Source organism: Pseudomonas sp. 5Ae-yellow, from assembly GCF_014077575.1.
GTDB classification, from domain to species: Bacteria; Pseudomonadota; Gammaproteobacteria; order Pseudomonadales; family Pseudomonadaceae; genus Halopseudomonas; species Halopseudomonas neustonica.
Map to the genome: position 1 here is coordinate 57,672 of NZ_JACGWE010000010.1, position 57,671 is coordinate 115,342.

Annotated in this window: 50 protein-coding genes and 1 pseudogene (2 of these 51 cut by a window edge); 30 read left to right on the plus strand and 21 right to left on the minus strand. The window is 57.2% G+C overall.

The window, feature by feature from the left end; translation table 11 throughout:
- The 6 genes from aguA to H4J77_RS08605 form a co-directional block, all read right to left on the minus strand.
- Nucleotides 1-145 carry the 5' end (the start) of an agmatine deiminase gene (gene aguA, locus H4J77_RS08580; protein WP_182247881.1) on the minus strand. It extends 956 nt beyond the left edge of the window, so 145 of the gene's 1,101 nt are visible here — the first part of the coding sequence; it begins with the start codon at nucleotides 143-145; its stop codon lies beyond the left edge, outside the window.
- Between the two features lie 6 nt (nucleotides 146-151).
- Nucleotides 152-1,030, minus strand: a complete 879-nt coding sequence (gene aguB / locus H4J77_RS08585; RefSeq protein ID WP_123889378.1) for an N-carbamoylputrescine amidase — start codon at nucleotides 1,028-1,030, stop codon at nucleotides 152-154.
- A gap of 175 nt (nucleotides 1,031-1,205) precedes the next feature.
- Nucleotides 1,206-1,985, minus strand: coding sequence for a zinc-dependent peptidase (locus H4J77_RS08590; protein WP_123889379.1), 780 nt, complete (start codon nucleotides 1,983-1,985; stop codon nucleotides 1,206-1,208).
- Nucleotides 1,982-2,614, minus strand: coding sequence for a TetR/AcrR family transcriptional regulator (locus tag H4J77_RS08595; protein WP_123889380.1), 633 nt, complete (start codon nucleotides 2,612-2,614; stop codon nucleotides 1,982-1,984). The genes H4J77_RS08590 and H4J77_RS08595 overlap by 4 nt, the downstream gene beginning before the upstream one ends.
- A gap of 11 nt (nucleotides 2,615-2,625) precedes the next feature.
- Nucleotides 2,626-3,891: an FAD-binding oxidoreductase gene (locus H4J77_RS08600; protein ID WP_182247883.1), complete on the minus strand. Its 1,266-nt coding sequence runs from the start codon at nucleotides 3,889-3,891 to the stop codon at nucleotides 2,626-2,628.
- Nucleotides 3,892-3,969: 78 nt separating this feature from the next.
- Nucleotides 3,970-5,376, minus strand: coding sequence for a glutamine synthetase family protein (locus H4J77_RS08605; protein WP_123889382.1), 1,407 nt, complete (start codon nucleotides 5,374-5,376; stop codon nucleotides 3,970-3,972).
- 281 nt (nucleotides 5,377-5,657) lie between these two features.
- Here H4J77_RS08605 and H4J77_RS08610 point away from each other — a divergent pair, with 281 nt between their 5' ends.
- The 11 genes from H4J77_RS08610 to H4J77_RS08660 all read left to right on the plus strand — a co-directional run bounded on the left by H4J77_RS08610 (nucleotide 5,658) and on the right by H4J77_RS08660 (nucleotide 17,292).
- Nucleotides 5,658-6,419 (plus strand): gamma-glutamyl-gamma-aminobutyrate hydrolase family protein, encoded by a 762-nt coding sequence (locus H4J77_RS08610; RefSeq protein ID WP_123889383.1) that lies wholly within the window; start codon nucleotides 5,658-5,660, stop codon nucleotides 6,417-6,419.
- Between the two features lie 7 nt (nucleotides 6,420-6,426).
- On the plus strand, nucleotides 6,427-7,773 hold the full coding sequence (locus H4J77_RS08615; protein ID WP_123889384.1) for a glutamine synthetase family protein: 1,347 nt from the start codon (nucleotides 6,427-6,429) through the stop codon (nucleotides 7,771-7,773).
- A 65-nt stretch (nucleotides 7,774-7,838) separates the two neighbouring features.
- Nucleotides 7,839-9,212, plus strand: a complete 1,374-nt coding sequence (locus H4J77_RS08620; protein WP_123889385.1) for an aspartate aminotransferase family protein — start codon at nucleotides 7,839-7,841, stop codon at nucleotides 9,210-9,212.
- Nucleotides 9,213-9,320: 108 nt separating this feature from the next.
- Nucleotides 9,321-10,415, plus strand: coding sequence for an extracellular solute-binding protein (locus H4J77_RS08625; protein WP_372237882.1), 1,095 nt, complete (start codon nucleotides 9,321-9,323; stop codon nucleotides 10,413-10,415).
- Between the two features lie 110 nt (nucleotides 10,416-10,525).
- Nucleotides 10,526-11,617: a polyamine ABC transporter substrate-binding protein gene (locus tag H4J77_RS08630; protein WP_310734953.1), complete on the plus strand. Its 1,092-nt coding sequence runs from the start codon at nucleotides 10,526-10,528 to the stop codon at nucleotides 11,615-11,617.
- A 154-nt stretch (nucleotides 11,618-11,771) separates the two neighbouring features.
- Nucleotides 11,772-12,908, plus strand: a complete 1,137-nt coding sequence (potA, locus tag H4J77_RS08635; RefSeq protein WP_182247887.1) for a polyamine ABC transporter ATP-binding protein — start codon at nucleotides 11,772-11,774, stop codon at nucleotides 12,906-12,908.
- A gap of 23 nt (nucleotides 12,909-12,931) precedes the next feature.
- Nucleotides 12,932-13,813: an ABC transporter permease subunit gene (locus tag H4J77_RS08640; RefSeq protein WP_177412328.1), complete on the plus strand. Its 882-nt coding sequence runs from the start codon at nucleotides 12,932-12,934 to the stop codon at nucleotides 13,811-13,813.
- A complete protein-coding gene (locus tag H4J77_RS08645) occupies nucleotides 13,810-14,676 on the plus strand; it encodes an ABC transporter permease subunit (RefSeq protein WP_182247889.1) in 867 nt (288 codons plus the stop codon). The genes H4J77_RS08640 and H4J77_RS08645 overlap by 4 nt, the downstream gene beginning before the upstream one ends.
- 248 nt (nucleotides 14,677-14,924) lie before the next feature.
- Nucleotides 14,925-15,530, plus strand: a complete 606-nt coding sequence (locus H4J77_RS08650; protein WP_182247891.1) for a TetR/AcrR family transcriptional regulator — start codon at nucleotides 14,925-14,927, stop codon at nucleotides 15,528-15,530.
- A gap of 40 nt (nucleotides 15,531-15,570) precedes the next feature.
- Nucleotides 15,571-16,074, plus strand: a complete 504-nt coding sequence (locus H4J77_RS08655) for a DUF4334 domain-containing protein (RefSeq protein ID WP_218565751.1) — start codon at nucleotides 15,571-15,573, stop codon at nucleotides 16,072-16,074.
- A gap of 93 nt (nucleotides 16,075-16,167) precedes the next feature.
- A complete protein-coding gene (locus H4J77_RS08660) occupies nucleotides 16,168-17,292 on the plus strand; it encodes an aminotransferase class V-fold PLP-dependent enzyme (protein ID WP_123889392.1) in 1,125 nt (374 codons plus the stop codon).
- A 206-nt stretch (nucleotides 17,293-17,498) separates the two neighbouring features.
- On the opposite strand, the gene H4J77_RS08665 is transcribed toward H4J77_RS08660, so the two are convergent.
- Nucleotides 17,499-18,215, minus strand: a complete 717-nt coding sequence (locus tag H4J77_RS08665; RefSeq protein WP_220469300.1) for a VC0807 family protein — start codon at nucleotides 18,213-18,215, stop codon at nucleotides 17,499-17,501.
- 93 nt (nucleotides 18,216-18,308) lie between these two features.
- Nucleotides 18,309-19,280, minus strand: a complete 972-nt coding sequence (locus H4J77_RS08670) for a calcium/sodium antiporter (RefSeq protein ID WP_182247957.1) — start codon at nucleotides 19,278-19,280, stop codon at nucleotides 18,309-18,311.
- Between the two features lie 854 nt (nucleotides 19,281-20,134).
- Here H4J77_RS08670 and H4J77_RS20325 point away from each other — a divergent pair.
- Both H4J77_RS20325 and H4J77_RS20330 read left to right on the plus strand, forming a co-directional pair.
- A pseudogene (locus H4J77_RS20325) lies at nucleotides 20,135-20,263 on the plus strand (HAMP domain-containing protein); the annotation flags it as partial.
- A 162-nt stretch (nucleotides 20,264-20,425) separates the two neighbouring features.
- On the plus strand, nucleotides 20,426-21,139 hold the full coding sequence (locus H4J77_RS20330; protein WP_404940761.1) for a methyl-accepting chemotaxis protein: 714 nt from the start codon (nucleotides 20,426-20,428) through the stop codon (nucleotides 21,137-21,139).
- 51 nt (nucleotides 21,140-21,190) lie between these two features.
- Here H4J77_RS20330 and H4J77_RS08680 read toward each other — a convergent pair whose 3' ends face one another.
- Nucleotides 21,191-22,888, minus strand: coding sequence for an AMP-binding protein (locus H4J77_RS08680; protein WP_220469301.1), 1,698 nt, complete (start codon nucleotides 22,886-22,888; stop codon nucleotides 21,191-21,193).
- A 263-nt stretch (nucleotides 22,889-23,151) separates the two neighbouring features.
- Here H4J77_RS08680 and H4J77_RS08685 point away from each other — a divergent pair, with 263 nt between their 5' ends.
- Nucleotides 23,152-24,408, plus strand: coding sequence for an efflux RND transporter periplasmic adaptor subunit (locus tag H4J77_RS08685; protein WP_182247897.1), 1,257 nt, complete (start codon nucleotides 23,152-23,154; stop codon nucleotides 24,406-24,408).
- A complete protein-coding gene (locus H4J77_RS08690) occupies nucleotides 24,405-27,545 on the plus strand; it encodes an efflux RND transporter permease subunit (RefSeq protein ID WP_123889396.1) in 3,141 nt (1,046 codons plus the stop codon). Before H4J77_RS08685 ends, H4J77_RS08690 begins: the two co-directional genes overlap by 4 nt.
- A gap of 170 nt (nucleotides 27,546-27,715) precedes the next feature.
- Here H4J77_RS08690 and H4J77_RS08695 read toward each other — a convergent pair whose 3' ends face one another.
- Nucleotides 27,716-28,636 carry an SPFH domain-containing protein gene (locus tag H4J77_RS08695; protein WP_123889397.1) on the minus strand — a complete coding sequence of 307 codons (921 nt, stop codon included), beginning with the start codon at nucleotides 28,634-28,636 and terminating at the stop codon, nucleotides 27,716-27,718.
- Nucleotides 28,637-28,658: 22 nt separating this feature from the next.
- The gene (locus H4J77_RS08700) at nucleotides 28,659-29,126 is read right to left on the minus strand and encodes an NfeD family protein (RefSeq protein ID WP_123889398.1); all 468 of its coding nucleotides are present in this window, start codon (nucleotides 29,124-29,126) and stop codon (nucleotides 28,659-28,661) included.
- 156 nt (nucleotides 29,127-29,282) lie between these two features.
- Here H4J77_RS08700 and H4J77_RS08705 point away from each other — a divergent pair, with 156 nt between their 5' ends.
- The 5 genes from H4J77_RS08705 (at nucleotide 29,283) to H4J77_RS08725 (ending at nucleotide 33,561) form a co-directional block, all read left to right on the plus strand.
- On the plus strand, nucleotides 29,283-30,350 hold the full coding sequence (locus H4J77_RS08705; RefSeq protein WP_123889399.1) for a transporter substrate-binding domain-containing protein: 1,068 nt from the start codon (nucleotides 29,283-29,285) through the stop codon (nucleotides 30,348-30,350).
- A 278-nt stretch (nucleotides 30,351-30,628) separates the two neighbouring features.
- On the plus strand, nucleotides 30,629-31,576 hold the full coding sequence (locus tag H4J77_RS08710; protein WP_182247898.1) for a triacylglycerol lipase: 948 nt from the start codon (nucleotides 30,629-30,631) through the stop codon (nucleotides 31,574-31,576).
- Nucleotides 31,577-31,641: 65 nt separating this feature from the next.
- The gene (locus H4J77_RS08715; protein WP_182247899.1) at nucleotides 31,642-32,631 is read left to right on the plus strand and encodes a lipase secretion chaperone; all 990 of its coding nucleotides are present in this window, start codon (nucleotides 31,642-31,644) and stop codon (nucleotides 32,629-32,631) included.
- Nucleotides 32,632-32,690: 59 nt separating this feature from the next.
- A complete protein-coding gene (locus tag H4J77_RS08720) occupies nucleotides 32,691-32,906 on the plus strand; it encodes a hypothetical protein (RefSeq protein WP_182247900.1) in 216 nt (71 codons plus the stop codon).
- On the plus strand, nucleotides 32,899-33,561 hold the full coding sequence (locus H4J77_RS08725) for a DUF3047 domain-containing protein (protein WP_182247901.1): 663 nt from the start codon (nucleotides 32,899-32,901) through the stop codon (nucleotides 33,559-33,561). Before H4J77_RS08720 ends, H4J77_RS08725 begins: the two co-directional genes overlap by 8 nt.
- Here H4J77_RS08725 and H4J77_RS08730 read toward each other — a convergent pair.
- The 3 genes from H4J77_RS08730 to H4J77_RS08740 are packed head-to-tail and all read right to left on the minus strand — an operon-like array spanning nucleotide 33,536 to nucleotide 36,696.
- Nucleotides 33,536-33,850, minus strand: coding sequence for a YdbL family protein (locus tag H4J77_RS08730; RefSeq protein ID WP_235869692.1), 315 nt, complete (start codon nucleotides 33,848-33,850; stop codon nucleotides 33,536-33,538). The genes H4J77_RS08725 and H4J77_RS08730 overlap by 26 nt on opposite strands.
- Nucleotides 33,851-33,907: 57 nt before the next feature.
- Nucleotides 33,908-34,099 (minus strand): YnbE family lipoprotein, encoded by a 192-nt coding sequence (locus tag H4J77_RS08735; RefSeq protein ID WP_182247902.1) that lies wholly within the window; start codon nucleotides 34,097-34,099, stop codon nucleotides 33,908-33,910.
- 2 nt (nucleotides 34,100-34,101) lie between these two features.
- Nucleotides 34,102-36,696 carry a YdbH domain-containing protein gene (locus H4J77_RS08740; RefSeq protein ID WP_182247904.1) on the minus strand — a complete coding sequence of 865 codons (2,595 nt, stop codon included), beginning with the start codon at nucleotides 36,694-36,696 and terminating at the stop codon, nucleotides 34,102-34,104.
- 224 nt (nucleotides 36,697-36,920) lie between these two features.
- Between H4J77_RS08740 and H4J77_RS08745 the strand changes: the two genes are divergently transcribed.
- The gene (locus H4J77_RS08745; protein ID WP_235869691.1) at nucleotides 36,921-37,295 is read left to right on the plus strand and encodes a DUF805 domain-containing protein; all 375 of its coding nucleotides are present in this window, start codon (nucleotides 36,921-36,923) and stop codon (nucleotides 37,293-37,295) included.
- Nucleotides 37,296-37,401: 106 nt separating this feature from the next.
- Nucleotides 37,402-38,838 (plus strand): phospholipase D-like domain-containing protein, encoded by a 1,437-nt coding sequence (locus tag H4J77_RS08750; protein WP_182247906.1) that lies wholly within the window; start codon nucleotides 37,402-37,404, stop codon nucleotides 38,836-38,838.
- 22 nt (nucleotides 38,839-38,860) lie between these two features.
- Here the strand turns inward: H4J77_RS08750 and gabT are convergent, their stop codons facing one another.
- From gabT to H4J77_RS08765, 3 genes are all read right to left on the minus strand, one after another.
- Entirely contained in the window at nucleotides 38,861-40,135 is a 1,275-nt protein-coding gene (gene gabT / locus H4J77_RS08755; RefSeq protein WP_182247908.1) for a 4-aminobutyrate--2-oxoglutarate transaminase, read from the minus strand.
- Nucleotides 40,136-40,193: 58 nt separating this feature from the next.
- Nucleotides 40,194-41,654 (minus strand): NADP-dependent succinate-semialdehyde dehydrogenase, encoded by a 1,461-nt coding sequence (gabD, locus tag H4J77_RS08760; RefSeq protein ID WP_182247910.1) that lies wholly within the window; start codon nucleotides 41,652-41,654, stop codon nucleotides 40,194-40,196.
- Nucleotides 41,655-41,857: 203 nt separating this feature from the next.
- Nucleotides 41,858-42,325 carry a MarR family winged helix-turn-helix transcriptional regulator gene (locus tag H4J77_RS08765; RefSeq protein ID WP_218565749.1) on the minus strand — a complete coding sequence of 156 codons (468 nt, stop codon included), beginning with the start codon at nucleotides 42,323-42,325 and terminating at the stop codon, nucleotides 41,858-41,860.
- A gap of 350 nt (nucleotides 42,326-42,675) precedes the next feature.
- Between H4J77_RS08765 and H4J77_RS08770 the strand changes: the two genes are divergently transcribed.
- Entirely contained in the window at nucleotides 42,676-44,745 is a 2,070-nt protein-coding gene (locus H4J77_RS08770) for a TonB-dependent receptor (RefSeq protein WP_182247912.1), read from the plus strand.
- A 137-nt stretch (nucleotides 44,746-44,882) separates the two neighbouring features.
- On the opposite strand, the gene H4J77_RS08775 is transcribed toward H4J77_RS08770, so the two are convergent.
- A complete protein-coding gene (locus H4J77_RS08775) occupies nucleotides 44,883-46,067 on the minus strand; it encodes an MFS transporter (protein ID WP_182247914.1) in 1,185 nt (394 codons plus the stop codon).
- A gap of 140 nt (nucleotides 46,068-46,207) precedes the next feature.
- Entirely contained in the window at nucleotides 46,208-47,707 is a 1,500-nt protein-coding gene (locus H4J77_RS08780) for an aldehyde dehydrogenase (RefSeq protein WP_182247916.1), read from the minus strand.
- A gap of 263 nt (nucleotides 47,708-47,970) precedes the next feature.
- Between H4J77_RS08780 and H4J77_RS08785 the strand changes: the two genes are divergently transcribed.
- The 5 genes from H4J77_RS08785 (at nucleotide 47,971) to H4J77_RS08805 (ending at nucleotide 54,249) form a co-directional block, all read left to right on the plus strand.
- Nucleotides 47,971-49,302, plus strand: coding sequence for an aspartate aminotransferase family protein (locus H4J77_RS08785; protein ID WP_182247959.1), 1,332 nt, complete (start codon nucleotides 47,971-47,973; stop codon nucleotides 49,300-49,302).
- 70 nt (nucleotides 49,303-49,372) lie between these two features.
- Nucleotides 49,373-50,866: a CoA-acylating methylmalonate-semialdehyde dehydrogenase gene (locus tag H4J77_RS08790; RefSeq protein WP_123889414.1), complete on the plus strand. Its 1,494-nt coding sequence runs from the start codon at nucleotides 49,373-49,375 to the stop codon at nucleotides 50,864-50,866.
- A 57-nt stretch (nucleotides 50,867-50,923) separates the two neighbouring features.
- Nucleotides 50,924-51,298, plus strand: coding sequence for a cupin domain-containing protein (locus tag H4J77_RS08795; protein WP_182247918.1), 375 nt, complete (start codon nucleotides 50,924-50,926; stop codon nucleotides 51,296-51,298).
- Nucleotides 51,299-51,377: 79 nt separating this feature from the next.
- A complete protein-coding gene (locus tag H4J77_RS08800) occupies nucleotides 51,378-52,133 on the plus strand; it encodes an ABC transporter substrate-binding protein (RefSeq protein ID WP_182247920.1) in 756 nt (251 codons plus the stop codon).
- Between the two features lie 208 nt (nucleotides 52,134-52,341).
- Nucleotides 52,342-54,249 carry a beta-ketoacyl synthase gene (locus H4J77_RS08805; RefSeq protein WP_182247961.1) on the plus strand — a complete coding sequence of 636 codons (1,908 nt, stop codon included), beginning with the start codon at nucleotides 52,342-52,344 and terminating at the stop codon, nucleotides 54,247-54,249.
- Nucleotides 54,250-54,637: 388 nt separating this feature from the next.
- On the opposite strand, the gene H4J77_RS08810 is transcribed toward H4J77_RS08805, so the two are convergent.
- Both H4J77_RS08810 and H4J77_RS08815 read right to left on the minus strand, forming a co-directional pair.
- Entirely contained in the window at nucleotides 54,638-55,645 is a 1,008-nt protein-coding gene (locus tag H4J77_RS08810; protein ID WP_123889418.1) for an adenosine deaminase, read from the minus strand.
- A gap of 126 nt (nucleotides 55,646-55,771) precedes the next feature.
- The gene (locus H4J77_RS08815; protein ID WP_123889419.1) at nucleotides 55,772-56,431 is read right to left on the minus strand and encodes a glutathione S-transferase family protein; all 660 of its coding nucleotides are present in this window, start codon (nucleotides 56,429-56,431) and stop codon (nucleotides 55,772-55,774) included.
- Between the two features lie 178 nt (nucleotides 56,432-56,609).
- Here H4J77_RS08815 and H4J77_RS08820 point away from each other — a divergent pair, with 178 nt between their 5' ends.
- Nucleotides 56,610-56,852 carry a TIGR02647 family protein gene (locus H4J77_RS08820; protein WP_123889420.1) on the plus strand — a complete coding sequence of 81 codons (243 nt, stop codon included), beginning with the start codon at nucleotides 56,610-56,612 and terminating at the stop codon, nucleotides 56,850-56,852.
- Between the two features lie 12 nt (nucleotides 56,853-56,864).
- On the plus strand, nucleotides 56,865-57,671 hold the 5' end (the start) of the coding sequence (locus tag H4J77_RS08825; RefSeq protein ID WP_182247922.1) for a class I adenylate cyclase. The gene runs 2,034 nt beyond the window's last position; only the first 807 of its 2,841 coding nucleotides appear in the window; its start codon is at nucleotides 56,865-56,867; its stop codon lies beyond the right edge, outside the window.

Consider the following 57,671-nt stretch of genomic DNA (forward strand, 5'->3'; position numbering starts at 1 on the left):
CGGCAAAAGCCGTCTGCGCCGGCGCAGCCTGCTCACGCCAGTTATCCGGTCGCTCGGGCCAGATCATCCAGGTCTGGCTATGCGGTGCCCATTCAGCGGGCATGGAGTAACCATCCTGACGAGGTGTGCTATGCAGGGTATACATGGGCGTTCAGGACTCCAGTGAACCGTCTAACGTTTTAATCGGGCCATACAGGTTGGGCCGGCGATCACGGAATACGCCCCAAGCGCTGCGAATGTGTTCCAGTGCATCCAGATCGAACTCCTGCACCAGCACACCGGTGTCGGTTTCATTCAGTTCCTGCACCTTCTCACCAAATTGGTTAGCGATGAACGAGGAACCGTAGAAGGTGATGTCGTAGTCGCCCTGCACCTCCTTGCCAATGCGATTGCTGGCCACCAGCGGCATCAGGTTTGCGCCTGCATGCCCCTGTTGCACACGCTGCCAGTGATCACGCGAACTGATGCCGGGGTCGTGCGGCTCGCTGCCGATCGCGGTCGGATAGAACAGCACCTCAGCTCCCATCAGCGCCATGCTGCGGGCGCATTCCGGGAACCATTGATCCCAACAAATACCCACGCCAATTTTCGCGTAACGGGTCTGCCAGACCTTGAAGCCGGTGTCGCCAGGATTGAAATAGTACTTTTCATGGTAGCCCGGGCCATCCGGAATATGGCTCTTGCGGTAGACACCCAGGTTACTGCCGTCGGCATCAATAATGGCGATGCTGTTATAGCGCGCACGCCCCGCCAACTCAAAGAAGCTGATTGGTAACACCACGCTCAGTTCCTTCGCCAAGGCCTGGAAGTGAGCGATGGCGGGATTGTTGTCGACGGCTGTCGCCAGCTGTAAATAGTCCGCGTTGGGCTTTTGACAAAAATAGGGGGTTTCAAACAGCTCTTGAATCAGGATGATCTGCGCGCCTTGCGCAGCAGCATCACGCACCAGCTTTTCAGCTTGAGCAATATTGGCCTCACGATCCCAGGAACAGCTCATCTGGGTTGCAGCAACAGTGACGGTACGGGGCATGTCTCACTCCTGATTGAGTAAATAAATCTCACTCTTTATATTCGATAAATATCGGCAAATCAATCAACCAAAAAACAAATATGAATAAAACAACACTTATATATCGATTTTTATCTGCTACAACAGCTACATCAAGGCGAAACGAATAGCCCGACAGACGAATGCACAAGAACCATCAAGCTTGGCGGCCATTATCGAGCGGATCTTGTCGATAAAAATCGGCCAGATGCTGGTAAACCTCTGGCCAAGTATGGCGCAGCAGCGCCGGGCGCTCAAAAAAGGTCTCGGACAGTACCGCAAAAAACTCCGCAGGCGCCTCCAGCGCGTAGGCGTCGATCGGCAGTGGCTGACCAGCCGCAGCGCGGTGACCCAGATCATCCCAGGCGGCAGTCATATCGCGCTTCCAGGCCGCCGGACTCATGCCGTGGTGTAAAGGCGGAGCTCCATTGGCGCCGTCATGCCGCATGTCCAGAGTATGCGCCAGCTCATGAATAACCACGTTATAGCCATCACGCTGACCGGACAACTGAACATCAGCCAGCGACAGCACCACCGGGCCGCGCAGCCAGGCCTGACCGCTCAGCGCACGTTCGCCCTCATGCACCACGCCCGCTTCATCCCGCCAGCTGTGCTCGGCCCGAAAAGGGCCGTCATAGAGAATCAGCGTGTGCCAACGGTCATACCAGTCCAGCCCAAGCTCCAGTACCGGCACCACCGCCATACCGGCGATACGCAAACAGAGCTCATCACTGGCCTCGGCGTCCCCCGCCGCGTGCAGATCCTTGCGCAGTAGTAGCCGCAGAGCCAGATCTTGTAGCTTGGCACGCCGCGCGTCGCTTAGACCTTGATAAACTGCCCAGTCGCCCAAGGCCTGCTGCCACAACTCAGGGCTGATATTCATCTCCGCCAACTGGCGATCTTCACGCCATTCGGCAAAACGTTTGAACAAACTCATGACATCTCCTCGCTTGCTGGCGGCAACAGGGCTGGTAGGTACAGGCCCAGATAAGCCGTCATCATGCGCGTCGCTTCCTGACAAATCGCCGGTGTCAACTCGCCGTGCTGCTGGTAATCAACCGCCAGCAGCTTGTCTGCTGCCTGCATCGCCAAGGTGAATATATCAACCTCGGCAGGGAGCACCGGCAGCGAGAAGAACGCTTCAAGACAGTCCTGGAAGCGCCGACCCAACTGACGATCATGCAGCCGATCAGCCTGGCGCACGGCACTGAGTTCATGTGCCCCCAATAACAATTCGCGCGCCGCTGCGTTGCTTTGGTAGTAGCCCTGAAAACGCCGTTCCAACTCCGCGACCAAGACCATCCAGTTCGCGGGCGCAGGCGCTAGCGGCTGCAGCAGAAGCGCATCCAGCTCGACAAATACCTGCTGCGCCAGAGCGACGAGCACATCACCGGTTTGCGGAAAGAAGTGGTACACAGAGGAAGGCGGAATCTCGGCCTGCTCGGCAATAGCATAGATCGACAGGTCAGCAAGGCCCTGCCGATCAAGCAACTCCCGCGCGGCATGGAGTATTCGCTCAATACGCTCCTGACTACTGGCGCGGCGTTTGGGGACAGATCGGCTCATTAAAATCTCGTTCAGCGGCTATCCTGCAGACGATACCACAGCAGCGCCAAGGCTCTGATGGCAGTCTGTAACGGGGCACCCGGCGGCACCGGCCAATGCTTCGCACGCGCCATCAAATCAAAACCAGCAGCGTCGCCCTGCACCGTTTGCGCCATCAACTTTCCAGCCATCCCCGCCAGCGCCACGCCCTGCCCCGAGTACCCTTGCGCAAAAAGCGTACGCCGACCCAGACGACCAAAAACCGGTGCCTTGCTCATCGTCATCGCGACCTGACCACCCCACAGGTACTCAAAATCCTCTTCAGCCAGCGCCGGAAAAACCAGCGCCATGCGCTCACGCATGGTTGCGCGCAACGCGTTCGGCTGAGCATCACGCGCACTGGCGCGACCACCAAATAGCAGCCGGTTATCAGCACTAAGGCGGTAGTAATCAATCAGCGTATTCATATCGCAGACGGCAGCACGGGACGGTATCAACTGCGTGGCCAGCTCGCCCAGGGGCCTGGTTGCACCCACGTAACTACCAATCGGCATAAAGCCTTTGCGATACCAGGGCAGTAATTTGCCAAGATAGGCATTGCCAGCCAGAAGCAGATGCTGCGCATGCACCTGACCAGCAGCAGTGCGAATGGTTACAGTACGGCCATCTTCTTCGTAGCCGAGCACCGCCGAACGTTCGAGTATCTGTGCGCCGGCAGCCTCGGCGGCGCTTGCCAGCCCAAGAGCATATTTCAGCGGGTGCAAGTCACCACCACCCCAGTCCATTACACCGGCCTGATAATCTGCCTTGAGCAGAGACTGCAATGCATCGCGGTCATAAAACGCCAACTGGTCGTAACCTAAGGCTTCCAGTTCATGCTGCCAGCTCTGCAATTCGGGAACTTGCCTCGCCTTGTTTGCGACCAGCAAAATGCCGGCCTTGAGGTCGCAGTCGATATTGTGGCGTTTCACTCGACTACGCAGCAGTTCAACGCCGTCGAGGGTGAGCTGCCAGACTTTACGCGCATCGTCCGCGCCAAGCTCGGCGACGACACGGCCGTGATCACAGCCCAGCCCAGGGTTAATCTGCCCCCCATTACGGCCTGAACAACCCCAACCAACCTGTTCAGCCTCCAACACCGTGACCCGCACACCGGCTTCGGCCAACTCCAGTGCGGCAGAGAGCCCAGTAAACCCTGCGCCTACAATACAAACATCGGTAGTGATATCGCCCTGCAAGGCATCACGCTGCGTCACATCGCCAACACTGGCGCGATACCAGGAATCATTCATCGACATGCCATTCCCCAGCCCATAAGAAAATCCCGCCAAGCGGCGGGATTGTCTTTACTAATGTCACCCGCTTTAAGCGACTGCTTAAACCGTGTGCAGATACCACATGTATTCCAGATCGGAGATGGTCTTCTCGAACTCTTCCATCTCACTCTCTTTGCAGAGCACGAACACATCGAGGTATTCCTCACCGATGTACTCTTTCATCACTTCCGACGTTTCCAGCGCGCGCAAGGCATCGCGCAGGTTGGTCGGCAATGAGGCTTCATGCTGATCATAAGCATTACCCTCAGTCATTTCCGGCGGTTCAACCTTATTACTGATGCCGTAATGAATTGCCGAAAGCAATGCTGCCATCAGCAAGTAAGGGTTGGCGTCAGCCCCGGCCAGACGATGCTCGATGCGCATGGCCTCAGGCTCGCCACCCGGCACCCGAACAGCAACGGTGCGGTTATCGATACCCCAGGTCGGCGCGCATGGCACGAAGAAGCTCGGGCTAAAGCGACGGTAAGAGTTGACGTTGGGACAGAGGAAAGCCATGTACTCAGGCAAGGTCTGCAACAGGCCGCCTACTGCCCAGCGCAGGTTGTCGCTGAGCGTGCCATCGGGGTTAGGCGAAAAGATATTATGCCCCAACTCATCAAGCAGACTGATATGCACATGCATACCGTTACCGGCCTGATCGTAATAAGGCTTGGCCATGAAAGTCGTGTCCATTTCATGGTCGTAAGCTACGTTCTTGATAACCCGTTTAAGCAGCACGTTGTAATCGCACGCGATGACCGGATCATCCACGTGATGCAGATTCACCTCAAACTGCCCCGGTGCCGATTCGGCCACGATGGCGTCAGCGGGGATGCCCTGCTCGTGGGCAGCTTCGATGACGTCCTCAAGAAATTCTGCATACTCGTCAAGGTCATCCATCGAATAGACCTGAACCGAGTTGGGACGCTTGCCAGACATCGGTGAGCGCGGTGGCTGCGGCCGGCCGGTGAGGTTCTCCTGGTCAATCAGGTAGAACTCCAGCTCGAAGGCAGATACGGGGGTCAACTTGAGGTCTTTAAAGCGTTCGACGATGCGTTGCAATACATAGCGGGGATCAGCGAAGAAGGGAGTCTTGCGGTCAAACTCATACATGGTCATTAACAACTGACCCGTTGGCCGCTTCTGCCAGGGCTCTATATTAAGAGTACCCGGAATAGGCAAACAGATCCGGTCGGCGTCACCGATTTCCAGACCCAGTCCTGTTTCTTCTACTGTCGTGCCCTGAATATTCAAGGCAAAAACCGACGCTGGCAGAGCGATGCCTTTCTCAAAGGCCTTCAACAGCGCAGAGCGATCAATTCGCTTACCGCGCACAATGCCATTCATGTCTGCAATAAGCAGGTCTATAAAGTGTATTTCCGGATGCTCGGCTAAAAAGGCCTCAGCTTCCTGGATGCTGACGGGCTCGTTCGCTGTCACAGCATCCGCTCCGGCTTGGGGTTGCATGGGTTGTCACCTATATTTGTAAAATATATCAATCACGAAAGTCGCAAGGACAGAGTTAATCTGAAAGGCTGCATGGAGTCAATAGAGCAAAAGCTGCACATAATAGGTGCACACTGCACCAAATAAGGCCGCAAGAGCCATTTATGAGCTCCATCTCAGCGCGATTCGTTCTTCGATTTTGGCGTTTTGTGTTAAATATTTTTTATTGCTATTGTATGAAAAATCGAACAACAATGATTTCGCGTAAGTTATTCACCACAGACCTTGGACCCCTTCCAGCTATGTCCGTCGAACGCAAACCACTAATTGGCATTACCTGTTGCACCGAGCAAATCGGCCTGCATCCTTTTAACATTGTTGGTGAAAAATACATCCTCGGCGTCGTCGATGGCGCCAATGGCCTGCCGCTGCTGATTCCGGCTTTAGGGAGCGCCCTGGATACCGAGCAACTGCTGGAATTGCTCGATGGCATCATGTTCACCGGCTCGCCCTCCAACGTCGAGCCGCACCACTATAACGGCGCTGCCAGCGCAGAGGGCACCAAACACGACCCCAAGCGCGACGCGACCACACTGCCGTTGATCAAGGCGGCAATAGCACGCGGCGTACCGGTACTCGGGATTTGCCGCGGCTTTCAGGAAATGAACGTCGCCTTCGGTGGCAGCCTGCACCAACGGCTGCATGAGGTCGGTGGCTATATCGAACACCGCGAGCCCAAAGACCAGCCGGTCGACATTCAGTATGGCTTATCCCACGAGGTTCAGGTCGAACCGGGAGGATTGCTCTACGATATAGCAGGCTGTAGCTCAGCGCAGGTCAACTCTCTGCATACGCAGGGTGTAGACAAACTCGCGCCCGAGCTGCAGCCTGAAGCCAGAGCAAGCGATGGGCTGATCGAGGCATTCTCGGTCCGCCAGGCACCCAATTTCGCCCTCGGCGTACAGTGGCATCCCGAATGGCAGGTAAAGAACAACTCCTTTTACCTATCCATTTTCCAGGCGTTTGGTGACGCCTGCAGAGCCCGTGCGTCGCGGCACTCCTGAGGCAATTATGAACAAGATTGAAGCGTGGTTGAAAGAACACAAAATTACTGAAGTAGAGTGTATGGTCAGCGACCTGACCGGCATCGCCCGTGGGAAAATTGCCCCGACGATGAAGTTCATTTCGGAAAAAGGCATGCGCCTACCCGAAAGCATTCTGCTGCAATCAGTAACCGGTGATTACGTCGAAGACGACATCTATTACGACCTGCTGGATCCGGCCGACATCGACATAATCTGTAAGCCGGATGAAAACGCCATCTACCTGGTACCATGGGCGCTTGAGCCTACGGCACAGATCATTCACGAATGCTTCGACAAGATGGGCAACCCTATCGAGATGTCGCCACGCAACGTGCTCAAGACCGTACTCAAGTTATATGAAGAAAAGGGTTGGCAGCCAATAGTAGCGCCAGAGATGGAGTTCTATCTGACCAAGCGTAACGAAGATCCTGATTTGCCCTTGCAGGCACCGGTGGGTCGCTCTGGCCGTCAGGAGACCGGACGTCAGTCATTCTCCATTGATGCAGCCAACGAGTTCGATCCGCTGTTCGAGGATATGTATGACTGGTGCGAGGCCCAAGGCCTGGACCTGGATACGCTGATCCACGAGGAAGGCACCGCCCAGATGGAAATCAACTTCCGTCATGGTGACCCGCTGCATTTGGCCGACCAGGTACTGGTCTTCAAGCGCACCATGCGCGAAGCCGCACTCAAGCACGACATCACAGCCACCTTTATGGCCAAGCCCATTACCAATGAGCCCGGCAGTGCCATGCACTTGCACCAGAGCATCATTGACCGCAAGACCGGCAAGAATGTCTTCTCCAACGAAGACGGCAGCATGAGCGAGCTATTCCTGCATCATATCGGCGGCCTGCAGCGCTATATCCCCGAGATACTGCCGCTGTTCGCCCCCAACGTGAATTCGTTCCGTCGCTTCCTGCCCGATACCTCGGCGCCGGTTAACGTCGAATGGGGTGAAGAGAACCGTACCGCCGGGTTACGCGTGCCGGATTCCAACCCGCAAAACCGCCGTGTAGAGAACCGTCTACCCGGTGCGGACGCCAACCCCTATATCGCCATTGCCGCCAGCCTCTTGTGCGGCTACCTCGGCATGGTTGGCAAAATGTCGCCATCAGCCCCGGTTAAAGGCCGCGCCTATGAGCGCCGCAACCTGCGCCTGCCATTTACCCTCGAGGCAGCGCTGGAGCGGATGGAGCAATGCAAGGATGTGGAAGCCGTTCTGGGCAGCAAGTTCTGCCGCGGTTACGTCGCCGTCAAACGCGCCGAACACGAAAACTACAAACGGGTCATCAGCTCTTGGGAACGTGAGTTCCTGCTACTGAGCGTTTAACCCGCGTCATTACAGAGCCTGCCAAGCGCTAGCCCGCTTGGCAGCACGGAGATAAGGAGTACCGAATGAACAGTGAGCACAAACTAAGTACGGCCGAGCTACAGGCCATGGACACAGCGCATTACCTGCATCCCTTCACCGACCACAAGGAGCTTGGCGAGCGCGGCACGCGCATCATCGAGCGTGCCGAAGGGGTATACCTGTGGGATAGCGAGGGCAATAAGATACTCGACGGCATGGCTGGCCTGTGGTGCGTGAGCATCGGCTATGGCCGCAAAGAGCTAGCTGAAGCCGCCTACAAGCAGATGCTGCAGCTGCCCTACTACAATAGCTTCTTCCAGTGCGCCAATCCGCCTGCAGTCAAGCTGGCCAAGGCTATCGCCGACATCGCCCCAGAGCACATGAACCACGTATTTTTTACCGGTTCAGGCTCAGAATCCAACGATACCGTGCTGCGCATGGTGCGCCGTTATTGGGATCTGAAAGGTAAAAGCAGCAAGAAGACCATCATCAGCCGTATCAACGGCTACCACGGCTCGACAGTCGCCGGCGCCAGCCTGGGCGGCATGTCGGTCATGCATGAGCAGGGGGACCTGCCGATCCCGGGTATCGTGCATATCCCGCAGCCTTACTGGTACGGCGAAGGCGGCGACATGAGCCCCGACGAATTCGGTATCTGGGCGGCACAACAGCTGGAAGCCAAGATTCAGGAACTGGGTATCGACCAGGTCGGCGCCTTCATTGCAGAACCTATTCAGGGCGCTGGCGGCGTCATCATTCCACCAGACACCTACTGGCCAGAAATCAAACGCATCCTGGCCAAGTACGACATTCTGCTGATTGCTGACGAAGTTATCTGCGGCTTTGGTCGCACCGGCGAATGGTTCGGTAGCCAATACTATGATCTCAAGCCTGACTTTATGCCGATTGCCAAGGGTATGACATCTGGCTATCTGCCCATGGGCGGCGTGATCGTCAGTGACCGCGTAGCGGACACGATGATCGAGCACGGCGGCGAGTTCTTCCACGGCTATACCTACTCCGGACATCCGGTAGCGGCGGCAGTCGGCCTGGAAAATTTGCGGATCATGCACGATGAGAAGCTGATCGACTACGTCAAGCAAGAAGCGGCACCGTACTTGCAAGAAAAGATTGCCGAGCTGGCGGAGCACCGTCTGGTTGGCGAAGTACGCGGTGTTGGATTGCTCGGCGCAATCGAACTGGTAAAAGACAAGGCGACTCGGGAACGTTTCCCGGACAAGGGATCAACCGGATCTCTATGCCGCGATTTCTGTGTCAGTAACGGCCTGGTGATGCGTGCGGTTGGCGATACCATGATCATGTCGCCGCCACTGGTAATCAGCAAAGCCGAAATCGACGAGATGGTTGGCAAGATCTGGACTGTGCTGGACCAGACGGCGGAAAAGCTGGGCGTTTAAGCGCCCAGCCCTGCAACTGACTATGCTTGCCAAGGAACGTTTTACCCAAGGGGCGCCAAAGCATCCCGACACTGCATTTCCAAACAATGGATGGAGAGCTGAAAGATGATCAAGCATCTGGGCAAGACACTGCTCGCAACCGCTACCGCTGTATCCTTCAGCGTAGCGGCTCAGGCAGAAGGCGTGGTGAACGTATACAACTGGTCGGACTACATCGCGGAAGATACGCTGGCCAACTTCCAGGAGGAAACCGGGATCCGCGTTGTGTATGACGTATTCGACAGCAACGAAGTACTGGAAGCCAAGCTGCTGTCCGGTAGCTCGGGATTCGACATCGTCGTACCGTCCAACCAGTTCCTCGGCAAGCAAATCAAGGCGGGGGCCTTTATTCCGATGGATCGCAGCAGGCTGCCAAACTGGGAAAACCTGGATCCAACGCTTCTGCGGGCACTCCAGACCAACGACCCCGGCAACCAATACGCCTTTCCTTATCTATGGGGCACTACCGGCATTGGCTACAACGAAGCCAAGGTTAAGGAAGTGCTGGGCGAAGACGCGCCGATTAACTCCTGGGATCTGGTATTCAAACCAGAGAACATGGAGAAACTGGCGTCCTGTGGCGTAGCCTTCCTTGATGCCCCCGCGGAGGTCATCCCGTCTGCCCTGTTCTATCAAGGCCTGGATCCTAACAGCACCAATGCCGCGGACTATGAAAAGGCGCAGGAACTGATGATGTCGGTTCGTCCGTACATTACCTACTTCCACTCGTCCAAATTCATTACTGATCTGGCAAACGGCGATATCTGTGTCGCTGTAGGCTGGTCGGGCGACATTCTGCAGGCTGCCGCGCGGGCCGAGGAAGCCGGCAATGGCGAAGAGGTCAAGTACGTCATTCCGAAAGAAGGCGCCGCCATGTGGTTTGACATGATGGTCATGCCGCGCGACGCAAAAAATGTCGATAACGCTTACACCTTTTTGAATTATATTCTCCGCCCAGAGGTGATCGCTGAGATTTCCAACTATGTGGCTTATGCCAATGGCAACAAGGCATCCAAGCCCATGATAGATGACAGCGTACTGAACGATCCTGGCGTTTATCCTAGTGACGAGACGCTAGACAAACTGTTTACCTTGGCTGAGCTACCACCCAACATTGAACGTGTCCGCACTCGCGTCTGGACCCGTATCAAGTCAGGCCAGTAACTCACAAGACCCCATTAGCGATGGCCGGTGGCGTTCCGCCCCGGCCGAACCCAAGAAATCAGACCAGGTATAAAGCTGGAGTCTGAATAGGAGAGACCATGAAGCGTCCCATGCAGAAAACATTAATGGCCTTGACCACTGCCGCCCTCATAGGTGGCGTGGCGACGGCTCAGGCTGACGGCAAGCTGAATATTTACAACTGGTCGGACTATATCGCCGAAGACACCATTGCCAATTTCGAGAAAGAAACCGGCATTCAGGTGACCTACGATGTGTATGACTCCAATGACGTACTGGACGCTAAATTGCTGACCGGTCGCTCGGGTTTCGATATTGTCGTACCGTCCAACAATTATCTGACCAAGCAGATCGCCGCCGGCGTGTACATGGAGCTGGACCATAGCAAGTTGCCGAACATGAGCAACCTGAACCCCGAATTGATGGAGAAGATGGAAAGTATCGATCCGGGCAGCGCACACTCCATTCCCTATTTGTGGGGCACCAACGGTATTGGCTATAACGTCGAGAAAGTGAAAGCGGCACTCGGTGACGATGCACCACTGGACTCCTGGGCACTGATTTTCGACCCCCAATACACCAGCAAGCTGACCAGTTGCGGTATTGCCATGCTTGATTCGGCGGACGAGATGCTGCCAAACGCACTGGCTTACCTGGGCCTGGATCCGAATACCAATAACGCTGACGACATCAAAAAAGCGGAAGAGCTGCTACTCGGTGTGCGCAAAGACATCACCTACTTCCACTCTTCACGCTATATCTCTGACCTCGCCAACGGAGACATCTGTGTCGCTGCAGGATTCTCCGGCGATATCTTCCAGGCTGCTGCACGTGCCGAAGAGGCCGAGAATGGTATTGAGATCAACTACATAATCCCCAAGGAAGGCGCCACTTTGTGGTTTGACATGCTGGCAATTCCCAAGGATTCCTCAAACCCCGACTCAGCTCACGCTTTTATCAATTATGTGCTGCGTCCTGACGTGATCGCGCCGATCACCGACTATGTCGCTTACGCCAACCCCAACAAGGCATCGAGCGATCTGGTTGATCCGGAAATTCGCAACGATCCGGCCATCTATCCGTCTGACGAGATCATGAGCCGACTGTACGTCAACGTACCTCGTTCTATGGCTGGTCAGCGCTTGATGACTCGGGCCTGGAGCCGCATCAAGTCAGGCCGCTAACAGTAACCTGGATAAGGGCTGCCCATGGGCAGCCCTTATTGGATGTGCCACAGAATATAAGCTCGACGCGGCGCAAAGGCCGGGTCGGTAATAACAAGTGCATTCTGCCTTCCCGATAGCGCAGAAGCAGGTGGAAAGATACGCGGAGAAAATTATGGTTGGTGCAGCAGGGGCCATGAAACAGGCCATGGCCAAAGCCGAGCCCGATGAGTACGTTAAAATTGAGCGCATCAGTAAGCGTTTCGATGATTCGCTGGCAGTCGATGACGTCAGTCTCACCATCAATCGAGGCGAGATCTTCGCGCTTTTGGGTGGCTCTGGCTCAGGTAAATCTACCCTGCTACGCATTCTTGCTGGCTTTGAGCGGCCAACTGAAGGTCGGGTACTACTCGACGGCCAGGATATTACCGACCTACCGCCGTATGAACGCCCCATCAACATGATGTTCCAGTCCTATGCGCTCTTCCCGCATATGACCGTTGAGCAAAACATCGCCTTTGGTCTCAAGCAGGACAAGATGAGCCGCACCGAGACCAACGATCGTGTGCAGGAGATGCTCAAACTGGTGCACATGACCGAGTATGCCCGGCGCAAGCCTGATCAACTGTCTGGCGGGCAGCGTCAGCGCGTTGCGCTGGCACGCTCACTGGCCAAACGCCCAAAAGTTCTGCTACTGGACGAGCCAATGGGCGCACTGGACAAGAAGCTGCGTTCACAAATGCAGCTCGAGCTGGTGGAAATCATCGAGCGTGTCGGCGTGACGTGCATCATGGTGACCCACGACCAGGAAGAAGCCATGACCATGGCCCAGCGCATTGCGATCATGCACCAAGGCTGGATCGCACAGGTCGGCACGCCAATGGACATTTACGAGAGCCCACTAAGCCGTCATGTCGCCGAGTTCATCGGCAGCGTGAATATCTTTGAAGGTGAAATCAGTGTCGACGTGGAGGATCACGCGATCATCCAGTGTCCGGTGCTCGACCACCCGATCTATGTTGGACACGGTATCTCTACCCGTGCCCAAGATAAAAATATCATCTACGCGCTGCGGCCGGAAAAAGTCTGGGTTTCCACCGAAAGGCCAGACACCGAGTACAACTGGTCACACGGTGAAGTACACGATATCGCCTATCTTGGCGGCCACTCGGTGTATTACATCAAGCTCGATAGTGGCTTGATTGTGCAGGCCTTCATGGCTAACTCCGAGCGCCGTTTGCCGCGGCCGACCTGGGAAGACGAGGTTTACATCAGCTGGGAAGACGACAGCGGGGTTATTTTGCACTCATGAAAACGCCATCGCTCTCACGACTATTGCCGAGCGGGCGCCTGTGGGTCATCAGCGTGCCCTATCTATGGTTGCTGCTGTTCTTCCTGCTGCCGTTCGCCATCGTACTGAAGATCAGCTTCTCGCAGGCGGCCATTGCTATCCCGCCCTACGATCCGATTTTTCAGTACATAGAGCAAACGCTCAACGTAGTGCTCAATTTCGGCAACTATATTTTCCTCTCGCAGGACGGCCTCTATCTGGCAGCCTATCTGGGCTCGCTGCAGATTGCCTTCTTCTCGACCGTCATTTGCCTGCTACTCGGCTACCCGATGGCCTATGCCATCGCTCGGGCACCGAAAGAAAAGCAGCTGGTGTACCTGTTATTGGTGATGATGCCAACCTGGACCGCCATCCTGATCCGCGTATACGCCTGGATGGGCATTCTCAGTAACAACGGCCTGCTGAATACCGCGCTGATGTACATAGGCGTGATCAATGAGCCACTGCAAATTCTAAACACCAATATCGCCGTCTATATCGGCGTGGTCTATGCCTACCTACCCTTCATGGTATTGCCGCTGTATGCCAACCTGGTCAAACACGACAACACTCTGCTGGAAGCCGCAATGGACTTGGGGGCAGGCAAGATCAAGGCGTTCTGGACCATCACCATTCCGCTGTCCAAAAGCGGCATCATCGCCGGCTCGATGCTGGTCTTCATTCCGGTGGTCGGTGAGTTCGTCATTCCCGAGCTGCTGGGCGGCCCGGAAACCTTGATGATCGGCAAGGTGCTGTGGCAGGAGTTCTTCAACAACCGTGACTGGCCGGTGGCATCCGCGTTGGCGATAGTGATGCTGTTGATCCTGATCGTTCCCCTGATCCTGTTCCACTATAACCAAGCCAAGGAAATGGAGAAGAAATCATGAGCAAGCGTCCCGGTTTCTCCACCGTCATGCTTTGGCTGGGGCTGGCATTTATCTACATCCCCATGGTTATCCTGGTGATCTACTCCTTCAACGCCTCACGTCTGGTTACCGTGTGGGGCGGCTGGTCGGTGCACTGGTATGTCGGCCTGCTGGACAACACCCAGCTAATGAACGCGGTTAAGCGCAGCCTGGAAATCGCCTTCTTCACCGCCTGCGCAGCTGTCTGCCTGGGAACCCTGGCAGCATTTGTCATGACCCGGATCAAGCGCTTCCGCGGCCGTACCATGTTTTCCGGTCTGGTCACCGCGCCGCTGGTTATGCCAGAGGTGATCACAGGTCTGTCGTTGCTACTGCTGTTCGTGGCTATGGCGCAGATGGTCGGCTGGCCTGCAGAACGTGGCATGGTGACCATCTGGATCGCCCACGTCACCTTCTGCACGTCCTATGTAGCGGTAGTGGTCAGCGGCCGCCTGAGCGAACTGGATCAGTCTATCGAAGAAGCCGCCATGGACCTTGGCGCACGCCCCTGGAAGACCTTCCTGCTGATCACGGTACCGATGATCGCGCCGTCGATCGCTGCAGGCTGGCTACTGTCCTTCACCCTGTCGCTGGATGACCTGGTATTGGCCAGCTTCGTGTCGGGCCCCGGCTCGACAACCCTGCCGATGGAAGTTTTCTCGTCCGTGCGCTTGGGTGTCAAACCCGAGATCAACGCCATTGCCAGCGTGATTCTCCTGGCGGTGTCGATCTTCACACTGATCGCCTGGCTGATTGCCCGCGGCGCCGACAAACGCCGTGGCAAGCCACCAGAAGACGACGAAGCGGTCAGTTGGCAGGCGGTGATAGAAAGCCGTCGCAACTAACCCGTTCTGATAGCAAGACCAAGACCTTCGGCCAGGCATATTGCCCTGCCGAAGGTCTGTCCTTCCGACCTGGCTCACGTGCGCAATCAAACCCACTCCGGTTACCAGCCCCTCCTTAGCCACAGAAAACGGTTGGCATTTACGCAAAAGAGATCTAATCTAACCGTATTGAATGAACATTCATTCAATACGGTTGCAGTGCCCGGTAACGCACTGTACAAACCAGCGATAGTGGTTAGAATGCGTAAATGAACACTCATTCAACCCCCGAAAAAAAACCTCGCCCACGGATCAAGGATAAGCGTCAGGCCATCCTGGACGCAGCTTTGAAAGTCTTTGCCGCAGGCGGAGTTAACGGCGTTCCCATGCCAGCCCTAGCTGAACAGGCGCAGGTCGGCACCGGTACTATCTATCGCTATTTCAGCAGCAAGGAAGCCCTGGTCAACGAGCTATTTCGCGAGCAGAAACGGGCAAACAGCATAAGGCTTTACGGCGGATTGGATCTGACGCTGCCGGCAAAACAGCTGTTTGCAGCGGTCTGGCAACGCATGGCGGATTTCAGTCGCAGCGACCCTGACGCTTACATGTTTATGGAACTGCAGGATCACCGGCCCTATCTCGATGAGGAGAGCCGTGCGCTTGAGAAAAAAATTCTCCGGCCAATCGTTACCCAATACCGGCAGTTGCAGCAACAGGGACAATTTCGTAGCGACGTACGGCCGGAAGTGCTGATGAGCCTGGTATGGGGCGCCTTTGTGAACCTGATCAGGGCTGAGCGCGACGGTCACCTGATACTGCAACAAAGCGACATAGATGCCGCTTTTGCAGCGTGCTGGACGATGTGTACGGGCTGATCCATACCTTGCTGCCTGGCAAACAATATAGGCAGACACAATGAACAAGGTTGCAAAATCCATCAGCACGCTGGGCTTGGCTGCAGCACTTAGCGGAGGTGTTATGGCTGGCGAAGTAGAAGACAAATTCATGCAAATGATTGAAAGTGGCGATGCCTATTCAGCCGAGACATTAATGCCATTGTTCGAGCAACTGGAACCAGTCAACCTGGATTTCATGCTCGGCACCTGGCATGGCGGCAAGTTCGACGGCGGCGTCGAACCCGACCCTTTGAACTGGTACGGCAAGCGCTTCAACAGCATTAACGATGTGGAGCCCATTCTCTATCCAGGGCCGGACGGTGAGCTGCAAAATTACGAAAAACTGGGCCGAGCACAAATCCGCGAGATGGTATTTGCCGGCCAGGTTTCCGCGGCGCTGATCTATGATCAACAACCCATCATCGACTACTTCCGCAAGGTGAACGACAACGTTGTGATCGGCCTGGGCGATATAAAGGGCAAACCCTTGGATTTCTTCTTCCACCTGACCCGCGACAAATAGCCAACGCTGCGCCAAGGCGCAAATAGGGTTAGGATATGGCATCGCCAACGTCGGTTCACACCGGCGTTTTTTTGCCCCTGACTGGAGAGCCCCGTGTCCAAACTGGTCCCCGCCATCGACCCCGACGGCCTGCTTGAATATTCTGTGGTCTTTACCGATCGCTCACTAAACCACATGTCTCAGACCTTCCAGCAGGTCATGCGCGACATTTCCAGCACCCTGAAGAACGTCTACAACGCACAAGGCGTGGCCGTGGTTCCCGGTGGCGGCACCTATGGTATGGAAGCCGTTGCGCGCCAGTTCGCTCACGACAAGAAATGTCTGGTACTGCGCAATGGCTGGTTCAGCTATCGCTGGAGCCAAATTTTTGAGATGGGCCGCATCCCGGCCAGCGAAACTGTACTCAAAGCCAGCAAGTCGGACGCCAGTACTCAGCCGGAATTTGCCCCGGCAGCAATTGAAGATGTGGTCGCAGAGATTCGCAGCAACAAACCCGACGTCGTCTTCGCACCGCACGTTGAAACCTCTGCCGGCATTATTCTGCCTGACGGTTACCTGCGTGCAGTAGCTGATGCAGTGCACGAAGTTGGCGGCCTGTTCGTACTCGACTGCATCGCCTCTGGCACCGTCTGGGTTGATATGCAGGCCTGCGGTATTGACGTACTGATCAGCGCACCGCAGAAAGGCTGGAGCGCGTCACCTTGTAGCGCGCTGGTCATGCTCAGCGCACACGCCGAAGCCGCACTGGAAACCACCACCAGCAGCAGCTTTGCTGCCGACCTGAAAAAATGGCGGCAGATCATGCAGGCATACGAGAACGGCGGTCACGCCTACCACGCAACCATGCCGACCGACGCCCTGCTGGCCTTCCGTGACACCATGCTGGAAACCCGTGACTACGGTTTTGACAAGGTCAAACAGGAACAGCTGGAGCTAGGCCGTGCGGTGCGCGAGCTGATGCATGACAAAGGTTTCAAGAGCGTTGCCGCTGAAGGGTTCGGCGCACCCGGTGTGGTCGTCAGCTACACCACCGACGATGGCCTGCAAAGCGGCAAGGCTTTCGGCCAACTCGGTCTGCAGACCGCCGCTGGCGTCCCTTTGATGTGCGACGAACCAGAGGGCTTCAAAACGTTCCGCATCGGCCTGTTCGGCCTGGACAAACTGCACAACATTGACCGTACCGTACTAACCCTGCGCAAGGCATTGGACGAGCTCTGAGCTAGCTCAGCGGCAAGCGAACCCGGCCTTATACCGGGTTTGCTTTTTGTGCTGGAAGCTGGAAGCTGGAAGCTGGAAGCTGGAAGCTGGAAGTGATCAGGGTGGCGACTACGTTCAATCGTTCAAGCTCCACGTCGCAGAACAACCCAAAAACCGTACTCGCTGCGGACTACTTCAAGCTTTCAGCTTCAAGCGTACAGCTGCGCTCACCCCTTGGGCTGCGCCGCCATAATCTCTTCCATCTTCAGCCCCGTAAGACCATGAATAGTGCGCCAAAGATAGAACAGGATTGCCATCATCATGATCATGGACGGGATGGCGATCATCGGGTAGCTGACCAGCGTCATCTGCCCCAACTCTTCATTGAAGGCTTCAGTGCCGGCCGGGCTGATAACGATCCATTTGGCAACGATGTAGTTCATCACCGAAGAGAAGAAGAACGTACCCGCCAGGAAGTAGGTCGCACGCAGCAGACGCTGGTTGAATATCTCGACCTGTCCACGCGCCTGAAGTCTTTCTTGCACCCGCGCCACGTTGATTACTTTCTCGTTGTACAACAGGGTACGAATCAAGGGGTAACGCGTGCGGGTAGACACCAGCACGGCAATGCCAATCACTCCGGGCACAGCAGCCTCTTTCACCGCCAACCACTGCGGATCCAGCTTGAGCAAGCCAATGCCACCGGTCAGCAAGACACTGACGACCCCGAGCAAGGCGATAAAGTTAAATTTCCGGTACTGGATAAGCTCAAAAAGCCCCCAGCACAGGGGGAGTGCCAGCGCCAGAATCAGCGCCTTGCTGGCACCCAGATCAGCTTCACCACTGAATTTCATCAGGATGATTGATGGCAGCAGGATACTAACCAACAGATCAACCATCGGGCGGGATTTGTGTTGCGGCGTTGCAGATTTTGCGTCAGTCATGGCGGGGATTGAAGCCTCTACCGGAAGGAATGCAGGGATCATACACCGGCCGGCGCAGCGCTCCCAGCGCCGACCGACCAGTTGTTTGGAGTGTCAGGTGAGTATGGTGGAGACCAGATAGCCGGTGTAGCCTATGTAGGCCAGCAATAACAACACACCGTTGACTCGTGTGACCTCACCGCCCTTGCCACGGCTACCAAAGCCCATAATCAGCAACAACAGAGTCAAGGCAAACATCACCACCCAATCACGCTGCAGCACGAGCGGGTCAACCGCGAGTGGAGAAATACCGGCCGCAATACCCACTACCGCCAGGGTGTTGAACAGGCCTGAGCCGATCACATTACCCAGTGCCAAGTCATGCTCATTACGGCGAATGGCAGCCAGGGACGACGCCAGCTCCGGCAGTGAAGTACCGATAGCAACAACGGTCAAACCGATGATCAGATCACTAACGCCCATGCTTTCTGCGATATACACAGCGCCCCAGACCAGGATGCGCGAACTAACAATCAGCAGCACCAGACCCAGCAAAAGCCAGAAGATCGCCTTGCCCAAGGGCATAGCATGAGTGGCAATCTCCTCTTCAAAATCTTGTGACAAGCTGTCACCACGCCCCCGCAGTCCCTGAAAAATAGACCACCCCATGATCAGGAAAAACGCGCCGAGTAGTATCCAGGCGTCCGTGCGGGACAAGAAACCGTCAATAAGCTGATAGCCCACCAGCAGCGTAATGCCCAGCAGGATAGGCAGTTCCTTACGCACCACTTGAGAGTGCACCTTGATAGGACTGATGACTGCAACCAGACCGATAATCAAGGCGATATTGGTAATATTGGAGCCAAAGGCGTTGCCCAGCGCCAAGCCCGGATTACCCTGTCCCGCGGCCAGCGCCGAGACCACCATCTCCGGTGCCGAGGTACCAAAACCGATGATCAGCATACCAATCAGCAAGGGTGGCATACCGGCATGATTCGCCGTTGCCGAAGCACCATCCACAAAGCGATCCGCGCTCCATACCAATAGAGCAAGACCCGCCACTACCGCCGCCAGAGCCAACCACATCATCGCATACCTGTATCGTGTTAAAGGCGCCATTATCAGTGAAAGGTCGCCCAGGTAACAGGGGCGAGAGGCTGCAGATTTTACAAAAGAATTCAGCTATCTTGCGTGGCGGCCGATAACAGAGTGTCGAAGCCAACCATCGCGACAAAAAACTGCGCACGCGAGCTCTTTGACTAAACTGTGAAACAGGACACTTAATCAGGCCCAGGAACGGCCGAAAAGCTAAAGGTAAGACAATGTCGCTAAACCGTTCCTTACGCCAACAAACCCTCCTGCTCATGGGCGGAAGTCTGTTGCTAATGTTGCTGGTCGCGCTGATCACTGTCAGCTCACTCGCCGGTGATGTTCGCTCCTATCGCAGCCTACTGGAGAATCCGGTGACTGCCGCCAATCTGATCAATCGCGCCAATCTGGAATTTAAGAACCAGGTTCAGGAGTGGAAAAACGTTCTCCTGCGCGGCGGCGATCCGGACGACCAACAAAAGTACTGGAAACAGTTTGAAGCGGCAGAGCAGTCAGTTGAAGCGACCTTGCAAGAGATCAAACAGCTCGACGTCAGTGCCGCTACGCTGACAGAGATAGACAAACTCAGCAGCGCACACCAACTTCTGGCGACCAAGTATCGCACCAGTCTGGATGCCTATATTGCAGCGGGAATGGACCCGACCGCCGGCGACCAAAGCGCGCGCGGTATCGACCGTGACGTCAGCGAGCAAATGCAGGCACTGTCTGACAGCATCAATAGCGGCGCACTGAGTAGCAGCAGCGCTATCAACCAGACCGCCACACGCACACTATGGTACGGCCTGATTGGGCTCTGTATTGCGGCGTTGATCATTGGCGCCGCCAGTATGATGCTGGTTAACCGACGCTTGGTTAGCCCCATCACCCGTCTGATCAATCAAATTGACCAGCTTAGTCAAGGCCGTATGGGCGACCCCATTACCACCGATCGGCAGGACGAACTGGGTACTCTGGCGCGCGCCGCCAATCAGCTACGCAGCTTCTTGAGCGATACCTTTGCTCAACTGCAGCGCAGTACCGGCGAGCTGGACCGGGCCAGTGGCGAGCTGAATACCATCGCAACACGCATGGCCCAGGGTAGCCGAGACCAGTTCTCTCGCACCGACCAGGTCGCTACCGCCATGCAGGAAATGTCAGCCTCCGCCGCCGAAGTTGCGCAGCATGCCGACGAGGCTGCCCGTGCTGCAGACGAAGCAGATACCAATGCCCAGCACGGTGGCCAAGTCATGCAGCAGACTATTCAGGCGATGCAGGAGATGCTGCAGCAGATTACCCATACCACCGATGTGATCCGCAGGCTGGAAGGCGACAGCAATCGTATCGGCAAGGTACTGGAAGTGATTCAGGGGATTGCCGAGCAGACCAACCTGCTAGCGCTGAACGCCGCCATCGAGGCTGCTCGTGCTGGCGAGGCCGGACGCGGTTTCGCGGTAGTTGCCGATGAGGTACGAACTCTCGCCCAGCGCACGGCAGCGTCCACCGCGGAAATCCAGCAAATCATTAACAATGTGCAGACCGGCGCACTGGAGGCGGTACAAGCCATTGAAAACGGGCAATCACGCAGCGAAGCCAGCATGGAGCATGTGACGCTGGCGGGTGACCGCCTGGGGCAAATCACCCAGGCCATCGAATCGATCCGTGATATGAACCGCCAGATATCGACTGCGGCGGATGAACAAACCAGCGTGGCGGAGGATATTTCACGAAACATTACCGAAATCACCGACATAGCCAGCGCTAACCAGGCCGAAGTCGATAACACTGCCCGCGCGAGCCAAACCTTGCACGGACTGTCCAGCGAGCTCAGCACACTTACCCAGCGACTCTCGGCGTAAAAGTGTGTTAACCAAAATAAAGCGGGTGGCTTAGGCCACCCACTTTACGCTTCAGGCGCTGGCCGCAGCGGCCTGCTTCTGGCGCTCTTCCTCATAGAGTTCTTTCTTCGATAGCTTGCCAACCGGGGTCTTCGGCAACTCAGGTCGAATTTCCATGCTCTGCAAGCGCTCATGCTTACCCAGGCGGCTGGCAAGAAAGTCCTGCAAGGTCTCAAAACTGAATGCTTCAGCGCCGGTTTTGAGCTTAATGAATGCTTTGGGCGCCTGCCCGCGATACGCATCTGTTACACCGATCACCGACACTTCCTCTACGCCGGGGAACTCGTAGATAGCCTCTTCAATGGTACGGGGGTATACGTTATAGCCGCTGCACAGAATCATGTCTTTGGTGCGATCGACGATATACACAAAGCCATCAGCGTCCATGTAGCCAATGTCACCAGTACGCAGGAAACCTTCGCTGGTCATAGCTTCAGCCGTGGCGTCCGGCCGGCGCCAGTAACCAGCAGTAATATTCGGCCCCTTGATGCAGACCTCTCCCTTTTCACCCACCGGCATCTCAGCTTCGCCGCCATCGAGCGGCAGAATACGGATATGTGAGCCTGGCACCGGGATACCGCAGGAGCCCGGTCTTGGCGTGGCATCTTTCGGCGTAAAGGTGCCGGTTGTGGTGGTTTCAGTCATCCCCCAGCCTTCGCGCAAGGTGCAACCGGAACGATTGAAGTACTGCTGTTGCACTTCGACCGGCAAGGGCGCACCACCGGAGTTGGACATTTTTAGCGAGGACAGATCATAGTTGGCCGTCAGCGGGTGACTCAGCAGACCAATAAACATAGTCGGCACGCCCGGAAAGGTAGTGATTCGACTTTCACTGATTTCCTTGAGTACCGTGGGCACGTCAAAGCGCGGGTGCAGATAAAGTTCGGCCGCAGCGCGCAGACCGAAAATCATGTTCACCATCAGCGCGTAAATATGGAATGGCGGCAACACCGCCAGCACACGCTCCTGGCCCGGCTCTACTGCCGCACTCAGCACCTCCCGCAGTTGGGCGCAAGAAGCCGTAACATTGCCGTGGGTCAGCATAGCGCCCTTGGGTACGCCCGTGGTACCGCCGGTATATTGCAGGACCGCCAAACAGTTATCGGGATCGTCAATAGCGTGCTGCTGATAGTCGCCCTGGTTATCCAACAGCTGCGCAAAACTGCTGCAGTCATCGCCTAGAACCGGCGCCGCTTGTGGCCCCAGGAGGTTGCGCTGCTCATCGCTGGCCTGTGTGCAGAACTCAGTCAACTCGCCCACCACCAGATGGCGCAGGCGAGTCGTCTGCATCAACGTCGCCATGCGCGGATAGAAGGCCTGCAGCCCCAGGGTGACCATGATATCGGTCTCGCTATCCTCTATCTTGTGCGCCAGCGTGCGCTCGGCATCCAGCGGGGAATAATTGACGACAGTGCCGCCAGCACGCAGAACGCCAAGGAAACTGATGAAGTAATGCGGGCAGTTGGGCAGGTAAAGGCCTACATGCACCCCAGGCTTGACACCCAAGCGCTGAAACCCACGAGCTGCTTGCGCCACCTTGTGGCTCAACTCACGGTAATTCATCTTGCTGCCGAAAAAGTCGATCGCCGAATTTTCCGGGAATTCGGCAACTGCTGCATCGAGCAACGCAGGAATCGGTTGCGCCTCAAACGGCAGGTCCCAACGAACATTTTCAGGGTAAGACGGTATCCAGCGCGGTGCGGTAGCCACAGACGTTGCCTCCAACAAAGTAGGTGATTCAGCCCTATCACCGGCGCGCGGCGTGGGTCGTTTTATTTTGTCTCACGTTAGACCCACAAGCGGCTTTGGAGAACTCATATCCATAGCAGATATGTCGACTCATAGGCAGCACATCTGCCTGTCGCCGGGACGACAATGAAAAACGCACTGATAACGGCACGCAGGGCTATTGCCCGATGCACTGGCAACAGGCTATACAGGGCTATAAAAAAATTCTGCCATTCGGAACCTCCATGCGTAAACGCCTTGTACCGATCCTGATAGTAGCCACGGGGATCGCCATCTTTATTCTGCTGCGCCTCACCGGCGACGATCCAGCCCCCGTCAACTCACAGGAGCGCAGCTGGCGCGTTGCGACAGAAGTTATTCAGCCTGATGCCTTCGCACCTCGCTTGACACTTTATGGCCAGCTGGAATCGCCCTTGCTGTTTACTGTGGTTGCACCTATGGCCGGCCGCATCGCCTCGTTACCGGCAAAGGATGGCGAACAGATAAAGCAGGGGGAGCTGCTTATGGCGCTGGATGAAGCAGACATCCAACCTCGGGTCGAGCAGGCCAAGGCCGATCTGGAAGATGCCAAAGCACAGTTGCAGAGCGAAAAAATAGCGCATCAGAACGATCTGCAGGCGCTGCGTCTGGAACAACGCATTCAGGCTAACGCGCAAAAGAATCTGGAGCGCACCGAGCAACTGATAGAGCGCGGTGTACTGCCAACGGCCGAGCTTGAAAACAGCAAGGACGCGCTTGACCGCTCCGCCCTGACTGTCGCCATTCGTCAACGCAGCATCAACAGTTTTGCATCACGGTTGCAGGCCCTTGAAGCACGTGTTGCGCGTGCCCAGGCAACCTTTGACAGTACACTGCGTGACGCTGAGCGTAGCCGTTTCCTGGCCCCCTTTGACGGTGTCGTGGGCAACGTACAGGCCGCCGTTGGCGATCAGGTCAACGTCAATGCCGCGCTACTCGACTTCTACCCTTTGCAAGGTATGGAGTTACGCGCCGTGGTACCGCAGGTTCATAGTCAGAGCTTTAGCCAGGCACTACAGAATGGTCAGGAGCTGAAAGCACGAAGCCTGGATGTTGAGCCACCAATCCACCTAACCCTTAAGCGTATCGCCGGCCAGGCCGACGCGCGCGGCGTGGAAGCGCTGTTCAGCGTTGACCAACCGCAGCCGGGGCTACGGCTGGGCAACCTGCTGGCGATTAGCGTCGCGCGGCCGGTGCGCAACGACAGCGTTGCGCTACCCTACAGTGCGCTTTACGGCAACGACACTTTGTATCAGGTGCTCGATGGACGGCTACAACGTATCCAGGTACAGCGCGTCGGTGAGACCATGAATGAACAGGGCGAGCGCCGGGTACTGGTGCGCTCGACCGAGCTTAAGGCGGGTATGGAAGTGGTGACGACTCACCTGCCCAATGCAGTCCAGGGTTTGAAAGTTGAGGCCTCGGCGCCAGCCACGAAAGATGCCACGGGGCAACAGCCATGAGTGGCAGCAGCCCGCTGGCGTTTTTTGTTCGTCACAAGGTCGCCGCAAACCTGTTGATGCTGGTTATGCTCGCCGGCGGCCTGCTCGGCTTGAGTCGCATGAACATCCAGTTCTTCCCGACCTTCGCGCTCGACTTTGTCACCGTGCGCGTGATCTGGAACGGCGCCGCTGCGGAAGACATCGAACAGGCCATCACCATCCCGCTGGAGCAGCGCCTGCGCAGCATCCAGAACCTCAAGAACATGACGTCCACCTCTGCGCAGGGCGTGTCGAGTATTACCCTGGAGTTTCGAGAGGGTACCGATCCGGTTATCGCTCTGGATGACGCAAGACAGCAGGTCGACGAATTCCGCAACCTGCCTGCAGACGCAGAAAAACCCGAGGTGGTGCGGGTCGCGCGCTATGACCCTATCGCCAAATTGCTGTTGTACGGCCCCTATACGCCGCACGAGTTGCGCACCATCGCCAACCGGCTGGAAGACGACCTGCTGACCAGCGGCATCGATCGTATTGAAAAAGCCGGCTTGCCCGAGCAACAAATCAGTATCGAGATCCCCAACACCACCTTGCAGCAACTTGGCCTGTCACTGGATCAAGTGGCCGACCGGGTCAATGCCGAGTCCCGCGACTTGCCCGCCGGGCAGGCGGGCGAGCAGGACTCGGCTCGAGAACTGCGTGCCATTGAACAACGACGCGACGCCGAGCAGTTCGCCAATATCCCGCTACAGCCGAACGGCACCAGTCACTTGCGTCTCGGTGACATTGCCGAGATTCGCCAGGAGCCCAGACGCAATCAGGTCCTGCTGCGCTACGCCGGCCAGCCTGCCGTGGAGCTGTCATTGCAGCGCGCTGAGGACGGCGACTCACTCGAGGCCGCGCAAGCACTCAATACTTGGTTGGAGCGGGTAAAACCTACCCTGCCACCCGAACTGAACATGCATGTCTACGATCAGTCCTGGCAATTGATCAACGACCGTATCAGCTTATTGGTGAACAATGGCTTAAGCGGCCTGGTACTGGTCATGGTGCTGTTGTACCTGTTTCTACCGGCCCGGGTTGCACTCTGGGTAGCGGTGGGCATCCCAACCGCGTTCCTTGCCGCTATGGCGGTGTTCTGGCTGATCGGTGGATCAATCAACATGATCTCACTGTTCGCCCTGATCATGGCACTCGGGGTTATTGTTGATGATGCTATCGTCGTAGGCGAGGATGCCGACGCGCACTTTCGTGCTGGCGAGCAGTCACAACGGGCCTCGGAAGGCGCGGCCAAGCGGATGTTCTGGCCCGTAGTGGCCTCATCATTAACGACTATCGCCGCTTTTATGCCATTGCTGATGGTCGGCGGGATTTTTGGCAACATCCTTGGCGACATTCCCATCGTCATGATCTGCGTACTTATCGCCTCTCTGCTGGAATGCTTTGTGGTGCTGCCACACCACCTGCGTTCCGCTTTCAAGCCCGCCACCAAGAAAAACACGGGGACGTCGCGAACCGCGCTTTTGATGGGCAAGGTCGACGCGGTGCGTGGCCGCTTCGACAAGGGCTTCAACGACTTTCGTGACGGCCGGTTTCGCCGATTTTCCGCCATGGCGTTGCGTTATCGTGGTGCCACCCTGGCTTGCGCTCTGGTGACCGTCATCATCACTATCGGCTTGATGAGCAGTGGTCGCATCGGCTTCAGCTTCTTCCCTACGCCCGAGCCACAGATGCTCCAGGCCAACGTCAGCTTCGTCGCCGGCACTCCGCGGGACACCATGATCCGCTTTATGCGGCATCTAGAGCAGACGCTGGCTGAAACCGAGACCGATATGGGTGGTGACCTGATACTGACTGCGGTCACCCGAGAGGGCCAGGTCATCAGCCAAAATGCCGGTTCCCGTCAGGGTGACAACCTGGGTGCCATGCTGATTGAAATGGTATCACCGGATCACCGTGATGTGCGCAACAAGGCCTTTATTCGCGCCTGGCGCGAGCGTATCAGGCTGGTGCCGGGCATAGATCAATTGAATATTACCGAGCAGGTAGGGGGCCCTCCCGGCAAGGATGTGGACGTACGCCTGACCGGCAGCAACCCGGAACAGCTGAAAACCGCCGCCGAGGCGCTCTCAGTCATGATTGCCTCAATCGAAGGCGTGCTCAGCACTGAAGACGACATGGCCTGGGGCCGTGAGCAACTGGTTTACAGTCTGACACCGTACGGCCAGTCACTGGGCTTGAGTATCCAGAGCGTGGGCCGCCAGCTGCGCGCCGCCTACGATGGCCGCCTGGCGCAAATTTATCAGGAGGATCAGGACGAGATCGAAGTTCGAGTGCAACTGCCACGTAGCGAGCGCGAGAGTCTGGCCAGTCTGAGCGAGCTGAGCATTCGTCTCGACGACGGGCGCTTCGTGCCACTGGGCCAAGTGGTCGAGTTTGGCAACAACCAGGGGTTCGAGTCGCTACGCCATGCCGACGGCATGCTCGCGACCGACGTAACCGCCGATATTGATGCCAGCCAGACCACCGCAGGCCAGGTGCTGAAAAGTATCGCACTCGAATTGCCCGAGCTGGCCAACCAATACAACGTGCGTTACAGCTTTGAGGGCCGCTCAGTCGACCAACAGGAAACGCTGGCCGATATGCGCACCGGGCTGATTATCGGCCTGCTGCTGATGTACACGGTTCTAGTTTGGGTATTTTCTTCCTGGAGCACCCCGCTGATCGTCATGTCCGTTATTCCGCTCGCGCTGGTAGGTGCCGTGTTGGGCCACTGGGTGATGGGGCTGAATCTGACCATACTGTCGCTATTCGGGCTGTTCGGGTTATCCGGCATCGTGGTGAATAACTCGATTATCCTGGTCAGTTTCTATCAGGATCAACGCCGCCTTGGGCTGGCGGTGAACGAGGCCCTGAACGAAGCCGTAGTCCAACGCTTGCGCGCCGTCCTGCTAACCTCGCTGACCACCATTGGCGGCCTGTTACCCCTGTTGTTCGAGACGTCCTTGCAGGCGCAATTCCTCATCCCGATGGCGACCTCCATTGCCTTCGGCCTGGGGTTCTCTACCCTGCTGGTGCTGATAGTGGTGCCAGCCTTGTTGTCATTGTTGGAGGGCTGGAAGGAAAGACGCAACGAACGCCGCGCAGAAGCGCCAGGCTGATGCGCTAAAAAGAAAGCGGCTATCAAGCAGTGGCGTCGAACGTGTCAATTGCAGATGCCGCGATTTGGTCAGACGACGAGATGGCCAGCTCGCTTACACAAGAACGGCTCCCGCAGGAGCCGTTCTTGTGTAGCTTGTAGCTTGTAGCTTGTAGCTTGTAGCCAGAAAGCTTACTTCTTGGCCACTTCCAGCGTCTTGGTGATCGCCGCTACCGCTGAACCAATATTGCTCAACTCTGCCGGCAGGATCATGGTGTTGTTGGTCTGAGCCAGCTTACCGAATTCCTTGACGTATTGTTCAGCCACGCGCAGCGATACGGCCTCCTGGCCGCCCTCAGTATTGATCGCTTCAGCAACGCGGCGCAGGCCCTCGGCGGTAGCCGTGGCGATCAGTTCGATCTCTCGGGCCTTACCTTCAGCTTCGTTAATCTGGCGCTGCTTGTCAGCTTCAGACAGGTTGATGGTTTCCTGCTTCTGACCTTCAGATACATTGATCTTGGCTTCGCGTTCACCTTCAGACTGAGCCACGACCGCGCGACGTTCACGCTCTGCACGCATCTGTTTTTCCAGCGCATCAAGGATGGTTGCTGGCAGTTCGATGTCTGCAATCTCGTAACGCAGAACTTTAACGCCCCACGGCTTGGCCGCTTCATCCAGCGCCTGAACTACCTGAACGTTGATGGTTTCGCGCTCTTCAAAGGTCTTGTCCAGATCGATCTTACCCACGACCGAACGCAGTGTGGTCTGCGCCAACTGCATGGAGGCGTAGCGGTAATCGTTGATACCGTAACTGGCCAGCTTGGGGTCAACTACCTGCAGATACAGTACGCCATCAACCACGACCTGAATATTGTCGCGGGTCACACAGGCCTGGCTAGGCACATCAATCGCTTCTTCTTTCAGCGTGTGCTTGTAGGAAACACGATCAACGAACGGAATCAGCAAGTGAAAGCCCGCTTCCAGCGTTTTTGCATACTTACCGAGTCGCTCAACGATAAACGCAGAACGTTGCGGTACGATACGCGCTGTCTTGGCCAGGGTAACAATGACCAGGACAAGAAACGCGAGTGAGAGAATAGTAGCCATTTCCATGTTTTAAAGCTCCGTGGGGTGATTAAGATTTTTCAGGTCGCTGAGCGCTGACCTGCAACACGATACCGCTATGGTTCAATACCCATGCCGTGTCTCCGGCCTTGAGTGACTCATTTGATTCTGCATCCCATTTGGCGCCGTTAAGCTGCACATGACCGATGCCATCAATAAAATCGGTCAGCACGGCAACACGCACGCCCAACAATCCAGCGTCATCCTGATCACGCGCAGCCAGATCAACCTCGCTACCACGCAACCAGCGGTTGAAATGCCGGCGCAGGTACCAAAGCGCGACAACGCTGATCAATGCAAAGAGCACTAACTGATAGGGCAGAGAATCAATCACGCCGAACAGCGTGAGTAGTCCGACTACCAGTGCGCCAATACCAAAGAACACCGCCACCATTGCGGGAATGAAAAATTCTGACAGCAACAGGGCCAGGCCCAGCAACAACCAGAACGCGTAACTCGTCAAATATACAGTCAACATTAGCCTTCCCTGTGTGCAGGGCCTCCTGTACTGCGGCCTGATGGAGAGTACCAGATTACCTTGGCAAATACCCTGCCAGCGTCACCACCGCAACAGACAGTCCTGCTACAGCGAATCAGCTTTGCTAAGCTGTTCACAAACTAAAGGGAGTTACTCATGCCTCAGTGCTTTATTCGGTTATTTCTTTTCGTCGTATTAGCGTTCAGCGCCAGCCTCACTTCAGCCAAAACACTGCAAGTGGGTATTACGGAAGTACCTCCCTTCGTGATGCAGACCGAACGCGGCGAGTGGGAAGGCATCAGTATTGACCTGTGGCGCGCCGTAGCACGAGAGCAGAACATTGAGTATGAGTGGGTTCCTTTATCGTTTTCCGAACTACTCAGCCAAGTAGAAAGCGGCAAAATAGATGTGGCGGTGGGTGCGCTAACCATGACCGCTGACCGCGAAGCGGCGTTTGACTTCAGCCATCCGTTCTACCAGACCGGGTTGGCCATTGGCGTACCGCGCACCCCAAAGCATGGCATTCTGCAAAGCCTCAAGGCACTCTTCAGCTGGGAGTTTCTCAGTGTCATAGTCGCGCTCGGCCTGCTGCTGTTTGCTGTGGGCATCATTCTCTGGGTCTGCGAGCGGCGAGCTAATCCTGAGCAGTTTGGCGGTAAGGCCAGCGAAGGTATCGGCGCCAGCTTCTGGTGGGCGGCAGTGACCATGACCACTGTCGGCTATGGCGACAAAGCGCCTGTCACTCTGGCGGGTAGGCTGGTGGCGCTGGTATGGATGTTCGCAGGACTGATCATGGTCGCCAGCTTTACCGCCGCGATCACAACCTCGCTGACGGTCAGCAACCTGCAGTATCAGATTGGCGGCCCGCAAGACCTGCCCGGCAGCACCGTAGCGACCATTCCCGATACTGCAAGTGCGCGCTACCTGGAAGACAATCGCGTGGTGCGGCGCGAGTACACCAACCTCACCGATGCCATGCAATCTGTCGTGGATGGCAATACCGACGCCGTCGTATATGACCGACCCCTGATGCAGTTTCGCAATCAACAACTGGGCGATCAGCGGCTGGATCTGGTACCCGGCGTTTTTGAGCAGCAACTCTATGCGCTTGCGCTGCCCTCAGGCAGCCCGTTGCGCGAGTCCGTTAGCGAAGAAATACTGCGTATAACCGAGTCGGACGAATGGCGCTCAATCCAGGCAAATTACCTTAGCGAAACCAATTAAAGAAAGAGATCACCGGAAAACCGGCTTTCCGGTGATCGGCTCACTGCAGCCACCAATTTCGACAAGAAGTGAACTGCAGTTCATCGGATTTCTCCGGTGAATGACAGCGGCGCAGAGCCAGTGACTGAACAGTCATAATCTGCCGACCATAGCGCCGCATAAATGCCCGCCCAAAAACCTTCATAAGCGTCTCAGCGCTGACTATTCTCAGAGACCTCAGGCAAAGATCTGAGTGTCTCAAGACGATACAAACAAAAACAAACACAAGGGATTTCGTCATGTCGAATAAAACCCGACTGAGTGTCGCCTGCGGCCTGATAGCCGCATTGGGTGTCAGCACCCAGGCTCAGGCTTTCTGGTTCAGCTCTTCGCAATACACCAAGACCAAGTACCCCATCGTATTGGCCCACGGCATGCTGGGCTTCGACAGCCTGCTGGGTGTCGATTACTGGTACGGTATTCCCGCCGCGCTGCGCAAGGATGGCGCCACTGTCTACACCACCGAGGTCAGCCAGCTCGACACCTCCGAAGCCCGGGGTGAGCAGCTGCTGGCGCAGGTTGAAGAGATTGTCGCCATCAGCGGCAAGCAGAAGGTCAACCTGGTCGGTCATAGCCACGGCGGCCCCACCGCGCGCTACGTCGCTGCAGTACGTCCTGACCTGGTCGCCTCGGTCACCAGCGTAGGTGCACCGCACAAAGGCTCTGCCACAGCTGACTTCCTGCGCCAGATTCCAGAGGGCTCTACCGGTGAGGCGATAGTGGCCGGGCTGACCAATGCCCTGGGTGGCTTTATCAACCTGCTTTCCGGCAGCAGCTCCATGACCCCGCAAAATGCGCTGGGCTCCCTGGAGTCACTCAACTCCGCAGGCGCCGCAAACTTCAACGCACGCTTCCCTGCTGGCATCCCCACCAGCGCCTGTGGTGAAGGCGCCTACAAGGTCAATGGCGTGCGCTACTACTCATGGGGAGGCACAAGCCCGCTGACCAATATGCTCGACGTCTCTGACCTGATCACTGGCGCAGCCTCGCTGACCTTCAATGGCGAAGCCAACGATGGCTTGGTCGGACGCTGCAGTTCGCACATGGGCATGGTTATCCGTGATAACTATCGAATGAACCATCTGGATGAGGTCAATCAGTTTCTGGGCCTCACCAGCCTGTTCGAGACCGACCCGGTCACCGTTTATCGACAACAGGCGAACCGGCTAAAAAACGCCGGCTTGTGAGACAGTCCGCGCGATCACTAAAGGTGTGATCGCGCGGCGACCAGACCAGGTAACAGAGTTAACCCATGAAATTGATCATTTATCTGCCACTACTGGCTGGCGCACTGCTGCTCGGTTGGCAGTTGCTGGCCGAAGATCCCCTTATTGCCAGCGACAAAACACTGACAACAGCGGCGTCCACAGCGACCACTGCGCCGCTGCCGCAAGGCTTGATAACAGAGTCCAACAAGAGCGCAGCCCAGCCAATGCCCAGCTCCCTGCGCGGCACCGAGGTTGACGGCCAATTACAGGTCGATGCACACGGCAACCTGGTCATCAGCGACCAGCTGCGCCATCTATTTGATTACTACTTAAGCGCCGCTGGCGAAGAACGACCCGAGCAGACAAAAGGGCGCGTGCGTCAGCAACTGACTCGGCAACTGGACGAGCCGGCACGCAGTCAGGCACTGGCCATCTTCCAGCAGTATCTGGACTATTTGCATGCGGTCGCAGTATTGGAGCAGGACTTCCCGGTACTTGATGACCTCAACGCACTTTGGGCCCGCGAAGAAGCCGTTCAGCGTCTGCGCGCCAGCCTGTTCAGCGCTGAAGTACATCGCGCTTTTTTTGCCAGTGAAGAGGTGTACAACCGCTTCACGCTTGAACGGCTGGCGATAAATCGCAACCCGGATCTCACCCCATCGCAACGCGCCGACGACATTGAGGCGCTGCGGGAAAACCTGCCGAGCGAGATGCAGCAACTCCTGGTGCCGCAACTGCACCAGGAATTACGTCGGCAAACCCAAGCACTGAACGCAGGCAATGCCGACCCGCAAGCGCTGCGCGAACTAAGGCTCAACCTGGTGGGCACCGAGGCTACCGCTCGGCTTGAGACCCTGGACCAGCAACGTGCCGACTGGCAGCAACGAGTCGAACGCTTCAACCGCGAGCGCACCAGTATCCTGCAGCAACCCGGCCTGGCAGAGCAGGACAAGCAAGCCGCTATCGAAGCACTGCTGCAGCAAGGCTTTGCGCCCAACGAGCGGCTACGCCTATCGGGCCAGGGTAAAGGTTAGAGTCTGCGCACGTTAGCTGCCATACTCGGAGCTCAATACGCCCGAACCAGGAGGCAGCCATGCGCGCCGACGAGTTTCTTAAAAAGCACGGTCTGGATCAGGAAGAAGACAAGGATATCAGTCTGCGAGGTCAAGCCCTCGAGCGAGCGCTACACCCCGGTCGCCCGCACGCCGGGACGCCCCACGACTGGGAGGACTGGGAACGCTATCAGGCCGAAGAAAAAGCTAAAGCCGCACAGAGCAAAGCAGAGCTCAACAAGAAAGCAGATGACTAACGCCGCCAGATACGGGCTGATGCTACTGGGCGTGCTACTGCCATTGAGCACTCAGGCCAAGCCCGCTTATGCGCCAGAGGATATACTCGGCTGGTCAGCCAAGACCTTTGCGAAACCAACGCACTATGCGCTGGACACCAGCGCTTCCCCGCTAAGGTTACAGGCCGATTGCCGCAACGGCGAAGCCAGCGCGCTGTTTATCGAGCACCCCGTAGACCTGCGTGAAACACCGATTCTTAGCTGGTCATGGGCGGTGAGCGGCGTGTATTCAGGCCTGGATGAAACCAGCAAAGCCGGGGACGACTACCCGGTTCGCGTGTACGTAGTTAAAGATGGCGGGCTACTGCCGTGGCGCACATTCGCCGTGAACTACGTGTGGTCCAGCAGCCAACCGCAAGGCAGCCACTGGTCCAATGCGTTTACCGCAAACGCGCAGATGCTGGCGGTCCGCAGTGGCGCACCAGAGCATCCCGGGGAGCTGGTGTCTGAGCAGCGTAATGTGCGCGAAGACTTCAAGCGACTGCACGGCCAAGACCTGCAGCAAGTTGATGGTATTGCCTTGATGACCGACTGCGATAACGCCGGCCAGCCGGTTACCGGCTGGTACGGCGCCATTGAGTGGTTACCCGCTACTTCTGCACCCAGCCGCCATTAACCTGAATGTACTGACCTGACGGCGTGCGCTCGATCGCCTTCTGCCCGGCGATGGTTTCCACATCGCTGAGCGAAATCCCATTGCTCTTGGCCACGCGCTGGTACTCTTCCTTACGCGCAGCATTGATCTGCCGCGCCACTTCAGCGGCATTGCCACCACTGCTTACTACGCCCAGATACCCATTGGGCTGCTCACCAAGCTGACCGGCCTGCTTGGCTGCCGGCAAAGCTGTCATGGCTTCATTCAAGCTCAAGGCCCATGCTGCGCTGCTACCCAAGAAAAATAGCATGCACAATGTAAAAAGCGTTTTCTTGCCCATCGTCATAGTCCCTCTGCCAATGCGTGCTTAAAACAGCCCGCTGGATTCGTTGAACACTTCGTCCAATTGTTTATCTACCTTGATGTAAATCTCATGCTCGATCTTTACGTTCAGGTTGATATTAATTGGCTCGCTAGGAGCGGCCAGCTGCACCGTGGGACCCGCACAGGCCACCAACAGCAAACTCGACGCTCCAATCAACAACCCTCGCCAATGCATAGCTACTCCTTGTTGGGCTGCAGACGCTGCTTGAGCAGACGCTCCTGTACCCGTTGCTCGATGATATCGCTAACCTGACTGCTGAGCTGCAGACTGGTCAGCAGCGCCGGGATATTTTCCTCAAGATTTACGTTGAGGTTCACCTGACGCCCCTGCTGAAAATTCGGGTTACTGCCCTGTAGATTCAAGCCTAACTGCAGGGTGCCGTCCTCGGCATAATCCACCTGACTGCTAAGCACAGTGTAGTGAAAGTTATCCAGCGCTCCCGCCAACTGCCGCATACCGGCATTACTTTGCGCCAAACGCTGCAGCTTGTCGGACTGATAACGCAGCACACCACCTGGCTCGCGTGCAGCTACCGCACCCGCATCAATCATCAGCTCGCCGTCGCGCAACACCGCCGGCAAACGGCCATCCAGTGTGCCACGGCCGCTTAAACCCTCTGTAGGGTAGACTGCAAACAGGGTGTCCAGTTCAAGCCCCCGGATATCAAATGCCAGCCGTTGCTCTGGCGCCGCGAAATCCAACTCGCCTGGCTCGGCATTGACTTGCCCACCGAGCAGCTGCAACTGCAGCTGGTTGAGCTGCAAGCGCCCACTCATAGGATAGTCGACCTGCGCCGAGTAGCTCCCACCGGCCGTCAAAGGCCCCATTTCCAGTCCCGGATTCAGGCTCTCAAGAGTCAATGCAGAGGTGCTTAACTGCACCGCACCGCCTTGCATTTTGAACGCGACCGGCATGGTCAACCCACTGAAGGCGCTGCGATCATAAATACCCTTGACGCCCGACAAGCCGATTTCGCCCTGCACGCTGCTCCCGGAAATACTGCCGGACGCACTCAGCGATGCGTTGAGCTGACCACTGGACAGGCTCAGCAGCGGCGGCCACGCTACCAGCGTCTCAGCCAAGGGGTTGGCCGCGCGGAAGAATATCGGTTGCAGCGTAGCTTTGGCTTGCCAAGGGGTTGTCGCCGGCAGCTTGAAGTCAGTGTCCAGCGCGAGCTCGGCCGCATTGCGCACGCTACCCTGCCATGTCAGAGCGCCTTCGGTATAACGCCAATGCCCGTTGATACGCCAGGGCTGAAGCTTCAACTGGGGCTGGTGCAGTTGACCGATAATTCCGCTCAGCTGGCTTCCCACAGAGGGCCCGCTCGACTCCTGCCAATGCTGCGCGTAATTCAATTCTTTCAGCTGCATGCTCGCCTTGCGCAACCCAAGATCAGCCGCGCTCAACTGCAGCTCGGACCACGCCAAGGTGGTAGTGGATGCTGCTTGTAGCTGCACCCCTTGGCGATCCAGGGTGCCGCTCATCGGTGCCGCCAGATGCAGGTCACGCAGCCGCACATCCTGCTGTTGCCAACGGGCCAGCTGGAGATCAAGCACACTATCCAGCAGCTGTAACTGCCAATCCTGCTGCTGCGCCGATGGCAACAACAAGGCCATATCACCGGCCAATTGTGCATTCAGCCCCTTAGCACCTGACAGACCCAATACGCCGTGAAATGGCACCCTCTCCCCGGCCGCCAGCGCGATGCCAGACGCAGGAGACACCTGCAACTGCAGTTGCTCTGGCTGCAGGTCGCCGGGCAGCGCAAGGTTATCGGTCAACTGTAATCGTGCCAGCGTCAGTTGCGCATCACTCTGCAACACCTGCCAGCGGCCCTGATCTGCGCTTAGTGTTAGCACAAGCTCACCGCTCAGATCACCCCAGCCGGCCAGCGACAGGGGTTCTGGCAGAGCAAGCCGGGCGTCCAAAGCAACGCGACCGGCCAGCCAATCGACCCAGTCGACAGGCGCTTGCAAGGCGTGCATATCCCAATCCAGTGCGAGCTGTGCGCCCGGCGGGAACTGGCTGACGGGCAGACTGCCGAGCGTTACCCAATTGCCGAGATACTCATACAGCCCTGTGGTCTCTGGCCAGTCAGGTACCTGCAGGCTACCGCGCCACTGGTCACGCCCTAGCCAGTGTGACTCGATCTGCGCGACCACCTGCTGATTGATCAGCAGATCGCCCTGCAGCTGCAGCTGTTCGCCATCAGCCTGCACCTGCTGCTTTAACAGAAATAAATGCTCACCTGCCTGCAGCACAAGCTCGGCGCTGGCCTGCACTGGTTGTCCGCTAGCCAAATCTACCGCGGGGCGCTGCACCTGCAACGACCCGCCCAGCTCACAGAGTCCCGCTTGGCAAGGCAGTTCTACGCGCAGCACATCCACAGCAACCTGATCGGGTAACCAGTTGAGCAACTGCAGCCACAGCTCTGGGGCAGCCAGGCCGGTGCCCACCGCGCTAGCGCCAGCGGACGAGTCAGCGCGCGCTTTTAGGCTGAGTTGCAAGCTCGACACCTGCACCGCGCGCAACCGCGGACCATCTCGCCAACCTGGCACGAGATGCAGCTGTTCCACTGCCACCTGTCCTGTCGGTATAGCAAAGCTAATTTGCCCAAACTGCACGCCGCCGCGCTGCCAGCCAAGCTCTTGCCAACGCAGATCGTGCACGCCGGCATCGGTCAGCGCGCGCTGCGCCCAAAAGCAAGCGAGCGTCAGCGCCAACAGGGATAACAGCAGAAAAACGAATAGCACGCCGAGCGTTTTGCGCATGGCAGGTCTCATAACCGGGAGCAGATCACAGGTTAACACGCAAAAACGTCACCACGGTTGACCTGGCAAGGACAGTACCAACTATAATCCGTCCTCCCGGCTGTCGAGCGCCTCGATAAACCGTATAGAAAGGAACTACAGACAGGACGTCAAACGGAGAGCAATTTCCGGGCGTTCAGGCGTATTTTGTAGTCCGAACACTAAATCAAAGGAAAGAAAGTTTCATGAGTCCTATGAACTGGTACCTAGATGTTCTCAAGAACTATGCTGTCTTCCAAGGCCGCGCTCGCCGTAGCGAATTCTGGTATTTCACCCTGTTTCACTTCATTGCCATCGTAGTCCTCTCGGTTATCGACGGTGTGCTGGGAATAGCGTTGCTGTCCAGCATTTACGTTCTGGCTACGCTGATTCCGTCCTTGGCCGTTGCCGTGCGCCGCTTTCACGACACGGGTCGTAGTGGTTGGTGGGTATTGATTGCGCTGATCCCCTTTGTTGGCTCAATCATCTACCTGGTATTGATGTGCTTTGAAGGCGAGCCACAAGCAAACGCCTATGGCCCTAACCCCAAGGGTGAGACTGCAGGCCCCGTAGCCTCCTAAGTCTCAGGCCGGGCACGCAAACTAAGTGTCCGGCTGCCGTTTTCCTTGCGTATCCCCGCTGTAAGCCCCAGGCTATATTTCTCTTCAGCCACAACTTATTGCCATTATGTTCAGGTCTCGCCCGTTCAGCCGCCGCTACCCAGCGTTACTGCTTCTTGCCGTCGCATTGAGCGCCACACTCAGTTCCTGCCAAAGCATGCCGGAAGGCTTGTCCGTCACGGGCCCAGTGCGCTCCGCCGAGCGACTGGAAATACTGCGTGATCAGACCTATCAGAACGCGCAAGGCACCGATCTGGTAGACCAGGAAATATTCGATGAAGCGTTTCGTCTTATCGCTCAGGCGCGAAGATTGGTGGTTGTCGATATGTTCCTGTTCAACGCGTTCGCGGGTGAAGACAGCTACCGCCCGCTGTCCGACCAACTGACCAAGGCGTTAATCAGCGCCAAGCAACGTCATCCTGATATGCCGGTAGTCATGATTACCGACCCCTTCAATACTCTCTATGGCGGCCTGCGCGCACCCGAGCTGGAACAGCTGCGCGCTGCCGGCGTCGATGTTGTGCTCACCGACATAGACCGACTGCCTGCTTCAAACCCGGCCTGGACCGGTATCTGGCAATTGTGCTGCAGCTATCTAGGCAACAACACTGAGGGTGGCTGGTTACCTAACCCGGTCGGTCCGGGCAAAATTACCCTGCGCAGTTATCTGCATCTGGCCAACTTCCGCGCCAACCACCGCAAAACCCTGATCGTCGACAACGGCGACGACTGGCGCGCGCTGGTGACCTCGGCCAACCCCCACGACGCGAGTAGCCGCCACCACAACAGTGCCATTGTCTTCAGCGGCGCAGCGGCGCTGGATTTGTTGCAAACAGAGCGCGCCGCCGCACTGGTCTCGGGGTATACCGCAGCCGAAGACTGGCCAACCGCCCCCGATGCAGCCGGTAATCCAGATCTGCCACACATTCAGATACTGACCGAAGGCGCCATTGAGCGCTCACTGCTGGAACTGGTAGCGTCAGCGCAATCAGGCGACCAGCTGGACATGGAGATGTTCTATCTGTCCTCACGCCCGGTCATTGAGGCGCTGATCGACGCGCAAGCGCGCGGCGTGCAGGTGCGTGCCATTCTCGATGCCAACAGAGATGCCTTTGGTCGTGAGAAAAATGGTATCCCAAACCGGCAGGCTGCCTGGGACCTGCATGAGCAAGGCGTCGCCGTGCGCTGGTGCGCAACCACTGGCGAGCAGTGCCATCGTAAATGGATTCGGCTGGAGCGCAGCCAGGGGATAACCGAGGTGATCAGTGGGTCGGCCAACTTTACTCGCCGTAACCTGCATGATCTGAATCTGGAAACCAGCGTACGGCTTACTACCCAAGCTGATAACCCGGAGATAGTTGCCATGCGCGCGGGCTTTGAAAAGGCCTGGAGAAACAGCGATGGCGGCATTCACAGCCTGCCCTACAGCGCCTTTGCTGATAATAGCTATTGGCGTTACGGGCTCTATCGCTTTATGGAAGCCAGCGGCCTGTCTACCTTCTGACAGACCGCTGATCAGTCGTAAGCTAGCTCAGCTCAGCAAAGCAGTCAGCGATGATATCCATACCCGCCTGCACTTCCACATCGGTGGCGGTCAGTGGCACCAGGATACGGATAACGTTGCCGTACTGTCCGCAGGACAAAAGAATCAATCCCTTCTCGCGAGCCTTGACCACCAACTGAGCGGTTAGCTCGGCGTGCGGGCCACCATCACTGGTAAAGAGTTCGCAGGCCACCATGGCGCCCAGCCCGCGTACGTCACCAATGCGCTTGTCGGTCGCGGCGATATCTCGCAAACGCCCACTGATCAGTTCGCCCAGGGTACGGCTGCGGGCCAGCAGATTCTCTTCTTCAAAGACCTCGAGTACCGCCAGTGCGGCGGCACAGGCCAACGGATTACCCGCATAGGTGCCGCCCAGGCCACCCGGTGCGATGGCATCCATTGCCTCGGCACGACCACAGACACCCGCTACCGGGAAGCCACCAGCAATGGATTTAGCGAAGGTAGTCAGATCTGCCACCACGCCCATTTGCTCCATCGCAAAAAAGCTGCCGGTACGTCCGGCGCCAGTTTGCACCTCATCTGCGACCAAAAGGATACCGTGCAGATCGCATAGCGCACGCAGCTTGGTCATGAATGCCTGACTGGCAACATAGAAACCACCTTCGCCCTGGACCGGCTCGATCACGATCGCGGCGATATCCTGCGGCTGGGCATCGTTCTTGAAAATACGCTCAATGCTCGCAATCGCGTCGTCATCGCTAACGCCATGCAGCGGGCAGGGAAACAGCGCGCGATAAACGCCGCCCGGCATCAACCCCATACCTGCCGAGTAGGGCGCCACCTTGCCGGTCATCGAGAGCGTCATCATGGTGCGGCCGTGGTAGGCGCCGGTGAAGGCAATCACGCCCGCCCGACCGGTCGCCGCGCGGGCAATCTTCACCGCATTTTCCAGCGCTTCCGATCCCGTGGTCACCAATAGCGTCTTCTTCACGAAGTCGCCGGGCACCAGCTCGTTAAGCTTCTCGCACAGTTCGATGTAGGGCTCATACGCCAGCACCTGAAAGCAGGTATGCGTGAATTGCTCCATCTGTCGCTTCACCGCATCCATGATCTTGGGGTGACGGTGCCCGGTATTCAACACGGCTATGCCACCGGCAAAATCGATATACTGCCGGCCTTCCACATCCCACACAGTGGCGTTTTCGGCCCGTTGAACAACCAACGGATGAATCTGGCTCACTCCGCGGGCAACTGCAGCATTGCGTCTCTGCATCAAGGACTCATTCGTCTTGCTCATAACTGCCTCGCACTCATAAATGGGAGTCAGGCTCCCGTGAAGTCGAAACTAGAGCGGCTCAGATGCCGCCCAGACACAAATACTTGATCTCAACGTATTCCTCGATGCCGTACTTGGAGCCCTCACGGCCGAGACCGGATGACTTCATGCCGCCAAAGGGCGCTACCTCGGTAGAGATCAGCCCGGTATTGATGCCCACCATGCCGTACTCCAGTCGCTCCGCCACACGGAATACCCGGCTCAGATCGCGCGCATAGAAGTAAGCAGCGAGGCCAAACTCGGTATCGTTGGCCTGACGTACCACGTCCGCTTCATCGCTGAAGCGGAACAACGGCGCCAGCGGGCCGAAGGTTTCCTCACGGGCAACCAGCATGCTGCTGTCGACGTTGGTGATAATGGTCGGTTCAAAAAAGTTGCCGCCCAGCGCATGCGGCTTACCACCGGCCAGGATCTCAGCGCCCTTGCCAATAGCGTCAGCCAGATGCCGCTGCACCTTGTCTACCGCATTACCATCAATCAGGGGCCCGGTGGTCACACCAGCCTCGCTACCATTACCCACTTTGAGCTGAGCAACTGCAGCCGCCAACTTCTCAGCAAAAGCATCGTAGACCGAATCCTGCACATAGATGCGATTGGCACAGACGCAGGTCTGACCGGCATTGCGGTACTTTGAAATCATCGCGCCTTCAACGGCGGCGTCCAGGTCAGCATCATCAAAGACGATAAAGGGCGCGTTACCACCCAACTCCAGCGATAGTTTTTTCAGGCTGGGTGCACACTGCTCCATCAGCTTGATGCCCACGCCGGTCGAGCCGGTAAACGACAGTTTGCGCACAATAGGGTTGCTGCACAGCTCACCGCCCACGTCGCGTGAGGCGTCTACATCGGCGGTAATGACACTGAACAGGCCGGCAGGCAGGCCAGCCTGTTCAGCCAGCAAAGCCAATGCCAGCGCAGAGAAAGGCGTCTGCGGTGCCGGCTTCAGCACCATAGCGCAGCCAGCTGCCAGCGCCGGGCCGGCCTTACGAGTAATCATTGCAGCAGGGAAGTTCCAGGGCGTAATCGCAGCAGTGACACCAACCGGCTCTTTTTGCACGAGAATGCGCTTGTCCGCCTGATGGCCTGGGATGACATCGCCATAGATGCGCTTGGCTTCTTCACCAAACCACTCCAGAAAAGAGGCAGCATAGGCGACTTCACCTCGGGCTTCGGTCAGCGGTTTGCCCTGCTCAGCGGTCATGATGCGCGCCAGATCCTCTTGATGCTGCAGCATCAGCTCGAACCATTTGCGCAGCACCTGCGCGCGTTCTTTGGCCGTGCGCTCACGCCAAGCCTGTTGCGCCTGCTGCGCGGCTTCAATAGCGCGTCGCGTCTCCGCCGCCCCCATATTCGGCACACTGCCCAAACGCTCGCCATTGGCCGGATTGAATATCTCGGTTCGAGCACCGCTGTCGGCCTCGCACCAGCTACCATTAACAAAGGCTTGTTGGCGAAAAAGCTCGGGGCAGTGTAGTTCCATTTAATAAGTCCTCATCTAGAGCGAAAATCGAGCATGCGTAACGCATTTAAAACATCGATGTTTGAAATTTCAAACATGCTATGCGCAGCGCTGCGATCAGGCAATACCCCGGATGAGAAAAAACAGCGAGAAGGGAATAAAGCAATACAGAAGGATACGGTCAGGTGAACGGCCTGCAAGAAAGCAGGCCGAGAACACCAGGATCAGGCCGCCGTTTCGCCCTCGAAGAGCTCGGTAGGCGTACTTTGACCGTCCTCCAACAGACCTGCCACACGCTGCAAACTGGCCAACAACATAAGTTGCTCCCAATCAGCGAGTTTGCCAAAACGATCAAGGAAAGGCGACGGCAGCAGTGCAGGCTCAGCCTGAATCACAGCCACGCCTTTTTCACTGAGTGCCAAGTGGACTTTGCGCTTGTCACTTTTACTACGAATACGCTGCAGCAACTCGCGATTTTCCAGCCGGTCGATGATGGTGCTCAAGGTCGCTTGCGACACGCTGACCTGTTTAGCCAAGTCACCCAGAGTACTTTCACCCATCGCCTTGATACTGTGCAGGATCAACAGCTGAATAGGTGTTAGCCCGCTGTGGCGACCAAGTCGTTTGGCGTGAATCTCACTGGCTCGCTGTAAACGGCGCAGCGCCAGATATAAATCGTGCATCATGTGCATAAAAAACTCCCGGCCAGCGCCGTAAAAACAGGCAGCATTTTGACACAAAGCCTAAATATTACAGTAGTAACTAGATGCATTTTCTGCAAAGCCGCTGCACGCCGCTTTAGCGGCAATTAAAGACAAAAAAGCATCGCAATATCGTAGATTATTACACGTATTTTATTTTTACTTCAAAGTAATTATCTTGCCAGTGAAAATTCTTTACTGGTTGTTGCGCATTTTTCTAAAGAATTAACCATGCGGTATGCGCGGTCTTTCCCGCTACTGACACAAGCAACACACTGCTAGACTGCAGCCACAGAACATCGCTTCGCTCCTACAATCGCCTTAACCAAAAGCGAAATCACATGACCCATCGCACCGCCACCGTCGCCGCTATTCTGGCCACGCTCGCCGGCCACGTCAGCGCTGCTGAGAGCAGCCTGAAGCTACCCACCCAGACCATACTTGGCACAGATCCAGCGGCAGCCAACGACCGATTGCCGTCCGCCAGCAGTCATATCGACAGCGATCAGATTAGCCCTTACAGCCTGGGTGCCAATCTCTCCGAGTCGCTGCAACGCTCGCCTGGCATACTCGCGCTGAATCGTCAGAACTACGCGCAAGACGTGCAGATATCCTCTCGCGGCTTCGGCGCGCGCGCCCAGTTCGGCGTGCGTGGCGTGCGCTTGATTCAGGATGGCATTCCGCTGACCATGCCGGACGGCCAAGGCCAGCCAGCGCTCTTTGACCTCGACGGCATGCAATACTTCGATGTGCTGCGTGGTCCGCTGAGCGCCCTTTATGGCAATGCGTCAGGCGGAATCATTCAGGGCTTCACCGAGGCAGCTCCGCTACATCCAACACTCGACAGCCGCAGCGCCATTGGTAGCGACAACCTCTGGCGTTCACGCTTGAAGTACGGCGGCCAGCATGGCGACCTCAGCATCAACGCCAACGTGTCCCGACTGGAAACCGATGGCTATCGCGATCACAGTAAAGCGCAGCGCGACATGGCCAATTTGCGCCTGGGCTGGGACATCGACGATGCCTCCAGTCTGACGCTGCTGCTCAATAGTCTTGATCAGCCTGAGACACAGGACCCGTTAGGGCTTACAGAAGAATCTTTGAAAGAAGATCGACGTCAGCCTGGAGGAGCCGCAGTAGCGTTCGATACACGAAAATCCGTCCAGCACGAGCAGATTGGCCTCAATTATCAGCGGCGCCTAACCAATGACGACCAACTTACAGTGATGATTTACGGCGGCCAAAGGGATGTACAACAGTACCTTGGGTTCACCGGCGGAGGGTCGTCGCAGGGAGGTGGCGTAATCGAACTAGACCGAAAGTTCGGCGGTGGTGAGCTGGGGTGGCAACGTCAGACCGAATTGTTCAACCTGCCAGTAGAGCTGGCCGCAGGTCTGACTTACGGCTACCAAGGAGAGGGTCGCAAGGGCTTCGCCAACAACGGCGACGACAAGGGCGATCTTAAACGTGACGAGTTCAACCGGGTCGACAGCAAAGAAGCCTATCTGATCAGCACTTGGGCGTTGACCAACCAATGGAGCCTAACCGCTGGCTTTAGACACAGCCGGGTAGAGTTTGAGTCTGAAGACGATTTCCTCAGCGATGGGAGTGATGACAGCGGTAGCGTTGATTACCAACAAACCACACCAGCGCTGGGCATCAGCTATCAATGGAGCCCAGCTCTCACTTTATATGCTGCGGCCGGACAAGGCTTTGAAACGCCGACCTTCCAGGAACTCGCCTACCGCCCTAGCGGAAGCGGTTTGAATTTCGACCTGCAGCCCAGCGAGTCGCGCAATGCCGAGGCCGGTTTAAAATTTCGCCACGGCAATACCCGATTAGATGCCGCGGTATTTTATACACGTGTCGAAGATGAAATCGTCACTGGCGCGCTCCAAGACAACGTAGGCCGCTCTACTTATGCAAACGCGGGACAGTCAAACCGACAAGGCTTGGAATTCGCCTTAGAACAACGCCTTGCCTACGGTTTTAATGCTTATTTAGCGTACACCTACCTGGAAGCTAAGTTCGACGAGTATATCCATAGCGATGGTCAAGATTATTCCGGTAATTACCTGCCCGGCGTACCGCGCCACAGCCTTTACGCCGAGCTGGAGTGGGCACCATCAAACGGCTTTAGCACCGCATTGGAAGCGCAAAGCCTGAGCCAGCGTTACGCCACCGATGACAACCAGTCCAAAGCGCCTGGCTATGCCGTTTTCAACTGGCGCGCCGGCTACCGACAGGAACTGGGCAGTTGGGCCCTGGAGCCTTTTGCGCGCATCGACAACCTGGCCGACAAGCAGTACATAGGCTCACTGATCGTCAACGGGGCAGTGTCTCGTTACTACGAGCCAGCACCGGAGCGGAACTGGTTGGTGGGCGTTGGTTTGCAGTATCGCTGGGACTGATCGTCCCGCGATACCGACCCTTGTTTCAATCAAGGCTCCGCAATCGGCCAGGTACCGCGCAACATCGAGCGGCGCCTGGCAGCAGGTCTGGTTAGCCGGATGCGCTTCCCTTGCGTCCGCTGCCCACCCAAAAAGGGCTAATCGGCCCGACGGGGCAACGTATCCTGCTCCAGCCCCGCCTGATCCACCGCCACTGCAGCAAAAGCGCCGCGCCGCCAGGCGAGTACCACAAACACCAAGGCGGCAATAGCCATCATCATGGGCAAAGCATGAGTATTGAGCCACTGACTGGCCGCGCCAGTAGCGACTGGCCCGAGCAGGCAGCCTAGCCCCCAGAGCATGGCGATATGGGCGTTGGCGCGCACCAGAGCATCGTCACGAAAGCGCTGACCCACCAGAATTATCGATAAGGTATACAGACCACCAGCGCTCGACCCAAAGAGCACCAGCACCGGCCAGATCAACACTGTATGCAGCACAAAAGGCATTGCCAGGCTACTCAGCAGCAAGATCACACCACAGAATTTAAACAGCGCCGTGCGCGAGAACTTATCAGCCAACCAGCCAATCGGCACCTGCAATATGGCATCACCCACGACCACAGTACTGACCATTATCAGCGCCAGCTGCTGGGCGAATCCCTCGCGAATCAAATAGACCGGCAGCAGCGTTAGCGTCATGGTTTCAAAGCCAGCGAACAACACCATGGCCCAGGCAATCGCTGGCATGCTGCGAACAAACTGACGAAGGCCACGTCCGGCGCCAGCGGCGGCATCAACCACCGGGGCACCAGATACGCAGAACAGCAGGCCGACGCCGCCAACCAGCAACGCTGTCGCCAGCCAGAAACCGCCATCACCTTCAGTACCGATAAAACCAAGCAGCAGCGGACCGCACAATTGACTAAGCGCGAACGCGCTGCCGTATACCGCAACCAGCCGTCCACGCAGACGATCGACTACCAATTGATTGATCCAGCTTTCGCCGATCACGAAGGTGACGGTCAATGAGATACCCAGCACCAGACGCAACAACAGCCAGACCGCATAGCTCGGCCAAACCGCCAGCAGCACGACAGAGACCGCACTGCAGGCCATAACCAGGCGCAGGGCATTCTCCGAGCCGAGTTGCCCCGCCAGCCGTCCGGTGAGTTTCGCGCCCAACACAATACCGACTGCCGGCATACCCGCCATAACACCAATGGCAAAGGTGCTGTAACCCCATTCGTGCAGACGCAAGGAAACCAGCGGCAAGGTAACGCCAAGCGCCAGCCCGACAATTACCACTGCCGCCGTTACGATGCCGTAGGCCTTCCAATTCATAAATGAGTCCGAAAAAAACAAAAAACGACGGCCAGCCGCACACCCAAGAGCAAAAACTGACCGCCGCATCTAGCTTCTAGCTTCTAGCTTGCGACTTGTAGCTTGTGGCTTGTGGCTCGAGATTTGCCGCTTGCCGCTACTTAAAGCTTGATCCAGGTCGACTTCAGCTCGGTGTACTTATCAAAGGCGTGCAGCGACTTGTCGCGGCCGTTACCCGACTGTTTGAAACCACCGAAGGGCGCCGTCATGTCGCCGCCATCGTACTGATTGACCCATACGCTGCCGGCACGCAATGCCCGGGCGGCGCGATGCGCCTTGGAAAGATCCGCCGTCCAGACCGCTGCCGCCAGACCATAGATGGTGTCGTTGGCAATACTCATCGCCTCATCAAAGTCAGTGAAGCTAATCACCGACAGTACCGGCCCAAAGATTTCTTCGCGGGCGATGCGCATACTGTTTTTTACATCGGCAAAAATAGTCGGCTCAACAAACAGACCGCCGGTTTCTTCCATCACCCGGTTGCCGCCCATAACCAGTTTGGCGCCGTCCTCGCGACCGGCTTCGATATAGCGCAGCACGGTCTCGATTTGGGTCGTGTCCACCAAGGCGCCAACAGCGGTATTGGGGTCCAGCGGATGGCCCGGTGCCCAGTTGGCTTTCAGCGCAGCAGCGACCTTCTCGACAAAGGCATCCTTGATTGACGCCTCTACCAGCAAACGCGAACCGGCGGTACAGACTTCGCCCTGATTAAAGGCAATTGCGCTGGCAGCGGCCTCTGCTGCGGCATCCAGGTCCGGCGCGTCAGCGAAGACCACATTCGGGCTCTTGCCACCGGCCTCCAGCCAAACGCGCTTCATGTTGGATTCACCGGCGTAAATCATCAGCTGCTTGGCCACGCGCGTTGAGCCGGTAAAGACGATGGTATCAACATCCATATGCAGCGCCAGCGCCTTGCCCACGGTATGACCATAGCCCGGCAAGACGTTAAGCACGCCTGCCGGAATACCGGCTTCGAGCGCCAGCGCGGCGATACGGATGGCCGTCAGCGGGGATTTCTCGGAGGGCTTGAGTATCACCGAGTTGCCAGTGGCCAAGGCCGGGCCGAGTTTCCAGCTCGCCATCAGCAGCGGAAAATTCCAGGGCACAATAGCCGCCACCACGCCGATCGGCTCGCGGGTAATCAAGCCCAGCTCATCGTGCGCAGTGGGTGCAACTTCGTCATATACCTTATCGATCGCCTCAGCGGACCAACGAATCGAGTTAGCCGCGCCGGGAATGTCCACGGTCGTCGAGTCACCAATCGGCTTGCCCATATCGAGGGTTTCCAGCAGCGCCAGCTCTTCACAGTGCTGGTCGAGCAGATTGGCAAAACGCTGCATCACCCTCTTGCGCTTGGCTGGCGCCTGACGCGACCAGACACCGCTGTCAAACACGGCACGGGCGTTGGCGACAGCCTGATCGGCGTCGGCCTGATCACAACTGGCAACCTGCGCCAACACGCGGCCATCGATCGGCGATACACACTCAAACGTCTCGCCGCTGGCGGCGCCTTGATACTGGCCGGCAACAAACGCCTGCCCCTGAATCTGCAGGGCGGCAGCGCGCTGCTCCCAATCCTGACGGCTTAAAGATGCTGACATGACAGTGACCTCTGTGAAGAACACCACACTTGGGTGTCCGAAAAAATGGACGGGCAATGTCGGCCACAGTAATAAGGCACGATTTAAAATTCAATATATTTGACACGAAACCCATCAGATACCGGCCAATTTCTTTTAATACCCCCTTTTTCGTTTGTTATTTTTGACATAGACTTTGCCCAAGTTACGACTTACATCGCCACCAAAGGCTGCCCGCACCCACCATGTCCAACGGCACCCGCCAGGAAGGTCACATGAACAGCATGCAACAACCCCCGTCTGCCCAGCAGGATCTCAGTCTCGATCCGTTCTGGATGCCTTTTACCGCCAATAGACAGTTCAAGGCACGTCCGCGTCTGCTGACCAGCGCCGAGGGCATGTTCTATACCGACGTGGAAGGCCGTCAGGTAATCGATGGCACATCTGGCCTCTGGTGCTGCAACGCTGGCCATGGCCGTCGCGAGATCGCTGAGGCGGTGAGCAAACAAATCCATACCATGGACTATGCTCCCACTTTCCAGATGGGCCATCCGCTGCCATTCCAACTGGCCGAACGACTGGTCGAGCTGGCACCTGCTGGCCTGGATCGGGTGTTCTACACCAACTCCGGATCAGAGTCGGTCGATACCGCGCTAAAAATTGCCCTCGCCTACCAACGCGCTATTGGCCAAGGCACCCGTACCCGCCTGATCGGCCGTGAGCTGGGCTACCACGGCGTTGGCTTCGGCGGCATTTCAGTCGGCGGCATGGTCAATAACCGCAAGGCTTTCGGCGCATTGATACCCGGTGTCGATCACCTGCCGCACACCCTGGACCTGGAACGCAACGCCTTCACCCAAGGGCTACCGCAGTTTGGCATGGAGCGCGCGGATGCACTCGAAGCGCTGGTTACCTTGCACGGCGCAGAAAATATCGCCGCGGTAATCGTCGAGCCGATGTCAGGCTCTGCCGGGGTGATATTGCCACCCAAGGGCTACCTGAAGCGGCTGCGTGAGATCACTACCAAACATGGCATCCTGCTGATTTTTGACGAAGTGATCACCGGCTATGGCCGTGTCGGCGCACCCTTTGCTGCGCAGCGCTGGGATGTCACGCCCGACATCATGACTACTGCCAAGGGTCTGACCAACGGCGCCATCCCCATGGGTGCGGTCTTTGTCAGCAATGCCATTCACGACGCCTTCATGCAGGGCCCGCCGGGTGCCATTGAGTTTTTCCACGGCTACACCTACTCCGGTCACCCAGTCGCCGCTGCGGCGGCAATGGCAACGCTGGACATCTACGCCCGTGACGGTCTGTTGACCCGCGCTGCCGAACTGGAGAGCTACTGGGCCGAATTGCTCCATGGCCTCAAAGACCTGCCCAACGTGATCGATATTCGTAATACCGGTCTGGTCGGCGCCATCCACTTGTCAAGCCGCGAGGGTGCGCCGGGTGCGCGTGGTTATGAAGTATTCGATAGCTGCTTCTGGCACGGCGCAATGATTCGCTGCACCGGTGACATTCTGGCCATGTCACCGCCGCTGATCGCAGAAAAGCAGGATCTGGACCGTCTGATCGAGATTGTCAGCAAGGTCATCAAGCAGACCGCCTGACCCCTTATTCCCCTTATTTAATCGCCCGGCTAACGGCCGGGCATTCACTTACAACTTCTGGTGACTTTCAATGACACTGCAATTGACCCATTACATCAACGGCCAGCGCAGCGCTGCCAGCGCGCGCACCCAGGCCACCTTTGACCCCGCTACCGGGCAACAACGCGGCGAAGTCTCGCTTGCCAGCGCCAGCGAAGTAGAACACGCCATTGCCAATGCCAAGGCGGCCTTCCCCGCCTGGGCTGCTACCACGCCGCTAAACCGCGCGCGCGTGCTGTTCAAATACAAGGCTCTGCTCGAAGCCCACGCCGACGAGCTGGCCGAACTGATCACCCGCGAGCACGGCAAGGTATTCGATGACGCCAAGGGCGAGCTCACGCGCGGCATCGAAGTGGTCGAGTTTGCCTGTGGCATCCCGCACCTGCTCAAAGGTGAACACAGCGAACAGGTTGGTGGTGGCGTCGATGCATGGTCACTGAACCAGGCGCTCGGTGTGGTTGCCGGTATTGCGCCGTTCAACTTTCCGGCTATGGTCCCCATGTGGATGTTCCCCATCGCCATCGCCTGCGGCAACACCTTCATCATGAAGCCGTCCGAGAAAGACCCGAGCGTCCCTATGCGTCTGGCCGAGCTACTGACCGAAGCGGGACTGCCGAACGGCGTATTCAACGTGGTCAACGGTGACAAGGAAGCGGTCGACGTACTGCTGACGCACCCCGACGTACAAGCCGTCAGCTTCGTTGGCTCCACGCCAATCGCTGAATACATTTATGCCACTGGCTGTGCCCATGGCAAGCGCGTACAAGCACTGGGCGGCGCCAAGAACCATATGGTGGTCATGCCCGATGCGGACATCAACCAGACAGTAAACGCACTCATGGGTGCCGCCTACGGTAGCGCCGGCGAGCGTTGCATGGCCATCTCCGTCGCGGTCGCGGTCGGTGATGTCGGCGACAAGCTGATTGCCGCGCTGGAGCCCAAGATCAGAGAGCTGAAAATCGGCAACGGTATGGATGCCGGTATGGAAATGGGTCCGCTGGTATCTGCCGCGCACCGCGACAAGGTCAAGGGCTATGTCGACCAAGGTGTCGCCGAAGGCGCAAAATTGGTGGTTGATGGTCGCGATGCAGTGGTCGCAGGTCACGAGCAGGGCTACTTCATCGGTGGCTGCCTGTTCGACAATGTCACCGCCGACATGGTGATCTACCAGGAAGAGATTTTTGGCCCGGTTCTGTGCGTTGTCCGCGTACCCGATTACGCCAGCGCAGTAAAACTGATCAACGACCACGAGTTTGGCAACGGCACCGCCATCTTCACCCGTGACGGTGACTGCGCTCGCCAGTTCTGCAATGAAATTCAGGTAGGCATGGTCGGCGTCAATGTGCCGATCCCGGTTCCTATGGCCTTCCACAGCTTCGGCGGCTGGAAGCGCTCACTGTTTGGTCCTCTGCACATGCACGGCCCAGATGGCGTGCGCTTCTACACCAAGCGCAAAGCCATTACCTCACGCTGGCCAACCGGCATTCGCGCAGACGCCGAATTCGCCATGCCCACCATGAAGTAAATAAAACGCCCCGGCCATAGCGCCGGGGCTTTTCATTGCCAGACCGGAACCCGATAAATGACGATCAACAGCATCATCGATTTCGCCACCGCCGACACCACGGCAGAACACTACCGTCCAGATGCAGCCAAAGTACTCAAAGGCGACCCAGCGCAGAATGTGCGCAATCATTACAGCAGCCCGGACCAGCAGTTTTCTGCGGGCGTATGGGAATGTGAACCAGGGCAATGGCAGGTCAGTTACAGCGAGCACGAGTACTGTGAAATCCTTGCCGGCGAATCCATCCTGCATGACGATCAAGGCGGTAGCCGCACCGTGCGTACCGGTGATCGCTTCGTGATACCCGCCGGTTTTTCCGGTACCTGGGAGGCGGTGTCGCCGACCCGCAAGGTGTACGTCATTTTTGAACCAGCCAGCAGCGACAACGCATAGCAGCTGGCCATAGGCCGCAGTTGACGCCAAGGCTACAAGCTTCTAGCTTGAAAGGTGCGACTCGCTGCGGGATTGACCCTTGATACGCTCATTATTGTGCCTTTGCCTGACCGCGCTGCTGACGCTACAAAGTCAGCAGCTGATGGCAGCAGAACCCCCAGTGGAATTCGGTTTGGCCGACTTTCCGCCCTATTTCTATGTCGATGAACAAGGCGAGCCCGCAGGCGCGGTTCGCACCCTCGCCGACGCTTTGTTCGCCGAAGCAGGGCTAAGCTACCATCTGCGCGATTATCCACCAGCTAGGCTGTATAACCGCCTCAAGAGTGGCGATACGCAGATCACCATGGCTGCCAAAGACCACCCTGAGTTCAGCGCATTCGCCTTGCAGGGCAAGCTCCCCTTGCTTAGCCTCAAACTCAACGTCTATCGGCACGTGGAAGCTCCGCCGATCCGCAACCTGCGCGACCTGGCTGGCCATAGCGTGATACTGATCGGCGCCTATACCTATGGCGCACTCAGCCAAGCGCTGCAAGACCCACAGCTAGGGGTAACCCTGACGCGAGCAGCAACCCATCAGTCCGCACTGCAAATGCTGCTGCACCGCCGGGCTGAATACCTGATCAACTATTCAGACCCCATGACCCTGCCGATGCGGACCGTCCCGCAAGGGCAAATAGTGGTAGAACCCTTGTCCCGGATCGAAGTCTATCTCTTCGTATCCAAGGCAACAGCACAGGCAGAAGCACTGCGCGATCAACTAGACGACGCCCTACTGAGACTCAGAGAGAGCGGCGAGCTGCGGCGCATACTGGATGCTGCCCAATACGCCAACTAGCCCGCACGGAACCAGCAATTACAAAAACACTGTGGTCTGAACGTGACCAAGCAGTTACAGTTTTCGTCATCATTTGACATCAGAAAATCAAATATACCGTTCCGAACGCCGGAGACTGCCTGTTCATCTGTGCTCACCGCCCGATGCGACCGCTCCGATTCCGTTCAGCCCACCCGAGGCACAGGGACACAGTGAGGAGTCTTGCGTGATGTCGCGTTTACCGGTCATTGTCGGCTTTGGCGGATACAACGCCGCCGGCCGAAGCTCATCCCACCACGGTTTCCGCCGGATGGTGATCGAATCACTGCCCGCCGCCGAGCGCCAGCAGACGCTAGTAGGTCTGGCCGTGCTGATGAAGCTGGTCCGGGTTGAAAACGAGCAGTATCTGGACGCCGACGACCAGCCTATCAACGAGGCCGACATCGAACAACGCTTTGGTCAGCAGATACTCGACGGCACCCTGGTGCGCCGGATTGAAAAACGCCACCTGGATGTAGACGCCGCCCACTGGCAAAAGAACCTGACCATTACCGGCGAGGCAGGCAAGCCCTTCTCCTTTATCACCTTGAGCAAGCAGCTCCCCGAACCGCTGCCAAGCGACTGGGCGGTAGAAGCACTGAACGATACCGACGTCATGGTCACCGTTTATGACGGCTGCGACATCAAGGTCGACAGCTACCGCTCACTCCCGGTGAAATCCGCCGGCCAACTGCCCAGTGGCATGGAGCCGGGTGAACTCTATGCCTCGCGCTTCCATCCACGCGGTTTGCAACTGACCATAGTCGCTGCTACCGATGCCCTTCGCTCGGTGGGCATTGAGTGGCAAACCATCGCCGATGCAGTCGAGCCCGATCAAGTCGCGGTATTTGCCAGCAGCGCCATGAGCCAGCTGGATGAAAACAGTTTTGGCGGCTTGATGCAGTCGCGCCTCAAAGGCAATCGCGTCAGTGCCAAGCAGTTGGCTCTGGGACTCAACAGCATGCCTGCCGACTTCATCAACGCTTATATCCTTGGTAGCGTCGGTACCACGGGCGCGATTACCGGCGCCTGTGCCAGCTTCCTGTATAACCTGCAGAAAGGCAGTGACATGATCACCAGCGGCCGCGCCCGCGTGGTGCTGGTCGGCAATGGCGAGGCGCCTATTACTCAGGAGTGCATCGAGGGCTACGGCGCCATGGGCGCATTAGCCACCGAAGACGGTCTGCGCCAGGTAGGCGGTCAGGAAGAGGTCGACTTCCGTCGCGCCAGCCGCCCGTTTAGTGCCAACTGCGGGTTCACTCTGGCCGAGTCCGGCCAATTCTTTGTACTGATGGACGATGCGTTGGCCATAGAACTCGGCGCCGACATTCACGGCGCCGTGCCCGATGTCTTCATCAATGCCGACGGTTTCAAGAAGTCCATCTCGGCCCCTGGTCCGGGCAACTACCTGACCATGGCCAAAGCCGTGCACAGCGCCATGCAGATCGTCGGTCCGGACGCCGTCAAGGAACGCAGCTTTGTGCACGCACACGGCTCCAGCACCCCGGCCAACCGCACCACCGAGTCAGAAATTCTCGACCGCGTCGCCGATGCCTTTGGCATCAATAACTGGCCGGTTGCCGCAGCCAAGGCCTATGTCGGCCACTCGCTGGCCAGTGCCAGTGCCGACCAGTTGATGGCCACGCTCGGCAGCTTCCGCTATCAGATTATTCCCGGCATCAAGACCATCGATGCGGTTGCCGACGACGTGCATCAAACCCATCTGCAAATCAGCACCCAGGATGTCGATCGCCAGAGCAAGCCACTGGAAGTTGCCTTCATCAACTCCAAAGGTTTTGGTGGCAACAACGCCAGCGCCCTGGTGCTCGCGCCCAGCGTGGTAGAGCGCATGCTTGCCAAGCGCTATGGTGAAGCTGTGTTTGCCGATTACCGCGCCCGCCGGGAACAGACCCGCGCCAATGCCGCTGCCTACGAACAGCGTGCGCTCAAGGGCCAGCTCGATATCATCTATAACTTTGGCCAGGGCATGATCGACGAGCACGAGATTGTGATCAGCGATACGGACATTAGTATTCCGGGATTCAGTAAGAAATTGAGTTTCCGCAAGGATGAGCGGTTTAAGGATATGCTGGACTGAGGTTTAGTATTTGCGCTATCGGAGCCCTGGCCATTTTTGGCTGGGGCTTTTTTGTATCGCCTATCAACATCGGTCACAGCCTCACACAATGAGCTCAACCTTGTCTTGATAGAACGGCACGCATTTATTGAACATGGGAGCGCCTAGCCTGAGGAGCATAGCGACGAGTTCCGCAGGCGCGCTAAACACCGAGTAACGCACAGAAGCAGCAAGCCAGCTTGGCTGGGGACGCCCTTGCTGGCGAAAAACATGCGTGAAAACGACAGAAATATCTAACCACCCTCTCCAAAACAGGCTTTGACCTCGGATCGCGAGAAGCAAAAGACCAACTGGCTCATCAACTTACTCTGCTGATGAGCCAATCAAGCCAGCGTGCTCAAGCACCCTCTCAAGCCGCCTCATCCAACTTCGCCAACCAGACCGCCTGCTCAACCTCCGGCAACATACTCGCGGTAATGCTGTTGCGCGCCAGCGCAATCGCCTGCTCGCGCGTCATATCCAGCGCATCCCGCACGGCGACAAAGTTGGCCAGCATGTAACCGCCAAAATAGGCCGGGTCATCGGAGTTGATGGTGACTTTCACGCCCTGATCCAACAGTTGCAGAATGTTGTGGTCCTGCATCTGCGCAAAGACTTTCAGCTTGGTGTTGGAGAGCGGGCAGACGGTGAGTGGCGTCTGTTCGGCAATCAAGCGCTCGACCAGTACCGGATCTTCTACGCAACGTACGCCGTGGTCGATACGGATGACGCGCAGCAAATCCAGCGCCTGCCAGATGTAATCTGCGGGGCCTTCCTCGCCAGCGTGAGCCACCGCCTGCAAACCCTGTTCGCGCGCCATATCGAATACCCGTACAAAGCCCTCGGGCGGATTGCCGTGCTCGGCACTGTCGAGGCCTACGGCAACAAAGTGTTCGCGCAGGGGCAAGGCTTCCTGCAGAGTCGCGATGGCTTCATCCTCGCTCAGGTGGCGCAAGAAACTGAGAATAAGCCGCGAGCTGATGCCCAGCTGGGCCTGCCCGTCAGCCAGTGCCCGGCTAATCCCCTTGAGCTGGGTCGCGATGGCAATACCGCGCTCGGTGTGCGTCTGTGGATCAAAGAAGGGCTCGACATGCACCACGCCATCGGCTGCGCAGCGCTCAAGATAGGCCCAGGTCAGGTCGTAGAAATCCTGCTCGGTCTGTAGTACCCCCGCGCCCTGATAGTAGATATCCAGAAAGTCCTGCAGGTTGCTAAACTGGTAAGCCGCGCGCAGTGCCTCGACGTTGGCGTAGGGCAGTTGCACACCATTACGCTCGGCCAGCTGAAACAGCAGCTCGGGCTCCAGGCTGCCCTCAAGATGCAAGTGCAACTCGGCCTTGGGCAGTTGGCGTAGAAAGTCGTTATCGGCAAAGCTCATCGGCTGATTCCTGATCTAGTCTGTATAGCGCAGACGATAGGATACAGCGCGCCATGAGTCCATCCGCAAAATAACCTTAGACGGCACACCCGCAGAGTGCGCCGCCCTGAGTTAAGGCCTGACGCTTTACTTGCGCGCCTTGGCGGCAGCAATAAACGCCGCCATTTCAGCGTTCTTGGCCTCTTCGATCTTCTGCACGTTAGGGTTCTTGGCCAGCTCGGCCAGCAAGGCTTTGGCCTCAGGCAGATCAGCCAACAGGTCAACACCAAACAACTTGCCCGCCACCGCTGAGGCCAGATCAATGCTGAACAGGAACATAATGTCGGCAATGGTCATCTCACTGCCGGCAATATAAGGCGCAAACTTGGCGTGACGCTTGAGCGCGGCAATACCACCGAGCAAGTCGGCTTTGGCTTTATCCTTGACGGCCTGGTCGACCTTGCCACCAAAGAAGACTTCCATATAGCAACTGCGCGCGGGCAGCTCGATATACAGCTCGATCTCTTTCGTCAGCGCCCGTACATAGCCACGCTCGTAGGGATCGCTTGGCAACAGCGCCTTGCCGCCCTGGGTTTCTTCAATGTATTCCAGGATCACATTGGTTTCGTTAAGAAAGCCCTTGTCGGTCTCCAGCACCGGCACCTTGCCACGTGGACTGATGGCCAGGAAGGCTTCGTCCTGGCTGCCGTGCACGTGAACCATCTCGAAATCAGCACCCTTCTCCAGTAGCGCCAGCTTAACCATGTTGAAATAGTTACTGACGGCAAAGCCATGAAGCTTGATCATATTGTTTTTCTCCATTGTCCTGCGGGTATGAAATGCTGCACTCTTGTAACGCTGCACGGAAAGAATATCCAGCGCCATCATGACAATGAATGGGCTGCAAGAGATCACCCAGTGGTAAAAGCCGTTCGCGGCTTTACTAGCTAGACTGCAAGCTACTCCAACAAGAGGTAACGCCCCTATGCTGAAACCCGACGAAGTCGCCGACATCAACCTGCTTTGCCAATTCAACCTGGCCAATACGCTGGAGGGCTTGAAGATCCACAAGCACGAGGCCGATACGGCGCTGGTCGCCGCTGTTGAGCGACTCCACAAACAGGGGCTGGTAACCCAGCACGATGGCGGCTATCTGACCAGCCTGGGGCTGGACGCAGCGGAGCACGCCCAAGCGCTGCTTACCATTCTGCGCGCCGATCCAGCCTAAGCGAGGCAGCTGATGCCGCAGGCAGGTGTAATTCATCCACTGATTGACGAAGGCATTGATCGCAAGGCGCTGAATACGCTGCGCAAGCGCTTCACGGCACTCAATCAGACGCGCCTGCGGCGGGTGCTGCAAGCACTGCCAACGCGGCAGTACAACGTTCTGCAGCTGATACCGCTGTTGTTTGACGTCAACTATCACCTGCTGCCCGGCTTTGTCTCGCGTGAAACGCCCCATGGCCTGGCCGGCTATGAACCCGAGACGGCCGCGCTGCAAAGTGCCCAGGCACTGACTCGCAGCTATCAATACCGCCGTCACCCCGCCGGCTTTTTGCCGCAGATTATCGGCCTCTACCTGATGGGCAGTGGCGGTACCATTGGACAATCCGAACACAGCGACCTGGATATCTGGGTCTGCCATCAACCTGACCTGTCGGAAACGGCGCTAGCGGAGCTGACCAGCAAGTGTCAGCGGATTACCGACTGGGCGGCGACACAAGGCAGCGAAGCGCATTTCCACCTGATCAACCCAACCGAGTTCAGTAGCGGCGCGCGCAATAACGAACTCGCCGGAGAAGACTGCGGCAGCACTCAGCACTATCTGTTGCTCGACGAGTTCTACCGCACCGCCATCATGCTTGGCGGCCGTTACCCGCTCTGGTGGCTAGTCCCGGCATATGAAGAGCACCAATACGACAGCTACGCCGAGCAGCTGCTGAGCAAACGCTTTGTGCGTGGCCAGGACAGCCTGGACTTTGGCCATGTGGCCGGCGTTCCTGCTGGTGAGTTTGTCGGAGCTGGCCTCTGGCAGCTATACAAAGGG

Coding starts and splice junctions, on each gene's coding strand:
- H4J77_RS08690 (WP_123889396.1), top strand. CDS start 24,405: ATGAGTGGCAGCAGCCCGCTGGCGTTTTTTGTTCGTCACAAGGTCGCC.
- H4J77_RS08730 (WP_235869692.1), bottom strand. CDS start 33,850: ATGCTATTTTTCTTGGGTAGCAGCGCAGCATGGGCCTTGAGCTTGAAT.
- H4J77_RS08705 (WP_123889399.1), top strand. CDS start 29,283: ATGCCTCAGTGCTTTATTCGGTTATTTCTTTTCGTCGTATTAGCGTTC.
- H4J77_RS08725 (WP_182247901.1), top strand. CDS start 32,899: ATGACTAACGCCGCCAGATACGGGCTGATGCTACTGGGCGTGCTACTG.
- H4J77_RS08750 (WP_182247906.1), top strand. CDS start 37,402: ATGTTCAGGTCTCGCCCGTTCAGCCGCCGCTACCCAGCGTTACTGCTT.
- H4J77_RS08765 (WP_218565749.1), bottom strand. CDS start 42,325: ATGCACATGATGCACGATTTATATCTGGCGCTGCGCCGTTTACAGCGA.
- H4J77_RS08610 (WP_123889383.1), top strand. CDS start 5,658: ATGTCCGTCGAACGCAAACCACTAATTGGCATTACCTGTTGCACCGAG.
- H4J77_RS08685 (WP_182247897.1), top strand. CDS start 23,152: ATGCGTAAACGCCTTGTACCGATCCTGATAGTAGCCACGGGGATCGCC.
- H4J77_RS08650 (WP_182247891.1), top strand. CDS start 14,925: ATGAACACTCATTCAACCCCCGAAAAAAAACCTCGCCCACGGATCAAG.
- H4J77_RS08775 (WP_182247914.1), bottom strand. CDS start 46,067: ATGAATTGGAAGGCCTACGGCATCGTAACGGCGGCAGTGGTAATTGTC.
- H4J77_RS08805 (WP_182247961.1), top strand. CDS start 52,342: ATGTCGCGTTTACCGGTCATTGTCGGCTTTGGCGGATACAACGCCGCC.
- aguB (WP_123889378.1), bottom strand. CDS start 1,030: ATGCCCCGTACCGTCACTGTTGCTGCAACCCAGATGAGCTGTTCCTGG.
- H4J77_RS08600 (WP_182247883.1), bottom strand. CDS start 3,891: ATGTCGATGAATGATTCCTGGTATCGCGCCAGTGTTGGCGATGTGACG.
- H4J77_RS08590 (WP_123889379.1), bottom strand. CDS start 1,985: ATGAGTTTGTTCAAACGTTTTGCCGAATGGCGTGAAGATCGCCAGTTG.
- H4J77_RS08735 (WP_182247902.1), bottom strand. CDS start 34,099: ATGCATTGGCGAGGGTTGTTGATTGGAGCGTCGAGTTTGCTGTTGGTG.
- H4J77_RS08620 (WP_123889385.1), top strand. CDS start 7,839: ATGAACAGTGAGCACAAACTAAGTACGGCCGAGCTACAGGCCATGGAC.
- H4J77_RS08785 (WP_182247959.1), top strand. CDS start 47,971: ATGCAACAACCCCCGTCTGCCCAGCAGGATCTCAGTCTCGATCCGTTC.
- H4J77_RS08790 (WP_123889414.1), top strand. CDS start 49,373: ATGACACTGCAATTGACCCATTACATCAACGGCCAGCGCAGCGCTGCC.
- H4J77_RS08700 (WP_123889398.1), bottom strand. CDS start 29,126: ATGTTGACTGTATATTTGACGAGTTACGCGTTCTGGTTGTTGCTGGGC.
- H4J77_RS08670 (WP_182247957.1), bottom strand. CDS start 19,280: ATGTGGTTGGCTCTGGCGGCGGTAGTGGCGGGTCTTGCTCTATTGGTA.
- H4J77_RS08615 (WP_123889384.1), top strand. CDS start 6,427: ATGAACAAGATTGAAGCGTGGTTGAAAGAACACAAAATTACTGAAGTA.
- H4J77_RS08780 (WP_182247916.1), bottom strand. CDS start 47,707: ATGTCAGCATCTTTAAGCCGTCAGGATTGGGAGCAGCGCGCTGCCGCC.
- H4J77_RS08605 (WP_123889382.1), bottom strand. CDS start 5,376: ATGCAACCCCAAGCCGGAGCGGATGCTGTGACAGCGAACGAGCCCGTC.
- H4J77_RS08740 (WP_182247904.1), bottom strand. CDS start 36,696: ATGCGCAAAACGCTCGGCGTGCTATTCGTTTTTCTGCTGTTATCCCTG.
- H4J77_RS08595 (WP_123889380.1), bottom strand. CDS start 2,614: ATGAGCCGATCTGTCCCCAAACGCCGCGCCAGTAGTCAGGAGCGTATT.
- H4J77_RS08645 (WP_182247889.1), top strand. CDS start 13,810: ATGAGCAAGCGTCCCGGTTTCTCCACCGTCATGCTTTGGCTGGGGCTG.
- H4J77_RS08770 (WP_182247912.1), top strand. CDS start 42,676: ATGACCCATCGCACCGCCACCGTCGCCGCTATTCTGGCCACGCTCGCC.
- H4J77_RS20330 (WP_404940761.1), top strand. CDS start 20,426: ATGCAGGAAATGTCAGCCTCCGCCGCCGAAGTTGCGCAGCATGCCGAC.
- gabD (WP_182247910.1), bottom strand. CDS start 41,654: ATGGAACTACACTGCCCCGAGCTTTTTCGCCAACAAGCCTTTGTTAAT.
- H4J77_RS08720 (WP_182247900.1), top strand. CDS start 32,691: ATGCGCGCCGACGAGTTTCTTAAAAAGCACGGTCTGGATCAGGAAGAA.
- H4J77_RS08820 (WP_123889420.1), top strand. CDS start 56,610: ATGCTGAAACCCGACGAAGTCGCCGACATCAACCTGCTTTGCCAATTC.
- H4J77_RS08710 (WP_182247898.1), top strand. CDS start 30,629: ATGTCGAATAAAACCCGACTGAGTGTCGCCTGCGGCCTGATAGCCGCA.
- H4J77_RS08810 (WP_123889418.1), bottom strand. CDS start 55,645: ATGAGCTTTGCCGATAACGACTTTCTACGCCAACTGCCCAAGGCCGAG.
- gabT (WP_182247908.1), bottom strand. CDS start 40,135: ATGAGCAAGACGAATGAGTCCTTGATGCAGAGACGCAATGCTGCAGTT.
- H4J77_RS08665 (WP_220469300.1), bottom strand. CDS start 18,215: ATGACTGACGCAAAATCTGCAACGCCGCAACACAAATCCCGCCCGATG.
- H4J77_RS08715 (WP_182247899.1), top strand. CDS start 31,642: ATGAAATTGATCATTTATCTGCCACTACTGGCTGGCGCACTGCTGCTC.
- H4J77_RS08745 (WP_235869691.1), top strand. CDS start 36,921: ATGAGTCCTATGAACTGGTACCTAGATGTTCTCAAGAACTATGCTGTC.
- potA (WP_182247887.1), top strand. CDS start 11,772: ATGGTTGGTGCAGCAGGGGCCATGAAACAGGCCATGGCCAAAGCCGAG.
- H4J77_RS08795 (WP_182247918.1), top strand. CDS start 50,924: ATGACGATCAACAGCATCATCGATTTCGCCACCGCCGACACCACGGCA.
- H4J77_RS08630 (WP_310734953.1), top strand. CDS start 10,526: ATGCAGAAAACATTAATGGCCTTGACCACTGCCGCCCTCATAGGTGGC.
- H4J77_RS08695 (WP_123889397.1), bottom strand. CDS start 28,636: ATGGAAATGGCTACTATTCTCTCACTCGCGTTTCTTGTCCTGGTCATT.
- H4J77_RS08815 (WP_123889419.1), bottom strand. CDS start 56,431: ATGATCAAGCTTCATGGCTTTGCCGTCAGTAACTATTTCAACATGGTT.
- H4J77_RS08655 (WP_218565751.1), top strand. CDS start 15,571: ATGAACAAGGTTGCAAAATCCATCAGCACGCTGGGCTTGGCTGCAGCA.